This window comes from Geobacter psychrophilus (assembly GCF_056821595.1).
In genome coordinates, this window is sequence record NZ_JBXDTU010000004.1 from 3728335 (window position 1) to 3785158 (window position 56824).

Genomic DNA, 56824 nt, shown 5'->3' on the forward strand with positions numbered 1-56824 from the left:
GCCGGGCTGGGGGTGTCCCGGTTGCTGGCCGGCAGTGTCTTTTCCATCGGATTGATGCTGGTCGTGATCTGCGGCGCCGAACTGTTTACCGGCAACAGCCTGCTGACCGCCGCGGCACTGCACGGAGAAATCTCCTGGGGAAAGCTGGCTGAAAACTGGGGACTCGTGCTGGTCGGCAACTTCCTCGGATCCCTGTTTTTCGCCTGGCTGATGTTTCAGTCGCACCTCTGGGAGCAGGGCACGGTGGCCGAGCAGGCCGTCAACATCGCTGCGGCCAAGTGCAAGCTCTCGTTCCCGGTGGCCTTCATCCGCGCAGTGCTCTGCAACTGGCTGGTCTGTCTGGCGGTCTTCATGGCCACCGCTGCACGGGATGTGCCGGGCAAGCTGCTGGCCTGCTACGTCCCGATCATGACCTTCGTCACCAGCGGCTTTGAGCATTCCATTGCCAATATGTATTTCATACCCACCGGACTGATGATCTCGCAGCGTACCGGCCGCGTTGACCCGGCCCTGACCTGGAACGCCTTTCTCGTCGATAACCTCCTGCCGGTAACCCTCGGCAATATCGTCGGCGGTGTTGTCTTTGTTGCGTGTGCCTACTGGTATGTGCATGGCGCCGCAGTTCGCGAATCCCGCTGAACGAGGCCTATAACTGCGGGGCGGCCTGATTGACTTAGACGTGCCGTTCTGTTAGAAATGACAGGTATCTTTATTTAGCAAGGAATCCAATGGAAAATTTCCTCTTCAAGCTATCCATCATGCTGGTGCCAGGCTTGCTGGCCATCACCTGTCATGAAGTCTCACATGGTTTTATTGCCTGGCGCTACGGAGACCCCACGGCGCGCATGCTGGGCCGCCTGACCCTCAACCCCCTCAAGCATATCGATCTCGTCGGCACCCTGATGATCTTCTTTGTCGGCATCGGCTGGGCCAAGCCCGTTCCGGTAGTGTACGAGAACCTGCGCAATCCCAAGCGCGACATGATCTGGGTGGCTGCGGCCGGACCGATTACCAATTTCCTGCTGGCGTTTGTCTCAGCCATACTGCTGCGCGGGCTGGTCGCCTTTGCCAATCCCGCCGCGGCCCCCGGGTCGCAGTTATCCATGGTCAGTGAACCGCTGGTGCTGATGCTGGCCTTCTCGGTGTATATCAACCTGCTGCTGGCCATCTTCAATCTGATACCGCTGCCGCCGCTGGATGGCGGCCGGGTGCTGACCGGCCTGCTGCCCTACCGTCAGGCGGCTGCCCTGGCCCGCATCGAACCCTACGGCATGGTGATTATCATCGTCCTGGTGTTCTTTACCAATCTCTTTTCCTATGTCATTTCTCCGCTTCTCAGCATTGGCGTCCACCTGCTGGCCGGTCCGCAAAGTGATCTGGTGTTGGGCGTTACCCGTCTGATGATGCGGTAATGTGCGGGAAACGGTGCTTTTTCGTCCTGGCTGCGTAAGTCTTCCCGAAAAATCCCCGTTTCCATACTATATCTATTTGGAGCAATAACATGAACAAAGCACGCGTTGTCAGCGGCATGCGGCCGACCGGAAAACTGCATATCGGCCATTATCACGGTGTTCTTGAAAACTGGGTCAGGATGCAGGATGATTTTGACTGTTTCTTTTTTGTTGCCGACTGGCATTCCCTGACCACCGAATATGCCGACACCTCCGGCATCCGCGACAGTATCCGCGAGATGGTGCTGGACTGGGTGGCCTTTGGCCTTGACCCGGCAAAATGCGTGATCTTCCGCCAGAGCCTGGTGCCGCATCATTCCGAACTGAACCTGATCCTGTCCATGATCACGCCGGTCTCCTGGCTGGAGCGCTGCCCGACCTACAAGGAGATGCAGGACAACCTGGAGACCAAGGACCTTTCCACCTTCGGCTTTCTGGGCTACCCGGTGCTGATGGCAGCCGATATCATCCTCTACAAAGCCACCCGTGTGCCGGTGGGGCATGACCAGCTGCCGCATCTGGAGGTCACCCGCGAGATCACCCGGCGTTTCAACAATTTCTATGGTAACGTATTTCCCGAACCGGAGGCTTTGCTGACCCAGACCCCCAAACTGCTCGGTCTCGACGGCCGCAAGATGAGCAAGTCCTACGGTAACTCGATCTACCTGTCCGATACGGCCGAGGAGACCACCAAAAAGGTGCTCTCCATGATGACCGACCCGGCCCGGGTGCGGCGCACCGATCCGGGCGATCCGGATGTGTGTGTGGCCTTCAACCTGCACCGCATCTACGTGCCCCAGGAAAAGCTGGATGAGATCATTCCGGCCTGCAAGGGTGCCACTATCGGCTGCGTGGAGTGCAAACGGATTCTGGCCGGCTGCATGAACGAACGTCTGGCACCTTTCCGGGCAAAACGGGAAGAGCTGGCTGCCAAACCCCAGTTTGTCGACGAAATTCTGGCGGACGGCAGTGCCCGGGCAACGCTGATTTCCGACAGTGTCATGGCGGAAGTCCGCGCGGCATTGAAGTTCTGAGATGAACCCCGGGCGCGAGGTTGGTCAGCATCACGGGCGGGATGAAGATCCCGGACTGCTGGATGGCATCCATGAAGGCTACAGCGTCCATCTGGATAAATTCGACGGGCCCCTGGACCTGCTGCTGCACCTGATTCGCAAGAATGAACTGGATATCTGCGACATCCCGATTGCAACCATCACCCGCCAGTATCTGGATTACATCAAGGTGATGAAGGAGCTCAACCTGGAGGTGGCTGGGGATTTTCTGGTCATGGCGGCCACTTTGCTGCAGATCAAGTCCCGCATGCTGCTGCCGCTGGATGAGCCGGAAGAGGGTGAAGCCATAGAGGATGATCCGCGGGCCGAGCTTATCAGGCGGCTGATGGAGTATCAGCAGTACAAGGAGGCGGGCCAGGTAATTGGTGCCCGGGCGCTGCTGGGGCGTGAGGTTTTTGCCCGGACCTGGTCTGATCCGGAGTTGGTTGCGGCCCAGAATGTGGAGGGGCCTCTGGAGGTAAGCCTGTTCGACCTGGTGGATGCCTTCCGTGGTCTGCTGGCGCGTATTCCGGCCGAACATTTTCACGATGTGGCTGCCGCCGAAACCTTCAGTATTGCCGACTGCATCAACGAGATCCTTTCCCTGCTTCAGGAACGCTCTACGGTACAGTTTGACGAGCTGGTGCGGGATGAATTGACCCGTGAGCGGGTCATCGTGACGTTTCTGGCCCTGTTGGAGTTGTGCCGTCTCAAGATGATCCGCATCTTTCAGGACGGCCCCCAAGGAAATATCTGGTTTGTTCCTTCAGTCACGCAGGAGGATCCGGTCGAAGCATCCGAAGTATTGATATCCACGGAATAGGAGGCACTGCTATGTTCAAGGAATTCAAGGAATTTGCCCTCAAGGGTAATGTCATTGACCTGGCGATCGGTATCATCATCGGTGCCGCCTTCAACAAGGTCGTCCAGTCTCTGGTCAACGACATCATCATGCCTCCGGTCGGGATGCTGTTGGGCAAGATGGATTTTTCCGCCCTGTTCATCAATCTTTCCGGAAAGCCGTTCGAGACCCTGGCTGAAGCCAAAAAGGCCGGTGCGGCCACCCTCAACTACGGCCTGTTTATCAATTCGATGGTTGATTTTGCCATCATGGCCTTCGTAGTCTTTATCATGGTCAGGCAGATCAACCGCCTCAAGCGGGAGGCCCCGGCCGCTCCGGCCCCGGAGACAAAGGCCTGCCCGTTCTGCCTGTCAACCGTGCCACTGGCCGCGACGCGCTGTTCCCAGTGCACCTCCCAGATTGATTAAACCGGTACCCTTGTAATCATGTCACTGCCTGCTATTATTGAATGCATACTCTTTACCGCAGAATCCCCCGTTTCGCTGGATCGGCTCTGTGAGCTGCTGACCGAATACGAACGTGCGGATGTCAAAGAGGCCCTGTCGGCGCTGGTACAGGCCCACGAAGAGCGGAATGGAGGGGTCCAGCTGGTGGAGGTTGCCGGCGGCTGGCAGTTCAGGACCCGTCCCGAAATGCAGCAGTACGTAACGCGGCATATCAAGGCCAAATCGGCCAAGTTCTCCCAATCGGCTCTGGAAACGCTGGCCATCGTGGCCTACCGCCAGCCGATAACCCGGGCCGAGGTGGAGCACCTGCGCGGAGTGGATTGCGGCGGCGTGCTGAAATCCCTTCTGGAGAAGCGGCTGGTGCGGATACTGGGCAAGAAGGATATCCCCGGGAGGCCCCTGATCTACGGCACGTCGAAGGAGTTCCTTGAGATATTCGGCCTGAAGGACCTGAAGAGCCTGCCGACCCTGAAAGAGATCCAGGCCCTTGACGATATCCCGCACTATGAACGGCAGGAAGAATTGCCCTTGGGGCAGGACGGCGGTCTGACAGACGCAGATTCACCGCCGCTTTTCGAGACATGAACGCAGGAGGATACTTCCATGAAGCGTCAACCGGCAGTGGCAGGACAGTTTTACGCAGGCAACAGCAAACAGCTGCGCAGTGATCTGGCAGAGATGATTCCGGGCATCCCCGGCACACGCAGAGTGATCGGCATCATCGCACCCCATGCCGGTTACATCTACTCCGGCGCCATCGCCGCTGCGGTTTTCGCATCCATAAAAATCCCCACCACCGTTCTGATCCTCGGCCCCAACCATCACGGCACCGGTGCCGGTGTGGCCCTGTATCCGGATGGTGAATGGCTCACGCCGCTCGGCACGATCCATATCAATTCGCGCCTGAATGCACTGTTGAAACTCAATGCCCCCCTTGTCCAGCCGGATACGGCGGCCCACGAATTCGAACACTCGCTGGAGGTGCAGGTACCCTTTATCCAGTATCTGCAGGCGGATGCAACGGTCTCTGCCATCTGTCTCGGCCACGGTGACTATGCTGCCGTCAGAAAGATAGGGGAGGGGATCGCTGCGGCTATCCGGGCCTATGACGGTGATGTGCTGATTGTGGCCAGTTCGGACATGACCCATTACGAGTCTGCTGATTCTGCCAAACGCAAAGACGGTCTGGCGCTGGACCGGGTGCTGAAGCGTGACCCGGAAGGGCTGCTGCGGGTCTGCCGGGAAGAACAGATCACCATGTGCGGAGCCGTGCCGGCCGCCGTCATGCTGGTGGCTGCCGGAGAGCTGGGTGCTTCGCAGGCTGAGCTGGTCGCCTACGGGACCAGTGGCGACGTCACAGGTGATAACCGGCAGGTTGTGGGGTATGCGGCGGTTGCGGTCTGGTAGGAAACTGTGTAGATTTGAGTACAACAGAAAGGGCCCCGCGGCGGGGCCCTTTTTTGTTGCCGGTTATTCCGCAGAATGCTATGGCAGGACAGCGGCGATTGCCTGTATCTGCTCTGCTGTCAGTCCCTTGACGGAGGTCATGCTGCCGGAAGCTGTAATTGCCGAGCTGATGGCTGCTGTTCCCCTGGTTTTTATAGAAGTTGACGCGAGTGGTCCATGACACCCGGTGCAGTAGAGGCTGTAAAGATCGCTGCCGTTGAGGGTGCCGGATGTCGTCGGAACAACAGTGGGGTCTGCCGGAGGAGCGCTGGATAATGGCGCAGCAGCGGGGTTCTGCAGTGCATCACGCTGGGCAGTGGTATGCGGGCGGTCGGACATGCCGCGCGATCCGCGCTTGTCATTGGAGTGGCAATTGTAACACATGGAATCGTAGAGATAGTTTCCTCCCAGAATGGTCCAGGTGTGGGTATGACCATCCGAAGCCGCTGTTGACGTAACCATGACCCTCATGCCGGCCTTCACATCAGAAAACTGCTGGGCTGAAAGAGCAATGGTATGAGAGTGTCCGTTGACGGCACTGCTCTGGTAGTTGACCTGGGAAGCGGTTCCGGGATCACTGAACGGAATCGTGACTGTGTGGGTATGTGTATCCGTGGCCGGCGACGCCACAGCAGACTGCACAACTGATGCGGTCAATTTGACTGCCGGAGCGTTTGTTTCATTACTGCCACCGCATCCCGAAAGAGCGGTGATAGCCAGAACACCGTATAGCAGGATCCGTTTCATCTGCATCGAAAGCATAGGTACCTCGTTTGTGATTGAATGAAATGATGTCTTATTAAGTACGATAACAGGCAGATAAATGCAAGACAAATAAGACCAAAATTGACTTTAATGGTAATGCATTGGTAACGATCTATTTTTATGGTGCTGTACTGTATTGAACAGCATTGACAAGTTGCGCTATAAATTGTATACAGTATGCATTTTTACCCTGCCGATACATCCGGACCGATTCACCATACCACAAGGAGGAACATCGATGATCGAAGCCTATTTGCAGCACGAGAAAGAACGCGCCAAGCAGGGTATCCCGCCATTGCCGCTGACCCCTGAGCAGACTGCTGACCTGGCCAAACTGCTGGTCAAGCCACCCAAGGGCAAGGAAAAATTCCTGTTGGACCTGATCACCAACCGTGTCTCCCCGGGTGTTGACCCGGCCGCCAAGGTCAAAGCTGAGTTCCTGGCCGAGATCGTCACCGGCAAGAAAAAATCCCCCCTGATCGACCCGGTTGCCGCCATCCGCATGCTCGGTACCATGATCGGCGGCTACAACGTGGCCCCTCTGGTAGCAGCTCTGAAAGACAAGAAGCTGGCCGATGAAGCCGCCTGTGCCCTGTCCGGCATCGTGCTGGTTTACGACGCCTTTGACGAAGTCGCCAAGTTGGCCACTACCGGCAAGAACACCGCTGCAGCCAAGGTCCTCAAGTCCTGGGCCGATGCCGACTGGTTCACCAAGCGCAAAGGTGTGCCCGATCAAATCAAGGTCAAGGTTTACAAGGTGGACGGCGAGATAAACACCGACGACTTCTCTCCTGCCGGCGACGCCTGGAGCCGTCCCGATATTCCTCTGCACTCACTGGCCATGGGCAAGACCCGCTTCAAGGACGGCCTGGCCACCATCGCCAAGTTCCGTAAAGAGGGTTTTCAGGTTGCCTTCGTGGGTGACGTGGTCGGTACCGGGTCCTCCCGCAAATCGGCCTGCAACAGCGTGCTGTGGGCCATCGGTGACGAGATTCCTTGCGTTCCCAATAAGAAGACTGCCGGCGTGATCATCGGTGGCGTTATCGCCCCGATCTTCTTCAACACCGCCCAGGATTCGGGCGCACTGCCGCTCAAGGCCGATGTAACTGGCATGAAAACCGGCGATGTAATCGTGATTGATGCCAAGAAGGGTGTCATCACCGACGAGAAGGGCAAGAAGGTCCTCTCCAAGTTCACTATTTCTCCCAATACGGTAGCTGACGAGTTCCGCGCCGGCGGTCGCATCCCGCTGATCATCGGCCGCGCTGTGACCGACAAGGCCCGCAAGACCCTCGGCCTCAAGCCGACCACTGTCTTCACCCTGCCGGATAATCCCAAGCCCAAGGCCAAACAGGCCTTCTCACTGGCCCAGAAGATGGTTGGCCAGGCCTGCGGCGTAGCCGGCATCATGCCTGGTACCGCCTGCGAGCCGAAGATGACCACAGTCGGTTCTCAGGACACCACCGGCCCGATGACCGCCGACGAACTGAAGGAACTTGCCTGTCTCAAGTTCCAGGCTCCCATGTACATGCAGTCCTTCTGCCACACCGCCGCCTATCCCAAACCGGCCGATGTCAAGATGCACAAAAACCTGCCCGGTTTCACGGCCGAGCGCGGCGGCGTTGCCCTGCGTCCCGGCGATGGCGTGATCCACTCCTGGCTGAACCGCCTGCTGCTGCCCGACACCGTCGGCACCGGCGGCGACTCCCACACCCGTTTCCCGATCGGCATCTCCTTCCCGGCCGGTTCCGGTCTGGTGGCCTTTGCCGGCGCCATGGGCTTCATGCCGCTGGATATGCCTGAATCCGTCCTGGTGCGTTTCAAGGGCAAGCTCAACCCGGGCATGACCCTGCGTGACGCTGTCAACGCTATTCCTTACTGGGCCATCAAGCAGGGCCTCTTAACCGTGCCCAAGAAGAACAAGGTCAACATCTTCAACGGACGCATCCTGGAGATGGAAGGTCTTCCCGACCTGACTGTCGAGCAGGCCTTCGAGCTGACCGACGCCGCTGCAGAGCGTTCCGCTGCTGCCGGCTGCATCCAGCTTTCCGAGAAATCGGTTGCCACTTACCTGAGATCCAACGTGGCTCTGATGAAGAAGATGATCGCCGAAGGGTACTCGGACGCCAACACCCTCAAGAACCGCATCAAAGCTGTAGAGGCTTGGCTGAAGAAACCGACCCTGCTCAAGGCCGACAAGGCCGCCGAATATGCTGCTGTGATCGAGATCGACCTGAAAGAGATCACCGAGCCGATCCTAGCCTGCCCGAACGATCCCGATGACGTCAAGCTGCTCTCCAAAGTTGCCGGCACCGCTATCCAGGACGTGTTTCTCGGTTCCTGCATGACCAACATCGGCCACTTCCGTGCCGCTGCCGAAATCTGGCGCGGCCAGCCGTTCAACCCTGCCGTCCGTACCTGGATCTGCCCGCCGACCCGTATGGATCAGGCCCAGCTCAAGGACGAGGCCTACTTCTCGGTCTATAGCGCCTTCGGTGCCCGCATCGAGATCGCCGGCTGTTCGCTCTGCATGGGCAACCAGGCCCGCGTACCGGATGGAGTCAACATGTTCTCCACCTCGACCCGTAACTTCGATGACCGTATCGGCAACGGAGCCAAGGTTTATCTCGGTTCAGCCGAGCTGGGCGCAGTGACGGCACTGCTGGGCAGACTGCCCAAGCCGGCCGAATTCCTCAAGATATACAAAGAGAAAATCGAGCCCAACAAGGACAAGATCTACAAATACCTGCAGTTTGATGAGATGCCTGAATACAAATAAGGTGTTACTAATAAAAGCTTGAGGCTGAGAGGCTGATGCTGTACAATGACCTCCGTTCGGGCTTGCCCGGGCGGGGGTTTTAAATTGTTTTCCACGAATTCTAACATCCAGCCTCCAACCTTCCAGCCACGGAGTGCTGTGGTGAAGTTGCAGTCCCCATACAATGTTGAGTACAAAATCATCTCAGGAGGATTTCAATGAACGTCATCACCACGGTATCGGAATTCAGAAAGCTGCCCCACATCCTCATCCTGCTTCCTCTTGTCCTGCTGCTGGCCGCCTGTTCCCCGTCCCACATGGTCAAAAAAGACGACAGGCTGAACATTGCCACGGTGCAGCCGCAACCGGGCAAGGCGGCACTGGTGATTGCCAGAACGACAAGTTTCGGTGGCGCCATCAACTTTTTTACCTACCTGGGCAAGAAAGGGATCGGGGTAACCAAGGGGAAAGGCTGCATTGCCAAGACTGATATCGAGCCTGGCCTGCAGTATCTGATCGCCCGAACCGAAAGTCTCGAAACCGGCAAAATAGTCTTTGAACCGGGCAAAGTATACTATGTCCAGCAAAGTCCCCGGATCGGTTTGATGGTGGCCCGGGTGTCGTTAAATCCGCTGTCCCAGGCCAAAATGATTGAAGAAATCGGCTCGGACGGCTGCGATTATTATGTAATCGACGAGAAAGATCCGATCAATGATCTGACGGACCACGAATATCAGGAAGCGGTCACCGACTACGAAAGGGAGATCACTGAGGGACATCATAAGGAATTTACGGAGTATAAGGGGACGGTACTCAGAAAGTGAAATGAGACACCTGACCCGGTAGAATTCCAGGGACATTTACGTAACTCAAAAGGCGGCCATGTGGTCGCCTTTTCTTGCGAATTAGGGATAAAAAAGGGACATTGAATTGTCCTGAATCGCGTCAAAATCCTTTCTGACCGACTCCTTGTAAAAGATGCTATGATAAGCCCACAAGGAGAATACGTAGTGGAAAATTACATGACTGAAAGAGGCACAGTAGCGGCAGCTATAAGCACCCTAAGGCTTGGTGAGGAGGAGTTCCGTAAGCTTCCTTATGCAGCCAAGCGCATCTATCTTGACGGTCTGTTCCCTGTAGAGAGGGTGGCCCTGATTCTGGGGGACCCGGATAATCAGAGATTGACACGGGCCTTGCATCCCCAGGAGCTGTACTGGCTGTTAAAGGAAATCGACGCTCCTGATGCCATGGAATTGCTGGGGCTGGCAAATCCAGAGCAGTGCCTGTTTATCCTGGATATGGAGCTCTGGAAAGGGTGGTCGTTTCTGGAAGACAAGGGGATCGAATACCTGGGGTATTTATTGAAAGGGAGTGAAGATCATTTCCTGGAAATTCTCCCGCATCTGGATTTCAATCTCCTCTCCCTGTTACTGGGGCGGGAGCTCGTTGTCGCGGGGGGCATTGGTGATCTCAATACCGATGAAGAACGCCAGACTGATTGGGACCATACCTTTGACGATGTCTTCCTGATCAAATTCAAGGATCCCAAGCATGCCCAGATTATCGGCTCCTTTCTGGAACTGGTCTGCCGTTTTGATAATCCCCTGTATGTTGCGCTCATGGAGAGTGTCAGCGGTGAGATTGACATCGAATCTGAGGAGGAGTGCTATCACACAAAATCAGGGCGTCTGGCCGATCTGGGCTTTCCTCCCCTTGATGAGGCACTGGAGATTTACTCCCGTGTCAACCCGGACACGTTTACCCCCGGCCGCACCAAAGTGCTGGTGCAGAGCGGTGAAGCAACCACGCTTCCCAGGATGCGTTTGACCGGAACAACGTTCCTGGAGAGGGTTATTCTCCTCATGGATTCGGAACTCTTCCGCATGGAACTGAATTATCTCATAAATACGGCACTGGTGGCCGATCAGGCCCATCTCAGCGACACTGAATATATGAAGTCGGTCGTGGAAAGGGTCTACGGCTACCTGAACATTGCCCTTGAGCACCTGAGCCAGGGGGATGAAACCAGGGGGGCAGAAATCCTCAGCGGCGAATATCTGAAAAGGCTGTTCCAGCTGGGGTTTAGTCTCGTACTTGCCCTGAAGTTCAAGGCCGAGAGGCTTACAGATATCGACTATGCCACCGGAAAGGCTCTTTCAGGACTGAAGAGCGCCAGACCCCGCTACTATCGCGGCCTTGATGCCGACGGTGTCGATGGCTACCGGGAATTCCGGGAGCTGCAGGATGTGAAGACCATGTCTGATTTTCTCATGCAATAAGCTTCCGGGAACATCCTTGATTCATTAGGCGGCCAGATGGTCGCCTTCTCTTTTGACAGGGTACCAGGGGAAAGTCCGGCCGAAGTGTGTTGATTGAAATATGAACGTTATCTGGTATATTCCGAGTGGCTGAACCATTCTCCCCGGATCTGATCGGCAGGACAATATGTACCTCATCCAGATACTGTTACCGCTTTATGCAAATGATGGCTGCAGGTTTTCAGAGCCTGATTTCATTCGTGTGCGGGACGAATTGACTGAATGTTACGGAGGCTTGACCACCTATGTGCGTTCGCCTGCCGAGGGGCTCTGGAAGGAATCCGGCAGTACAACCGTGTACGATGATATTGTCATCTACGAAGTAATGACCAATAAGCTCGATCGGTCCTGGTGGAGCAAGTACCGGTCCGAGTTGGCAAATCGTTTTCAGCAGGAAATGTTGATTGTCAGGGTGAGCAAGGTGCAGTTGCTCTAGCTTGAGAGTCGGCCTGGGGGGATCGGGTGGTTCGCCCTTACGCACCCCTCTGTGCGACTCGTTGTGTGTCATTGTGTATCATTGTGTGTCGTGTTGTATAATGGTGTGGCAGTGTGTCTGTGGGGCTTTGTGGCGTGTGAAGAAGGTGGTTGAGGTTTTTCTTGACCTGGCATGACAGAAGGAATGCCTGAAAGTGCTTGATGCTGTGAGACTGATGTCGTATTGTGCAAAACCCCATCGGGTGCCTGGTGGGGTTTTTGCGTGCTGTTTTCGCTAATCCTGATTGTGGGGTTGCGGCATTCATATCTAGCGCATTAAATGAGTCGATGGAGGAAATCGTAATTGCAGATTGTATTCGGTATCGACTTTGGTACAACCAATTCGGCGCTTTCGGTATACAGGAACGGCACCGTTGAGGTTGTTGTTGTTGATGGTGATGACCCTGCCGGGCAGCTGATGCGCTCGGTACTCTATTTCAGCGAGGATAGCGAGATCTATGCTGGGCAGGAGGCCATTCGCCAGTATGTCGGCGACGGGGCCGCCGGGCGCTTTATGCAGTCGATCAAGACCTTCCTGCCGAATACCAGTTTCGAGAGCACCGAGGTGTTCGGCAAGCGCTATGGCATCGATGACCTGGTGGCGATCATCCTCAGGAAGCTCAAGGACCGGGGTGAGGCGCATGTGGGCTGCCCCGTGGAGAGCGTGGTTCTGGGGCGACCGGTGCTGTTTTCTCAGGATGCCGCCAAGGACGCCGCGGCCGAGCAGCGACTGGAAAAGGCTGCCCGCAAGGCCGGTTTCAAAAATATCTGGTTCCAGTATGAACCGGTAGCGGCGGCGCTGGCTTTTGAAGAAACGCTGCAGGCCGGACAGGAACGGACCGTGTTCATCGGCGATTTCGGCGGCGGCACATCGGACTTCACGGTGATCCGCGTCAAAGGTGGCGCCTTTGACCGCTCCGACCGGCGCAGTGACGTGCTCTCACTGGGGGGTGTTTATGTGGCTGGTGACAAGTTCGATTCGGCAATCATGTGGGATAAGGTGGCGCACTATTTCGGGCGCTATGCCCGCTACAAGACCATGGGCAAGGATGAGTGGGTCAACGTTCCCAGGAGCATTATCTACACCCTCTGCCAGTGGCATCGCATCCCGCTGCTGCGGGCGCGCAGAACCAGGGAACATATCCGGGTGATCAAGGGCACCACCGATGACCGCCGGGCTATCGAGCATCTGGAGAACATCATCAGCGACAATTACGGTTTTTTCCTGTTTCAGGCCATTGAAAAGGCCAAGTGCGAGCTATCAGAGCGTGAGCAGACCCTGATTCGCTTCACGGAGCGTGACCTGTGCATCAGCGAGCAGATCGGCAAGGGTGAGTTTGAGGCGATCAATGGAGAGAATTTCCAGCAGATTGCAGCCTGCATCGACGAGGTAATCGCCCGGTCCGGTCTATTGCCTGCGCAGATCGATACGGTCTTTCTGACAGGAGGTACCTCGCGGATTCCCTATATTCAGACCCTGTTTGCCGAGCGATTCGGCCGGGACAAACTGGAACACCGGGACGCCTATACCAGCGTCGTCCATGGGTTGGGTTCCAGTGTTCCGCTGTTTGTATGATGGAGGTACTTCCAATCAGCATTGATGGTGGTATAGTGGCAGAAATATGGCGTGGGAGTGGAAAGGTGGAATTGCATGTTTGACTGGTTTCGCGCGAAAGAGGAAACAATTGTGCCGTTTCCGGATAATGAGTCAGCCTTTGCCCATGCCTGTTCTCTGGGGTATGCACTGCTCATTAATGCAAGAATACCGGCCCTGGTTGTTGAAGAAGGCCGACGAGGCATGGGAGGCGAACACTGGTACCGTCTGCAGCTTGCCAGTCAGGAGGGGGGGCTTGATATCTGGGGGCCGACCTTGTCGGATGCGCCTGCACTGCCCGAGGTAGGTGACCTGGTGGCATTCCGCATTGTCAGGTTTGCTACGGAACTGCCGGATGACGCCAATCTGGTCGGATACATCGACTGCCGGCTGGAGCCGGTGCTGAATGGCCGCAAGGGGTGGCGCGTTGCTGCCAGTTTCAGGCCTGACAACCTCAAGCCGGAACTTCATCTCGGATGATTGAGTATTCCGGGGTTAATACAGGTGAGTTCTCAGCATTCAGACGGCAATGTGTTGTCAATGAACTCGATGATCTCCCGGTACAGGGCTATCGTAACGGAGATTTCAATCCATTTATCAATCACGGAGCGACCCAGTGAAATGCCGTTCACCAATGTTCCCGATGTTATGAAAATCCCGGCCACGCGCAAATCCTCGTCTGTCAGCATGTAGATTCCGAATGAAAACACAAGTACCATCAGGGCCAGCCAGGCGGCCTGCGGCCCGCGCAGCGGATTTTCCAGGACGGTCAGGAAATCAATATAGTAGCGTATCAGGCTGCGGCTTCGTCGCATGAATGTCGTTGCATCGCTTTCACCGCAGGCCAGATATGTGTAACTCAGGAATTTAGTTTCCGCCACCTTCCGTTCACTTTTTTTCCGTTCGTTCACATACCGTTCGATTGCATCGTCTATCTTGGTCGTTGTCATCTGACACCCCCATTTACGGAAGGACCTGAACAGTCAATATGTCAATTGCTGCAAGTGTTGTTGATTAAAGATGACCCTGCAAAACATCGCTTTTCTGAGCCCCCAGCTTTCATGCTCAAAGTTTACCATAAAAAATAATAATGTTCACGTTACTACGTTCTGTTAATGGCGCGCAGACAGGAAAAATCCACCTTGTTTGTCTTCCTGACATCTGGAACCGTCACAGACATCAACAGTCAGGTTTTCTCTGCGACCCATTCAATTAGCGGTACTGAGTGGGTGGGGCAGGTGGAGGTCCCGGTGGCGGCGTGTTTGGCGGCGGATAGTACGGTGAATAATCCGGAGGTGCAGTATCATCCCCATAGGCCGGTGAATCCAGAATAACTGTCCTTCGGCGATAGTATCCCTGGCCTGTGTTGTAGACCTGGTTTCCATGTGAATACATGCATTGCAGATACACGGTGTCGTAGCGCCGTTGAGCTTCCCGCCCCTCGATCCGACCGGCATCGGCACCTGCTGCGCTGCCGATCAGCAGCCCGCTTACACCACCGATTACCGCTCCGGCACCTGCATTGCCCGAGGCTGCGCCCAAGGCTGCTCCAAGACCCGTTCCTATGGCTGTTCCCACGATAGCGCCGGTGGCCGTATTCTGCTCAGCAACCTGTTGCGGCGGAATACCCAGCTGCCGATCAGCAACTCGTCTGCAGTACGATTCTTCTGCCAGGAACAGGTCATATGGTTTTCCTGGCGTCGGGAACACCCGCACGCTCGGCCCGGATGGATACGTTGCACAACCGGCCGTCAGTGTCATCGATATTACCGCAAAAAGTCTCAGTACGAATTTCATGATGTGTTACCTCGTTATTCCTGAGTTGCGGAAGGTGGAACTGGAGGAGTCGGAACGACCTTCATCCAACCGTTCGGACACTGTTTCACATACGGGTAATAACCCTGCGGGTCTTTGCAGTAATACCAGTAGATTGGCTGTTCCGACGGTTGTGAAGGCTGCACGTAAAACTCGGGCTGTTCCTGGATGACTATCGGCGGCTCAGCATAATACGGGTAATAGGATGGATAATAGTAAGGTCCCCACCACCCTGGCCCGAGCCATATTCCAACCCCCACGTGGCCCCCGTGGCCGCGCCTGGCCTGTGCATCGCTACTGGGCATGAATCCCATCAGGAGCACAATCAGGGAAGCGATGATCATTCGAACAATGTTTTTCATGTTAACCTCCCCTTGTGAGGTTTTTTATTATTATATTCTTCGATCGATATTCCGGCAATGATCAATCGCTCGAACATTTCAGTTAACAAGACGTATGAGCATATCAATAAGTTACATAGAAAATTGAATCTAAGTATTTCCAATTATGGGTATCACTGGCGTGCATGGTTGACTTTCAAGGATTAATGTCTATCTTAAGTGCATATCTGTCAACTCCCGCGCAGGAATCACAAGTGAAAGACGGGATATCTGTGATCCAGGTTGATGAAAAAATGGGTCCTATAAGCGGTGAATCAGGAGATTTTTATGCAAGAAGCATATGACAGGCCGGATGCGACGAACAACTCCGGCTACCAGCGCTTGTTATCTATATTGTTGTGGATTGCCATAGGGACCGGCTGGCTTGTTTCCACGTTTTCCGTGATACAGGAAATGTGTATGGTCTCTGCCTGCCGGGACACAGCGGGCTTTACCATTTTCGGGCTCAATATGGGGTGGTTCGGCATAGCCTATTTCAGCCTGCTACTGATCGTTTTATGGCAGCGCAAAAAAGATTACCGGCTGGGCTGGGTACTTTCTGTAATGGTTTTTGCCGGAATTGGTGCCGAATTCCGTTTGCTCTGGATACAAAAATATGTTATCGGCGGTTGGTGCCCACTCTGTGTCACAATCTGCTGCGCTCTTTTTGTCGCTGCCATGCTGCTGGTGACAGAGAAGCTGCGAGGGGTCGGGTCAGGGCCGGCTGGTGAGAATTCCCTACCGGGATGGATGCTGGTGATGCTGACAATGATGGCCGCAGGCCTGGCGATCGCCATTGTCGGTGTTAGAGCGCTTTACTGACCGATTTTTTTCGAAATTTATTCAGACATAGACCCAATCAGGGCTGCCCCTTCTGTTGTTCTGCATTTGATCTAGCCGATTACCACCCCGGTGCCCGCTTCCTGCGTTGCAATACCTGCACCTCCGATTCCCTGCACTATTCCCTCTGCAGCCCTGATTCCGCTGGCCCAAGCGCCGGTTATGCCGCGAGATGTGCCGGCGCCGTCACCGAGCATGTAAACGTTTCCGCTTACCCGGAAATAGTTATCCTGAAAGGCGGGTTTGTTGGCGTACATCTTGATTTCCGGGTAGTACATGACCGTGCTGGGGTGGAGGATGCCGGGGACGATCGTGTCGAGTTTCTTCAATGCCGACCAGATATGCCGCATGATCTTGGCTGGCACGGCCAGCCCCAGGTCGCCGGCTGTGACCGGGCAGCTGGGCGGGAACATGTAGAGGTCCTCATTGAAGGTCTCGGCGGTGGAGCGTTTTCCCATGCGGAAATCTCCTACCCGCTGCATGAGCGGCCTGCCGCCGCCGATCTCGTTGGCCAGTCGGGCGAGAAATATCGCCATCTGCTGGCCGCTCCTGACCGGATCTTTCAGGCCGATGGTTTTGAGCAGGGCGAAATTGACCAGGTTGTTCCCTGCTTGCGTCTCGGAGAGGGCGTGGCCGTTGACCAGACTGAAGCCCTGGTAGCGCTCGAGCACCACCCGGGCATGTCCCGAGTTGGTGCAGAAGGTGCGCACTCCGTCGGGAAAGAGAAATTTCGGGTCGTAGTAATCAGTGACGATGGGGTAGTTCTCCAGCGTCGTTTCGACGCGGATGCCTACATCCACTACATTGTCGATGTAGTGGATCCCCATTCGCTCCATCACCTGCTGCAGAAAACTGAACCCCTTACGACCGGGAGCAACAATCACTTTTCTGGCGCGCACTGTCTGTGTACCGGAGATGACCGCTCCTGCTCCGGTCGAATCATCGAAGATGTCGCTTACCTCTCTTTCCAGCAGAAAGTGCACACCTCGTCTCGTGAGTTCGTCAAGCAGACGCTGAATCAGGACCCGGCTGCGGTCGGTGCCGACGTGGGCCTGGCGGATGTCGAGCAGGGTGACGCCCAGCCGTTCAGAACGTCGCTGGTAGACCTCCAGATTCTGTTTGTCCTTGATGGTCGGCTGCAACTGCTTCTCAACCAGCGGGAGGAGCCGCTCGGCCTCTTCCCTGGTCCAATTATCGACAGCAAAGCCGATCGGATAGGTGTAATTCTGCTTGCAGTCATTCAGCAGGCCGCCGGAGCAGATTTTCTCCCGGTCGATCATCAGGATTGAAAGGGTCGGGGCGTGTTCGCTGAGATGAAAGGCGGCCCCGAGTCCGGCCGGGCCGGTACCGATAATAATAATATCGTAATCGATAGAGGACATGGGTGACTCCTGGAAAATGCGGTGATGTTCCAAGTATACCAGATTCCCATGCATGCGGCTGGCAGGTGAAATATCAGAGATTTCTGTTGTGCCGGCAACTTTGGATTGTTTATTGCTTTGTAATAGCAGGCGTTCTATGTGAATATGTAATATAACGTTGCAACTGATTAAAAAATAGATATTTTTTATAAAGAAGGAGGGCTGCACTATGGATAAAAGCGATCATCATCAAGCGGAATCGCCGGAAATGATGTCCCTGATGGGTTATAGTCTGGCCAAGGAGGCTGGGCAGTTTCAAAAAGGGGTTGAATTGTGCCACAGGGCTATAACCTTGAATCCCCATAACAGCGAACATTATTTGCACCTGGGACGGATCTACCTTCTTGCAAAAAAGAGGGAACAGGCCATCAAAGCATTTCAACTGGGACTCAAAATCCGCAAGGATGCAAGGATATTGGAAGAGATCAGGCTGTTGGGTAGACGCAAGACCCCACCCTTTCCCTCATTGTCTCGAAGCAATGTTGTTAACCGGTTGACAGGAAAGATTCTTCATACCCTGAAGCTTCGATAAACTACGCTCTCAGGGGTAAAAAATAAGCGGCCCGCCGGGGTGTTCCCGACGGGCCGCTTGCATAGTGCCATTGTAATACAGTTATGAGCTGTTACTGTTTAAGCCTGCGCATGCGCAGGATTTGAAATATGGAGAAGGAATAGGTCAGTGGCCAGAAAGCGGTCATGACAACCAGGCTGAAAAGAATTTTCCGGCGTTGAAGAAAGGAGGGGCTAAGCCATAGAAAATGGGCAATGAAAATACAGGCACCCACCCAGTATGCATCATGGAATTGCCACCCTGCGTGAGTCATCTTTTCAAGCAATTGTGTCATGCGGGACCTTTTCATTAGATTGAACGCAACAGTTTGTCTCGTAACATACCGGACAATGAAAATCAAGATGTAAAAAATATAACAACTTACGGAGCGCGCTGTTTCATGACGAACAGGTAGATGATGAAAAGGAACGGGAGTGATGAAAACGCGGCCTCTATATTGCCGTGAAACAGCTGCCAGGTGCTGAAAGCAGTCAGGAAGACTACGAACAGTATGAGCAGTATAGCTGGCAGCTTTGCCACTGTGTTACCCTCGATATCGTCTGCTATTGTAATAATTCCCTGGCAACAATCTGTACGCCCCCTGATTCCTTCTCAATAGCGGACTGACGCTCGGCCGGCGTCATCAGCGCCTGCAGATGTTTGCGGGCGCGTTTCCGGCTGCCGGCGATGCTTTCGGACATCTTGCAGAGAATGCCGACCGGCAGTCCATTGCGGTACCCGGTTACGAGTCTGGCTATTTCATCACGCTTTTCCTTGTCGCTCCACGTTTTGTAGAGTGACGCACCCAGGTCATTGTTCTGCGGAAACATGTCAATCCTCCGGATAGGCTCGAATTCTGATAGTACAATACTTCATGGCATTGCAGCTCGTCCACTGTTATTAGCAGGTTAGAGGTCGAATTCTTACACTCCGGGGCAGAAAACATCTTCATTCTCGCACCGTTGTTGTTTGTTGGTTGGATTCCGGATCATCCGGAACTTGACGGTATGACTCCCTGCTGATACCTTCGTTCTACAAAATCCTGCTGAGGAGTTATCTATGTCCCAAACCCCTACGATTGTAATTCTGGACGGTTACACCATTAATCCGGGCGACAATCCCTGGAGCCCGGTTGAGGCGCTGGGAAACTGTGTCATATATGACCGGACACCGCCGGAGTTGAAGCTTGAGCGGGCCCGTGACGCCGATATTATCCTGACCAGCAAGTGCAAGCTGGATGCCTCGCTGCTGAGGGCCCTGCCGAAGCTCAAGTACATCTCCATGCTTGCTACCGGTTACAACAACGTTGATGTGCTGGCGGCCGGCAAGCAAGGGATTCCGGTCTCCAATGTTCCGGCCTATTCTACCGAGTCGGTGGTACAGACCACATTTGCCCTGTTACTGGAACTGGCCACAGCCGTTGGGGTTCATGATGCAGCAGTAAAGGCCGGAGAGTGGGTGCGTTGTCCGGATCATTCTTTCTGGAAGACCTCTATTCTTGAATTGGATGGATTGACCCTGGGTATCGTAGGGTACGGCACCATTGGTCGTGCCGTAGCCAGAGTCGGCGCTGCCTTCGGTATGAACATCATTGCATTTGCTCCTCGTATCCCCCGGGATCCCGGCCCGACCCCGGTCCGTTTTGTACCCCTGGAAGATCTGTTTTCCGCGGCCGATGTTGTGACGCTTAACTGTCCCCAGACCGCAGATAATGCGGAATTCGTGAATGCCGGGCTGCTGGCTGTGATGAAATCAACGGCCTTGCTGATTAACGTGGCCAGGGGAGGGTTGGTGAATGAGGCTGATCTCGCCAGGGCTCTCCGCAACGGGACAATTGCCGGAGCCGGATTGGATGTGGTTGCCCATGAACCGATGCTGGCCGAAAATCCTCTGCTCGGAGTCCCCAACTGCATCTTCACCCCGCACATTGCCTGGGCCTCCCTGGCGGCCCGCAAACGGCTGATGGCTATTGTGACGGCAAACATTATCTCTTTCCTTCAAGGGGCGCCTGTCAATGTGGTGAATGGACCGATCGGGAAACAGTTGTAACATACATTAATGTTTCGTTTATGGGATGTTTTCTATTAAATAAAATATAGTTTTAAAATTGGGTTAAATCAGGTATAACGCCTTCCGATGTATATTTGATTGGGAGGTCCTCGGTATGTTCCGTACGTTTGTGATGAGAAGTGTTATTTTATTGCTCCCATGTGTGCTGATTTCAGCTGCAAATCTTTGTGTTGCCCAGGATCTGGTTAAAATCGGCTTGAGCTATCCGGAGACGGGCCCTTACTCCAAGCAGGGACTTGATCAGCGTCGCGCTGCTGATATAGCGGTGGATGAGATCAACGCTGGGGGGGGAATTCTTGGCAAGAAGATCCAGCTGGTGTATCGGGATTCCAAATCCAATGCCAAGGTAGCAAAAGCCAATGCCATTGAACTCTTTGACAAGGAAGGTGTACCGATGATCTTCGGTGGATCATCCAGCGCTGCGGCAATAGCGACTGGCGAAGTGGCACTGCAGAAAAACCGGCTGTTCTTTGGCACCCTGACCTATTCGACTGAAACAACCGGCGAATACGGCCACCGCCATATCTTCCGCGAGAGTTACGATGCGTATGCCGCTGGAAAGGTGCTCTCCGAATATTTGAAGAAAAACTTTGCCGGAAAGAAGTACTTTTACATAACCGCCAATTACACCTGGGGCTGGACAACGGAGTCGGTGCTGCGAGGCTTCACCAACACCAAGGATATGACCGCCCATCCAGAGGTATTGACTGAGCTGGGTTCAAAGGATTTCACGGAGGCCCTCAAGTCGGCCAGGGACAGCAAGGCCGGCGTGCTGGTGTTGTCGCTGTTTGGTCGTGACATGGAAATCGCAGTACGCCAGGCGGAACAAATGGGCCTGAAAAACAGTATGCAGATCATTGTTCCCAGTCTGAATGATGACATGGCCCAGGGAGCAGGGCCTGTAGCCATGGAGGGTGTTATCGGAACCCTGCCCTGGATCTGGAGTGTGCCCTATACCTACAAGTATGCCAAAGGGATCGAATTCGTGAAAAAGTTCGAGGATAAGCATCATCGCTATCCAACGACATCCGGCGCTTCTGCATACGTAATTCTGCATCAATACAAGGAAGCGGTTGAGCGGGCCGGAACATTTGAAACCAAGGCGGTGATCAAGTCACTTGAGGGACACAGCTATACCGGCCTGAAGGACCAGCAGCAGTGGCGGGCATGGGATCACCAGTCGGTTCAAACGGTGTATGCCGTCAAATGCAAGCCGGCAGCCGAGGTGAATAACAGCAAGTATCAACAGGATTATTTCAATATCATCAATGTAATGAAGGGTGATGAGGCTGCTGTCGATAAGAAGGAATGGCGAGAAATACGGGAAATGGTGGGCATGAAGCCGGAGTTGGAGGAGTTTTGCCCGGGGACATGATTTCACCAGAAAAGCCTGTTTGCTGTCCACAAAAAAACCCGTGTATGCGGGTTTTTTTGTGGACGTAAACGACTGGCCAATTTTTAATCTTTTTCTGTTTACGTTTAGATGACAGCCGTGGATTGTTTTGGTACACTCCCGAAGTATGATCATCTTCATGTGAGGAGTCTTTTTCGAAAATGAAAATCACCTGCCCCAAGTGCAATGCCAGCGGGAATATTCCCGACCACGAAATTCCCGTGGAAGGGCGCTTTTTGAGCTGTCCGAGGTGCAAACACGGGTTTGACGTAAAGAAGCCGAAGGCCGCTTCAAACGAATATCTGGTGGACGTCTGCCCATCCTGTGCATTTAGCACCTTCGGCGAAGAGCGATTCGGAACCTGCCCCAAGTGCGGCGTGGTCATTAAGGCATTTATCGACAGACAGCGTGAAGAAAAGGCCAGAATCCGCGATCAGGAATTGCTCACACAGAAATATACCCGGGATGATACGCCACCCCCGGTGGCGGAAGCGGCTACGCCGGTAGCAGATTTTGTCGACAATCTTCATCCTGTCAACCTGATTGGATGGGGCAGTGCCCTGGTTGCAGTGGTGATCTTCGGCATGGGATTCTTCGGCATGTTTGATTACTACGGTACCGATGTGCAGGCCCAGCTTACGGCTCAGCGTGAAGAGCAGGTGTCCGCCTGGTATGTCTTTACTCACTACGGGATGATTCCCTGGATAGAGGTCCTGTTCGGCGGGGCACTCCTGGCTGTTGCCTCTTTTTTTCTGAAACATCAGGCGAAGGCCCGCCATGCACTTTCCTGGCTGCTATGGGCTGTCATTGCGTATGTGCCGGTATCCATGACAGTCAGATTCGTGCGCTGGTGGATTGAACCCATTCCCCATACCTGGGGTGGCTATGCAATAGAATTTTTCAATATCATCTTTATAAGCGCCCTGGTGGGAATCCCGCTCTTTTTGCTGATCCGTTTTCTTGAAGACCGCCGGATAACATCAGTTGTCAGGCTATGACGGTAGCAGTGTCTCACCATCAGGCTGTTTCATGATGAGAGGACGCTGCTGAATGGTGTGGCTGCTGATTTCATCGTGCGTCTGCTATTGCGCCGGTTCGTCATGGCGACTGATTTTTACAGCCGGATGTGCGATCCAGCTGATCTACATGCTACAGCGCGGCTTATTGCTTGGTCGTTTGCCGCTGCTGGGCCCTCATGATACACTGCTGTTTTTTGCTCTCTGCATAGCAGTGACGGCTCTTGCCACCTCGTTTTCTCCCGCCGTTCGTCAGGCCCGCTGGTTCCTGGTCGTTTCCGGGATCACCGCCGGTTTGTTCACGCTGTTTGCACTCTGCTTCAAGCCATTAAATATTCCGCTCCCCCAGATACTCGACACATTCTGGTTTGAACTGCATGTCGTGTTTGCCTTTCTCAGTTATGCCCTCTTTGTGCTTGGAGGGGTGCTGTGCGCCGCTTTTTTAATCCGGGACAAAAGGGCATATCTCGATATACAATTCAAGACAGCTCTGGTTGGCTGGACCTTTTTTTCGGTTTCCATGGTGGCGGGAGGGATATGGGGCTATTACGCCTGGGGCACGTACTGGCTCTGGACAGCAAAGGAATTATGGACATCAATCCTGTGGATCTTTTATGCACTTGTCCTGCATGTGCGATTCAAGGGGGTATCGTGGGACAGAGTGGCCGCCTGGCTCGGTATTGTCGGCGTAGGTGTGATGCTGTTTACCTATCTGGGGGTCAGCATGCTTATGAAGAGTTCACACAGTTTCTGAAGATATCGGAGGCTGTTGTCTATCGCTAGAGCATAAAACGACAAAAGCCCATGTTTTCATGGGCTTTTGTCGTTTTATGCAGCCGGGGTGGCATCTCCGGCAGGTGGTATGGGGTGTCCGGGTTTTGCGGTCGGTTTTTTTCGCGGGCGGCGGCGTTTTTTTGTCACGGTTTCACCTGTGACGGCGCCTGCCGGGGTTGCTGCTGCCGCATGTTTTGATACGTGGGGTTCCGGTTTTGCAGCTGGTTTTTTTCGAACGGGCGCTGGTTTGGCACCCCGCTTCAGATCAAGTTTATGTTTCGGTCGGGCTACCCGATTGAAATCGTTGACGAACAAGTCATCTTCGGCCCATTCTGTCGGTATCTTGGCCTTGATATACTCTTCAATGGCCTCCAGGTACAAAACTCCGTCTTCATCGGCCAGTGAAATGGCCTTGCCTTGTGCTCCCGCGCGGGCGGTGCGGCCGATTCGGTGGACGTAGTCCTCGCAATCCTGGGGGAGATCGTAGTTGACAACGTGAGACACGCCGTCAATGTGCAAGCCCCTCGAAGCGACATCCGTTGCGATAAGAATCGGCAGCTTTCCATCCTTGAAATCTTCCAGGATACGCAGCCGCTTTTTCTGTTCCACATCCCCGGAGATAAGCCGACAGGGAAAACCGTTAGCGTTCAGTCGGTCGTGCAGGTATTCTCCCTCGCGCTTGGTGTTTATGAAAATCATGGTGCGCTCCATGCCGTCCCGCCGTAACAGTCCCAGCAGCAGCGGAAACTTTTCTTTGCGTGAAGCGTGGTACAGGACCTGTTCGACATTGTCGGCAGTCATTTTTTCCGGAGTGACGGAGACCTTTTCCGGCGAATTCATAAATTCGTAGGCTAGTTCCATGACCCGCAGGTTGAGCGTGGCGGAGAACATCAGGTTCTGGCGCTGGTCAAAGGGGGGCAGCCGGCGCAGAATAAAACGCAAGTCAGCGATGAAGCCCATGTCGAACATACGATCCGCTTCATCGATAATCAGCATCTCGATCTCTTTGAGGCTGTAGACCTTCTGCTTGAGATAGTCGATCAAGCGACCCGGCGTGCCGATGATCACATCAGCCCCGTCACGGAGTGCATCGCGTTGTTTCATGTAATCCACGCCGCCGTAGATAGCCTGGATGGTTAAACCGCAATGCCGGCCCAGAAGCTGGGCGTCCTGCTCGATCTGTACCACCAGTTCACGTGTCGGTGCCAGGATCAGTGCGCGCGGGTGCTTGCCGGTTGCCGGCGTGTTATTTAAGAGCCGGGTGAAAAGTGTGATCAGAAAAGCAGCGGTTTTACCGGTGCCGGTCTGGGCCTGGCCGGCTACATCCTTTCCGGTCAGACTGATGGGCAGGGTATGTTCCTGGATGGGGGTACAGGTGCTGAAGCCTGCTTCGGCAATGCCCTTCATGAGCAGTTCCGGCAGGGCAAATTCATTGAAATGCATGGAAGGTCCTTAGTATGTTTTCTTATATCACGCAGTATTCTGCATCTATTACCATATACCGTGAAGTACCGTCTGGCAATCTAAACCTTGTCCCGTCAGCATGTTCAACAGCCAGAAATGCTTTGACAAACCTGAATCCCATCCATTACTATGACAAAAATTTACCCCTCCGAGGACCCTTCTGATGCAGGCCGCACTCAATATCATTGGCACAGACCTGATAAACGTCGAGCTTCAGTTCCGCAAGGATCTGGAGTCCGATGTACCGCTGATCCGCAAGGTCGGGGAGTATGTCCTTTCCAGCGGTGGCAAACGTGTGCGTCCTGCGCTGCTGCTTCTCGCTGCCCGCTTGTGCGGTTACCAGGGGGATAAGGCCGTTCCTTTGGCCAGTGTTGTAGAATTCATCCATACCGCCACCCTGCTGCACGACGATGTTGTCGACAGCGCCACCCTGCGACGCGGGCTGGCCTCGGCCAATACCTTGTGGGGCAACGAGGCTTCAGTGCTGGTGGGGGATTTCCTGTTCTCAAAATCATTTTCCCTGATGGTTGCTGTCGGTAGCCTTGATATCCTGCGGGTACTTTCCGACGCCACCACTGTCATCGCCGAAGGTGAGGTCATGCAGCTGCTCTGCACCGGCGAGATCGATCTGACGGAAGAGCGCTATTTGAACGTGGTGCGCTCGAAAACGGCCATTCTCATGTCAGCGGCCTGTGAGGCGGGTGCAATTCTGGGCGGAGCGACTCCGGAGCGTCAACAGGCACTTGCTGATTTCGGCATGTCCTTGGGCATAGCATTTCAGCTTATGGATGACACACTTGATTATATTGCCACAGAGGAAGATTTTGGCAAAAGCATCGGTCATGATCTGGAAGAGGGCAAGATTACACTCCCGCTGATCCACACCCTGCGCCTGTGTACGGAGGCAGAGCGTTCCGTCATTGAGGCGGTTGTTGAAAAAGACGAAATGACGCTGGAAGAATTTCGTTCCGTATCCGGATTGGTCAAGCAGTACGGCGGCATAACCTATACTGTTGAAGCAGCCCGGCGCTACATCAACGACTGCCGCGCTCATCTGGGACTGTTTGAAGTTTCTGAAATTTCGACAGCCATGTGCAGTCTTGCCGACTATGTCGTTACCCGCAACAAATAAACTGCCACATTTTCGGCGCACTAAGCTTTTGCATCCCTGGAGGTTGCTCTTGAAACGACTTGCATTATACGGTCTGATAATCGCTGCTGCTCTTGTTATGGTCGCGGGTTGCTCATCAAAAAAAGAATCAGCCCAACGTGTGGCAGTGGTGAAGGAAAAAAGCCCTGCACCGGAGGTAAGCGTCAATTCCCTGAAAAATGCTCCCTTGAAGCTGTCTGATCTTAAAGGCAAGGTGGTGCTGCTCAACTTCTGGGCTACCTGGTGTCCTCCCTGTCGTGAGGAGATTCCTTCCATGATGAGGCTCAACAGCGCCATGGTCGGCAAGCCTTTTCAGATGGTGGCTGTTTCAATTGATGAAGGCGGGGTTCCGGTTATTGAAGCCTTTTTCAAGGAGACCGGCTTCATTCTTCCTGTTTACACCGATCCGGACGGCAAGGCCGCCATGACCTATGGTGTAACCGGCGTACCGGAAACCTTTGTCATCGATAAAAACGGCATCCTGGTGAAGAAGGTTATCGGACCGCTGGCCTGGGACTCTCCGGACACAATTTCCTTCCTCGAAGGCCTTATGAAATAGGAGAGCTGTACTTATGCATTCCCAGGAAGTAACGTATTTGGGAGCGTTTATCGCCGGGTTGCTCTCATTTCTGTCACCGTGTGTTCTGCCATTAATCCCTTCCTACATCACCTACATCACCGGTCTTTCTTTTGCCGATCTCCAGGCAGAGCACCCCAGTCACAAGGTGCGTCAGACGTCAATGCTGCATTCGCTGGCATTTATTCTCGGTTTTACGGTAGTGTTTGTCCTGTTGGGGGCCTCTGCCACGTATATCGGTTCTTTCCTTAATCAGCATGCTGCCATTTTCAGAAAAGCGGGCGGCATCCTGATCCTGCTGCTGGGCGTCCATGTGACCGGTTTGATCCCCATTACCATGCTGCTGGGTGAGAAGCGGGTTACGCTTCATCGCAAGCCGGCCGGTTTTGTCGGAACCTTTCTGGTCGGTCTGGCCTTTGCCGCTGGCTGGACCCCCTGCATCGGGCCGATCCTGGCTGCGATCCTGATGGTGGCTGCTACGGAAGAAAATGTGTATCACGGCATCGTACTGCTGCTGACCTATTCTCTGGGCCTCGGCATACCTTTCTTTCTATCCTCACTGGCGATGCATCAGTTCATCGTCATGTTTCAGCGCTTTAAAAAGTACATCCGGGTGTTTGAGATTTGTACCGGTGTTTTTCTGATGTTGGTAGGCGTCATGATCTATTTCAACTGGCTGTCCCGACTTTCAGGAATATTCACGACTCTGTTTGGCGGAAGCTAGATGAAGGCTCATCGCGCCCAACATTCCATTCAGCTTGCCGTTTCCCAACTGGCGGTGACGGAAGCCTTCTATGCCGGAATATTGGAACTGCCGGTGCAGCGGTCACTTACCTCGGCAGGCGCCCCCGATCATCTGATGCTGGATATGGATGGCATCGCACTGGTCTTTGTGGAAGAGGATGATGTTGTCAGGGCTCACCCCGTGTTGGGGAGTCGTTTCAGTATGTTTCCCCGGGGGATCGGTGTGACACTGCATTTTGAGGTAAAGGACATCGAGGGCATCTGCGATGCCATCACCGAGGAGGGATTGGAGACGCTTTATCCACTTGAGATCAAGCCCTATGGTATCAAGGAAATGTGGTGTTTCGATCCGGATGGCTATCTGGTGGTGCTGGATGAAGCATTGGAAAACAGGAAAAAGGCCGGATCATAATCCGGCCTTTGTTTTTAGTATCAATATTGATCTGAATTCCCCTCTACGGGAGGAGGTAACGGATTGTTGACTTATTCAGATGACCACCCTGGCGATGAACATGCAGAGAGCTTTGATACGTTCCCTCCAGTCTGTTTTTTCAGCGCACATTCAGAAAAACATATACAATTAAACCCATGTCCCTGCGCCGTATAGCTACGTCTAGAAGAACGATACAAGCCGTGCTGCTGATCGCCGCCATGCTGACCCCATTCCTTGTGATCAACGGCAATCCGGCATTGAGAATGGATATGAGCCTGCACACGCTCTTTCTGGCAGGCGCAGCAATCCGGATTGACCAGTTTTACCTGGTATTGCTCTTGACACTGGTGCTGGGAGCCGGCTTTCTTCTGCTTACGGCGGTTCTGGGCCGGGTCTGGTGCGGCTGGCTCTGTCCGCAAACCGTGTACAATGATCTGGCCGATCTGGTGCAGGAACGCTTGCGTCTGTTTCTTCCCATGCGGATGTGGAGGATTGCCGCCCATGTCATTGCCCTGCTGCTGGCTGGCGTGGTTTCAATAAACCTGCTCTGCTGGTTTATGCCGCCGGTCGAGGTTGTCAGCGCTCTGTCTGCATTCCGCAGCCACCCGGTTGTGGTCGGCTGTGTTGCGTCCGCAACCCTGTTGATGTACCTGAACCTGATCCTGGTGGGGCGCGGTTTTTGCCGCAATTACTGTCCGTATGGCCGTTTTCAGGCTGCTTTGATGGATGAGGGCACGCTCAACCTGGCCTTTCTTGAAGAGACCAGTCAGAACTGTACCGGCTGCGGCTCCTGTGTCAGGGCCTGCCCAATGAATATCGACATCCGCCAGGGGTTTCAGATCGAATGTATAAACTGCGGTCGTTGTATTGACGCCTGCCGTGCCGTGATGGAACAACCGGGTCAAAATGACGGGCTGATTGCCTACCGTTTCGGGACAAGTGCTGGAAACGGCCCACGAATAGGTACCAAAACAGCGATCCTGACAGCACTGGTGTGCATATTGAGTGCTGCACTTGCGTGGGGCATCCTTGCCCGTTCCGATACGGCCTTTTCGGTGCAGCGAATCGCCACAGCCGAGACCAGGACCTTTGCCGATGGATCACGGGTGCAGGCCTGGCGCGCGATCATCGGTAATCGCGGGCAGGCGCTGGCCGGGTTTGCGTTGGAGCTGTCCCCGCAACCCGGCCTGAATGCGGAACTGCTCGGGCCGGTCAGTGCGATCCGTATCGCTCCGAATGAAAACCGCCAGGTCAGTTTTTTTATCCGTTTCAACGGACCTGTCCCACTTCGCCAGCCAATCGAGCTGCGCCTGTTTAGAGGGGGGAACCCGGTCTCCACCATTCGGGTGACGCCATGACGCTCCCGGTTGAACATGCCTGCCTGCATTGCGGCATCAGCTTTCGCTGGAAACCGCTGGAACTGCCTGCAGAGAACGGCAGTCTGCAGAGCTTTTGCTGCCACGGTTGTCTGGGGGCCTACCAGTTGGTCTGCGCTGCCGGTCTGGACGGTTTTTATCTGCGTGATAACCGCAGTATGCCGACCGTACAGCAGGATAATCCATCTCCCTTCAATGACGAGGAACTGGCGCGCTACGTGGTGAGTGATGGCGAACTCTGCCGCCTGGATATCCTGGTCGCCGGTATCAGCTGCCCATCTTGCATCTGGCTGCTGGAACGCATGATTGCCCGTGTTGCCGGCGTTGCGGAGGTCAGCATCTCCTATGCCGGAGGCATCGCCTCGGTTCGCTTCGACCCTGCCCGGGCGCTGCCGTCCGCCATATTCGCCTCAATCAGCAGCCTGGGGTTTGCGCCGCGCCCCTATTCGCCCGCGTTGTCCGAGGTCGAGGCCGCGCGCGAACGCCTTGATCTGCTGCTTCGCTTCGGTACGGCACTGTTCCTGACCATGCAGCTGATGGCCTATTCCTACAGCCTGTATGCAGGTTATTTCCAGGGCATGGGCAGCGCCATCAAGTCAGTACTGCAGTATGCCTCACTGGCTGTGGCGACACCGGTGGTCTTCTACAGCGGCTGGCCGTTTCTGGCGGGGGCCTGGCAGTCGCTCCGCTCCCGCCGGCCGGGGATGGACCTGCTGATCGCGGTTGGTGCCCTGACGGCCTGGTTCTACAGCACCTGGGCGCTATTCTCCGGCCAGGAGACCTATTTCGAAAGCGCTGCCATGATCGTTACCTTTGTCCTGCTGGGGCGATTGTTGGAGCTTTCGGTGCGTCGCACGGCCCTGTCAGGGATCGAGTCGCTCTATGCCGCTGTTGCTCAGCGGGCAACCCTGCAGGACCCGACTGGTTATCGGGAGATTGCGGTGGATGATGTGAGGCCGGGGGATCTGCTGCTGGTCCGTCAGGGCGAGCGTTTTCCGGTTGACTCCCTGATGGTTGAGGGTGAGACAGAGGTGGATCAGTCGCTGGTCACCGGTGAGAGCCTCCCGGTTTTGGTGCAGCCGGGCTGCGAAGTCCGCGCCGGTTGTGTCAATGTGGCTGCTCCGGTCACGGTCCAGGCGGTGCGGGCGGTTGGCCAGAGCTACCTGATGCGGGTGGCTGCCATGGTGAGGATGGCCCAGGCCGGCAAGCCTTCGCTGCAGCGGCTGGCGGACCGCATCGCCGGCTGGTTCGTGCCCGCTGTGATCCTGCTTGCCATTGCTGTCTGTGCCGGGCATTACACCCTGGCCGGACAAGGAATCGGCCGGGCTGTTATGACTGCGCTTTCGGTGGTGCTGATCGCCTGTCCCTGCGCCATGGGGTTGGCGGTGCCGGCAGCCGTTCTGGCGGCCTGCAGCCGCTCGGCAGCCCTGGGTATCATTCTGAGGGGCGGGGATGTCATCGAGCGATTGGCCCAGGTCCGCTACGCACTGTTCGATAAAACCGGCACCATCACCATGGGCAGGCCGCAGGTGATTTCGTTCAGCACGTTCGGCACCTTTGCCGGGCAGGATGTGCTGCGGGCAGCGGCCACGGTGGAGCAGCCCGCTGCCCATCCGCTGGCCCGGGCGATTGTGGGGTTTGCAGCCGAGCATGGAGAGCTGCCGAGTGAATGTACAGGTTTCGCCATCATCCCCGGCAAGGGTGTGTGCGGACAGACCGTCGATGACCAGCGGGTGCAGTGCGGCAGCGCCCGGTATTTCAGGGAACAGGGTATACATCTGCAAGACAGCGGTTATGCGGAGACGGCAGAAGGTACGGTTGTGCTGGTGGCGATCAATGGTGTTGTTGCCGGTGAGTTTCTGCTGCAGGATCAACTCCGTCCTGGTTCCGTCGAACTCGTACGTTCGCTGGCGGAGCGCGGCGTCGACCTGTGCCTGGTGAGCGGTGATGCTCAAGCGGTGGTGGATCGTATCGCCTCCCAGGTCGGTCTGACTGCGGGGTTGGGCAATTTGACCCCCGACCTGAAGCTGGCCCAGGTGCAGGACTTGCAGGCGCGGGGAGGGCGGGTACTCATGGCCGGTGATGGCGTCAATGATGCTCCGGCCCTGGCAGCGGCCGATGTCAGCTGTTCCCTGACCGGTTCCAGTGATATCGCCCTAGAACATGCCGATGTGATCATAACCGCTGATGATCTTGCATGCCTGGCGACGGCACACCGCATCGCCGGTAAAACCATGGCTGTAATCAGGCAGAATCTGGCCTGGGCCTTTCTGTACAACCTGGTCGGCATCCCCTTGGCCGTGTTCGGCATGCTGACCCCGGTCTACGCCGCCCTGGCCATGACGATCAGCTCACTGCTGGTTTCGCTCAATTCACTGCGTCTGATGAGGATCAAGCATCATGGATGAAAGCATCATTCTGCTGATCATACTGTCGCTCTGCCTGGGGGCCGGCTGCTGGCTGATCTTTATCTGGGCGGTAAAAAAAAGACAGTTTGACGATGTGGAAAAACCGAAACATCGCATGCTGGATGATGATTGATGCTGTACTGTTTACCAGTACTTCTCTCTTTCTTGCAAACGTAACTACGGCGACCGCTTGACCGGCAGATATTAGTCATGTAATATGACCATACAGGAGGACGCCATGACTCAATTTAATATAGCCGAAGCAAAATCCCATTTTTCTGAACTGGTTCAGAAGGCGTTGACAGGGGAAGATGTGATCATCTCCAGAGACAACAAACCGATCCTCAGGCTTGTTCCTGTGAAGAGTGTCTCCAAAAAACGTCAGCCCGGTTCTGCGCAGGGGAAAATCCTGTTTATGGCCGCTGACTTTGACGAACCGCTTGTTGATTTCGCCGAATACCGCTAATGCGTCTGCTCCTTGATACCCATACGTTTCTGTGGTGGATCAATAACGATCCTTCGCTTTCCGAGCCGGCACGAGCTGCCATAGCCAGTGAGCGGAATGAGTGCTTCCTGAGTCTTGCCAGCTGTTGGGAATTAGCGATCAAGACCAGCATCGGCAAGCTCCGCCTCACAAAATCAGTGGAGCGCTTTATTCCGGAGGAATTGGCTGCCAATGATTTCAAGTTGCTCAACCTGGATTTCAGGCATGTAGCCAAGGTTGAATCCCTTCCTTTCCACCATCGCGACCCGTTTGACCGCCTTCTGGTTGCCCAGGTGCTGGCCGAAAGGATGACCATTGTCTCTGCTGATGTCGTGTTTTCCGAGTACGGCATCAAGCGCCTCTGGTAGGTATATTAAATAGGAAGGGAGTTCAATTTACCATGAAACGCGAAGGCATTATCCTGATCATCTCGGCACCCTCCGGTGCGGGCAAGACGACCCTCTGCCACGCGCTGTTGAAACGTTTTCCGAACATGCGGGAGTCAATCAGTTATACCACCCGCACGCCGCGTGCCGGCGAGGTCCATGGTGAGGACTATTTCTTCGTATCCCGGGACGAGTTCCAGTGTATGGTTGCCGAGGATGCCTTTGCCGAATGGGCTGAAGTCCACGGGAATATGTACGGGACCGCCCTGGCGACGATCGAGGAGGCCCGCAAGAATGGCGTGGACCTGGTTCTTGATATTGACTGCCAGGGAGCGCAGCGGCTCAAGGAGCAGATCGAGCGCTGTGTCTACATCTTCATCCTGCCGCCCAGTATGGAGGAGTTGCGCCGCCGTCTCGAAAGCCGCTCGTCAGACCCCCAGGATGTAATCGATCGCCGTCTGCTTCGGGCCGCTGCTGAGATCAGGGAGGCGCGCTGGTATGATTACATCATCATTAACGACCATTTCGAGACAGCCTTCAAGGAACTCTCTGCCATTGTGGTTGCACACCGTCTCAGGACCTTCAGGATGCTGGGTCAGGTGGCGAAATTGTTTGATATTTGAAGTGAAATAGAGTATTAACAACATTCCAATTATTTACGGCAGGAAGGAGTACAAAATTATGGCACGGGTAACCGTTGAAGATTGTCTGGAAAAAGTCGATAACCGCTTCCTCCTGGTTATGCTGGCTTCCAAGAGGGTCAAGCAGCTGTATAAGGGCAATGCCCCCCTGATTGACCCCAAAAACAACCGTCTGGTAGTGACTGCACTGCGTGAGATTGCTGCCGGTAAAGTCAATTTCGAAGTCAGCAAGAAACACGTTAACTAGCAATTGTCGTCCTGGGTGAAGCCGCATCAAGTGCGTTTTCACCCTTTTTTTATCCTGCCCCCGTGTCATTCACACTCCAAATCTCATCAGGCGACTGATAACGTATGATCAGGCTCAATGACATCCTCGATAAGGTAGCGGCGTATAACCCGACGGCTGATTTCAACCTCATCCGCAAGGCTTACGTGTATTGCGCCAAGGTGCACCAGGGTCAGACCAGACTCTCGGGGGAACCGTACATCATCCACCCCATGGAGGTCGCCGGGCTGCTGGCAGACCTGCGCCTGGATGTGCCCAGTATTATTACCGGTTTTCTCCATGACACCATCGAGGATACTCTGGCTACCTATGAGGAGCTGGTGGAGATGTTCGGTGAAGAGGTGGCGCTGCTGGTCGACGGCGTCACCAAGATCAGCAAGATTCATTTCAAGACCAAGGAAGAAAGCCAGGCCGAAAACTTCCGCAAGATGTTGCTGGCCATGGCCAATGATATCCGCGTTATTTTGGTGAAGCTGGCTGACCGGCTGCACAACATGCGTACCCTGGAGTTCCAGCCGGAACCGAAGCAGCGCAGTATTGCCCGCGAGACGATGGATATCTACGCCCCCATCGCCAACCGTCTGGGGATATCATGGGTCAAGGTTGAGCTGGAGGATCTTTCATTCCGCTATCTCAACCCGGAAACCTATTTTGAGCTTGCACGTAAAATTTCACTTAAAAAGAAGGAACGGGAAGCCTTTGTCGAAGAGGCCAAGGCGATTATTTTCGAAAAACTGGCTGAGCATGATATCAAGGGCGAGGTCTCCGGGCGCAGCAAGCATCTGTATTCCATCTATCGCAAGATGGAAAAGCGCAATGTGGAGTTTGAAGAGATCTATGACCTGATCGCAATCCGCATTCTGGTGAATGATCTGGGCGAATGCTATGAGGTGCTGGGAGTCATTCATTCTTCCTGGAAACCGATACCGGGGCGCTTCAAGGATTACATCGCCATGCCCAAGGGCAACATGTACCAGTCGCTGCATACGACGGTCATTGGTCCGCATGGTGACCGGATGGAGGTGCAGATCCGCACCCACGAGATGCATAACGTGGCAGATGCCGGAATTGCCGCCCATTGGAAGTACAAGGAGGGCAAGGGCTACGACGAGAAGGATGTCAAGCGCTTCGCCTGGCTGCGGCAGCTGCTGGAGTGGCAGCAGGAACTGCAGGACTCCCGGGAGTTCATGGATTCGGTGCGGGTGGACCTTTTTTCTGAAGAGGTCTATGTCTTTACCCCTAAAGGTGATGTCAAGGGCTATCCCAAAGGCTCTACGCCGATCGACTTTGCCTACAGCGTACATACGGATATCGGCCACCGTTGCGTAGGCGCCAAGGTCAACGGAAAGCTGGTGCCGCTCAAATACGAGCTGAAAAACGGTGATATCGTCGAAGTCATCACCTCGCCGCACCATACCCCCAGCAAGGACTGGCTCAAGATCGTCAAGAGTTCCCGGGCCCGCAACAAGATTCGCAGCTGGATCAAAACCGAGGAGCGGAAGCGCAGTGTTGTTCTGGGGCGGGAAATCTGCGAAAAGGATTTTCGCAAATATTCTGTCAATCTCCAGAAAATCCAGAAAAACGGCGATTTCAAAAGGATTGCGGCCGAATTCGGTTTTGCCGGTGATGACGACCTGCTGGCAGCGGTGGGATACGGCAAGATCTCAGCCGGTCAGATCATCGGGAAGCTCCTTCCGAACGAAAAGATCCAGGAGCGGGCAGAACACAAGGAATCGCGCCTTACGGCTGTTTTCAACAAGCTCAAGGGCAAATCATCCAGCGCCGTTGAAATCAGTGGCGTTGATGATGTGCTGGTTCGTTTCGGCAAATGCTGCAATCCGGTTCCCGGCGATGACATTATCGGCTTCATTACCCGCGGCAAGGGGGTCACAATCCACACCTCAGATTGTCAACTGGCGCTGGAGTGTGATCCGGAACGCCGGATCGACGTGGCCTGGAACAAGGGGAAAACATCCGTACTTCCGGTCAAGATCCGGGTGATCTGCCATGATGTCAAAGGTGTTTTGGCGCATATTACGATGGCCATCACCAACAGCGAAGCCAATATCTCCAGTGCTCATGTGCAGAGCACCGTTGACCAGCGCGGCGAGAATACATTCGAGGTGAATGTTGTTGATCTGGCTCATCTGCAGAAGGTTATGAACGCCATTATGAAGGTAAAAGGCGTTATTAAGGTTGAAAGGCTAAAAAAATGAATTTAACAGCAATTGCTACTGATAAAGCTCCGGCCGCGATCGGTCCTTACTCTCAGGCGATACAGGCCGGGAATCTCCTGTTCTGTTCCGGACAGATCCCCTTGGATCCGGTTTCGGGTGAGATTGTCGCCGGTGGGGTGCGTGAACAGGCCGAGCAGGTCATGACCAATATTGCCGCCGTGCTGTCTGCAGCTGGGGCGGGTTTCGATGACGTGGTAAAGGCCACGATTTATCTGGTAGACATGAAGGATTTTGCCGTGGTGAACGAGGTATATGGCGGTTGTTTTCCCGGGCATAAACCGGCGCGCTCAACGGTTGCGGTACAGGGACTCCCACGGGGTGTACTGCTGGAGATAGAGATTGTTGCATCAGTATGAGCAGGACGTTGCTGAATACGGCGCAGATGACAAGAAAAGCCGCTGCACATGTGTGCAGCGGCTTTAATGATCAAAGCTATGGCGAGTTGTTACAGCGCCTTGGTTACGTGACCGGAACGGATGCAGCGGGTACAGGCCTTAACGGTCATGATGCTGCCATTTTTTATGGCTCTGACCTTCTGCAGGTTCGGATACCACACGGTACGGGTTTTGTTATTGGCGTGGCTCACATTGTTGCCGAAGCTGGGGCCTTTTCCACAAACATCACATTTTCTTGACATATTATTATTCCTCCAATTAATTACTGAAAAAAAATTTATAGCAGATTGATCACCGGGTTGCAAGAGGAAAATAGATATCACATGAATGTCATCAAAGCCTTCATCACTATAACGGTAATTCTTCTGGTTGCTATTACCGCCCTGTTCATCGATTTTACCTACAAAACCTTCTCGTACCGTCAAAGCCCGGTCAAGGCCGATGCCATTGTCGTGCTGGCTGGTGGCAAGGGCAGGGTGGATGAAGGTGTGCGACTCTTTCGTGAAGGGCGGGCGACCTACCTGTTTTTCATTGGTGTTGATCCCTCGGTTCGAAAAACGGATCTGTATCGTCCCCATGCGGGTGACCCTTCGCCGGACCGGGTCATTCTGGAAAATGTTTCCCGGAACACCCTGGAGAATGCCATTTATGGACGTGACGTGATACTGCGTAAACAGGTCGGGTCCGTACTGCTGATAACGTCACGCTATCATATGAAACGCTCTGCAATCCTCTTTCGCAATGCACTTCCAAAAGAGCTGGCCATTTATCCCTATCCGGTTGACTCAAAAAATCTCAAGGAGGCCTGGTGGAATCATGGTGGCAGTTTTCACCTGCTCTTTTCAGAATTTTATAAATACTGTATGTTCAGAGCATTTTTCCTGCTTGCGCCGGGTGAATTGAGGTCCGGGGCCTTCCCGATGACGACAGACAGGTGAGAAGCTTTCACATTTTACGGTTTTCTGATACATTCATGACCCGCAACCCGGAATGTATTTCGTACCACAATGTTCTGCCTTAAAAGTGTTCAACATATCCAGGATCTAACAATTCAATCTGCTTACGAAAGGAATCGTGTAATGCGTTACATCAGTACCCGCGGCGGTATTCAGCCGATCCCATTCAAGGATGCCGTCATGATGGGGCTTGCCACAGACGGCGGCCTGCTTCTGCCCGAATCTTATCCCGCCATCTCCGCTGAACAGCTTGAAAGCTGGCGCGGTCTCTCATACCCGGAGTTGGCCTTCCAGGTCATCGCACCCTTTGTCGGTGATATCCCTGCTGATGAGCTTAAGGGGCTGATTGGACGTTCCTATGGCACTTTCTCCCATCCCGACGTGACGCCGGTTGTGCGGAAGGATGGTGTGTATATCCTGGAATTGTTTTACGGAGTTACCCTGGCATTCAAGGATGTAGCACTGCAGTTCCTCGGAAACATCTTTGAGTACATTCTGGCTGAACGGAAAGAGATACTGAATATTGTCGGCGCGACCTCGGGAGATACCGGCAGCGCTGCTATTCACGGGGTGCGCGGGAAAAAGGGCATCACCATCTTTATCCTGCATCCGCACGGCAAGACCTCGCCGGTTCAGGCCATGCAGATGACCACCGTAACCGATGCCAATGTCCACAATATTGCCATTCGCGGCACCTTTGACGATTGTCAGGATATGGTCAAAGCGCTGTTCAATGACCTTGAATTCAAGGAAAAATATTCGCTGGGCGCGGTCAACTCGATCAACTGGGCGCGGGTTCTGGCCCAGGTTGTGTATTATGTCTATGCCTGGCTGCGGGTGACGGATTCAGGCCCGAAACCGGTCAGTTTCTCCGTTCCGACCGGAAATTTCGGCGATATTTTTGCCGGCTACGTAGCCAAGCGCATGGGCTTGCCGATAAGGAAACTTTTGTTGGCAACAAACGAGAACAATATCCTGACACGATTTGTTAACGACGGCGATTACTCCCTGACAGGTGTTGTTTCGACCGTATCTCCCTCCATGGATATCCAGGTGGCTTCCAACTTCGAACGCTATCTGTTTCACCTGTACGCGGAGAATCCTGAAAAGGTCAGGACTGCATTTGCCGACCTGCGCGAGAAGGGGAAAATCTGTTTCAGCCCAGCCGAGATGAAACAGGTGCGTTCCGATTTCTGCTCGTCATCGGTGGACCAGGCCGGTACGCTGGATACGATCGGCTCGTTTTATCGCGAGACGGGCTATCTGCTGGATCCGCACACCGCCGTTGGTGTCAGGGCCGCGCTCGACCTGTTTCCGGCGGACGTCGCTCGCGTCTGTCTGGCCACGGCCCATCCTGCCAAATTTGGCGAGGCAGTAGAAAAAGCCATCGGAGCACCGGTTCCGGTACCCGAAGCCGTATCCATCCTGGAGGGGTTGCCGACCCGTTGTGATGTTATGGATGCCGATCTGGAGCTGGTACGGGAGTTTATTGTCGCCCGCATGGGTTAACACATGGAGCATGACGTTGCAATACGCCTGAGTTCCTTTCTGGGGGTATTTCTGGTTATAGCCATTGCAGAGCATCTATGGCCGCGTCGAGTCCTGAATGCATCCAAGAGTCAGCGCTGGTTCTGCAACATTGCCATCGTGGTCATCGATACCGTTGTTGCCCGTCTGGCACTTCCACTGATGCCTTTGGGGGTGGCCGAGATCGCCTCGGCAAAAGGGTGGGGACTGTTAAACCTGCTGACCATGCCACGATGGATAGAGATTGTCTCGGTCATCCTGTTGCTTGACCTGATTATTTACCTGCAGCACCGAAGTTTTCACCGGATTCCGCTCTTCTGGCGCTTCCACCGGATGCACCATACCGACCTGGATCTGGATGTTTCAAGTGGAAACCGCTTTCACCCGATTGAGATCCTTGTCTCCTTGAGTATCAAGATGTGTGCCGTTGCTCTCCTCGGGGCGCCGGCAATCGCTGTTGTGATCTTTGAGGTTGTTCTCAATGCCGGCTCCCTTTTTAATCACGGCAACCTGCGCATACCTACGGGTATTGACCGCCTGCTCCGCCTGATTATCGTTACACCCGATATGCATCGCGTGCATCATTCGATTGTTCCAGGCGAAACCGACAGCAACTTCGGATTCAACCTGCCCTGGTGGGATCGGATCTTGAATACCTATTGCAGCCAGCCGCGAGAGGGTCATATCGGTATGACCATCGGCTTAAAGGAGTTTCGTGACGAACAAAAACTGGGCCTGGGAAGTCTGCTGATATTACCGTTCCGGTGACGGTGACGACAGGGTCATGTCTCTCAAAAATTCATGGTGTGCTGTGTAAAGTAGTGTTGTTACAAATTCCAGTTGACAAACTGCCCATCTCTTGGCATTTATACATGCTCATTGCGCGGGAATAACTCAGTGGTAGAGTGCAACCTTCCCAAGGTTGAGGTCGCGAGTTCGAATCTCGTTTCCCGCTCCAAAAATTACAAGGACTTAGCCCTAATCGGTTGAGTCCTTTTTTAATTTATGCACCCTTCTTACACCCTGCAATTCCTGATAAATAGCTGAACTATTATATTAACTTTAGCAAGTAAGGGCATTTTTGGTGATTTGAGACACTAATTTTTGTCTGTATTTAGGAGATAGTAAAAACACAATCAGCGGTAGACGATAATACTAAACCATTTGCGAAAATGGGACGGAAAGCCTTCAGGATCTCTCCGAGACAGCCGGGTCGCCGAAATACCAACTAAGGTATAACGGGTCCCGGTTTTTGTTTGCTGGACAAACAGGAGAGACGCAATGAAAAAAGACATTACAAAGGAAGCGGGCAAAGGTCAGTGTAAAATATTCAGATTATTTCTGCTATTGATGCTTGCGTGGATTCTTTCGTTGGCGGGACAGGCGGTCTGTTATGCAACAACAGTGAGCCTGCAGTGGGACGCCGTAACGGACTCAGCGCTTGCTGGCTTCAAGGTCTATTACCAGGCGGACTCTTCCTCACAGCCTTTTACAGGGACTGGGGCCATTCAGGGAAATTCTCCGATTGATGTCCATAACCAGACGACCGCAATCATCGGTGGCCTTGACCCTGTACATGCCTATTACTTTGCGGTAACAGCTTACGATACCTCCGGTGTAGAAAGCAGCTATTCGAATATCGTTTATGTCCCCGAATTGGTCTCTCCGACGGTTGCGATCAGTGCCCCAATTAGTGGTGCAACGTTAAGTGGCATAGTTTCTGTAACCGCCATTGCCAGTGATAACGTTGGTGTTACGAAGTTGGAATTCTATCTGAACGGTGTATTGCAGGCCACGGACACCTCCACTCCATATGTTTATTCATGGAACACCTCTACGCTTGCAGTCGGGACATATGCGCTGATGGCAAAGGCGTATGACGCAGCAGGTAACGTCGGGCAGTCGGGTACTATCTCTGTAACGGTTGTCAATGACACTACCTCTCCCACGATATCGATGACTTCTCCCTCCAACAATGCTACGGTAAGCGGGATCGTTGCAATTACTGCAACTGCATCAGACAATGTGGGAGTGAGCAAGGTTGAATTCTACGAAAATGGCATACTATTGTTTGCAGGTAATGTGTCGCCCTACGTGTACAATTGGAATACAACTTCGGTTGCCAATGGCAGTTACACCTTGACAACTGAGGCATACGATAATGCTGGAAACGTTGGACACTCTTCGAATGTTTCAGTAACGGTATTCAATGATACCACTGCACCGACGATCAGCATAACAGCTCCGTCCAATAACGCTATTGTCAGCGGGACAACATTGATTAGCGGCACTGCTTTCGACAATGTTGGAGTAAGCAAAGTTGAATTCTACGTAAATAGTGTACTGCAATCCATTAGCAGTGCGGCGCCATATCTCTTCAGCTGGGATACTACAGCGGTAGTAAACGGTAGCTATGCCATATCCGCCAAAGTCTATGACGCTGCAGGCAATTTGGGACAGTCTGCTGTCATCACAATCACAGTCAATAACTACCCGCCTCAGGGAAGCTATACAGCCGTTTTCGGTGACTCTATCGGAACCAATTATCCTAATACGGTTCAGGATACCTTTATCAATCTCAATGATGATGTTAATTCGTCAAACACTGCTCTCAACACATATACCTGGCCTGTAAATACGCCAGCCAATGCTATCCTGATGAAGTTGGATATATCCGCTCTTCCTGCCAACGCCCAGATACAAAGCGCTACACTCTATCTTGGTTTACTGGATAGCAGCGGAGACGAATTGTATGAAATTCCTGTATCACAGATAATTAATAAACAGCCAGTTATCGCAGCTTGCAATGGAAATACCTATGACGGTACCAATGCTTGGACGCCGAGCAGTGTTCCCTACAGCGGCATTCCTTTGGCTCAGTCCGATATCGGTCCTGTAGTTGATTCTCCGCTTGTGGATAAAACAAGCGGTTACAAAAACTGGAATGTGACAAACATAGTTAAAGACTGGTTTGCGACCCCTGGCAATAACAAGGGGCTATTACTGAATTCTTCAAGTAAGGCCAGCACAGACAGTAGTCGAACATTTGCTTCCAGCGAAGCTGTTGATGCGACTCTAAGGCCAAAATTTGTGGTAACCTATACCTTGGTTTCCGATACAACGGCTCCGGTGGTCAGCGCCTTCAGCATGCCAGCTACGGCAACCTCCCTGACAGTAGCAGTTTCCAGCTTCATGGCCAGTGATGTTGTGGGCGTCACCGGCTACCTGATCACCGAAAGCGCTACCGCACCTGCCGCCACTGCCTCCGGCTGGAGCGTCTCCGTCCCGACCAGCTTTACCTTCTCATCCGAAGGCAGCAAAACTGCCTACGCCTGGGCCAGGGATGCCGCCGGCAACGTCTCGACCAGCCGCTCTGCCGCTGTTGTCATCACCCTGCCGGATACGACGGCTCCGATGGTCAGCGCCTTCGGCATGCCGGCTACGGCCACGACGTTGACAGTTGCAGTCTCCATCTTTACGGCCAGTGATGCCGTAGGCGTCAGCGGTTACCTGATCAACGAAAGCGCCACTGCACCTGCTGCTAGTGCCTCCGGTTGGACCAGCGCCGCACCGACCAGCTTTACCTTCTCATCTACCGGCAGCAAAACCGCCTACGCCTGGGCCAAGGACGCTGCCGGCAACGTCTCGACCAGCCGCTCTGCCGCTGTTGTCATCACCCTGCCGGATACGACGGCTCCCGTGGTAAGCTCCTTCAGCCTGCTGGCCACGGCAACCTCCCTGACAGTAGCGGTTTCCAGCTTCATGGCCAGTGATGTTGTGGGCGTAACCGGCTACCTGATCACCGAAAGCGCTACCGCACCTGCCGCCAGTGCCTCCGGCTGGAGCGCCTCCGTCCCGACCAGCTTTACCTTCTCATCCGAAGGCAGCAAAACTGCCTACGCCTGGGCCAGGGATGCCGCCGGCAACGTCTCGACCAGCCGCTCTGCTGCTGTTGTCATCACCCTGCCGGATACGACGGCTCCCGTGGTAAGCTCCTTCAGCCTGCCGGCTACGGCAACCTCCCTGACAGTAGCTGTTTCCAGCTTCACTGCCAGTGACGTTGTGGGCGTCACCGGATACCTGATCACCGAAAGCGCTACCGCACCTGCCGCCACTGCCGCCGGCTGGAGCGCCTCCGTCCCGACCAGCTTTACCTTCTCATCCGAAGGCAGCAAAACTGCCTACGCCTGGGCCAGGGATGCCGCCGGCAACGTCTCGACCAGCCGCTCTGCCGCTGTTGTCATCACCCTGCCGGATACGACTGCTCCCGTGGTACAGATCGCAGCACGAAAAACAAATGCAAAAGGGAAGCTATCCGTAACCGCCACTGCGAATGACAACGTGGGGGTCAGCAAGGTCGAATTTTATGTAAATGGTGCTCTTGTATCGACGGACTCGACAGCACCGTACAGCTATATCTGGAATGTAACGGATGTTACGAATGGTACCTACTCTTTGATGGCCAAGGCCATTGACGCATCCGGAAATATCGGGATTAGCAGCATAATAATGGTAACTGTTCCAAATTGCCAAATCCGGTGATGTTTCGATCAGTGATGGCGCGCCCAGTTCTGATGAGGGCTTGACAGGTTGATGTTGATTGAGGGCAATGGGCTGTATCCAATAACTTTACCAGTGACAATAATACATAAGGCGACGTTTCATAACGTCGCCTTATGGTGTTTGATGCATGCGAGTAACGTGCTGTCGGCAGACTCAACACACAATTGTTGGCATACTCATAACATAATAATATTTTGCCATTACATTTATGTAATATAACACCATAACATAGTGTGAAATTTGGTTGTTTTCTTCACATATTCAGCATAATACTGATGAACCGTTTAGTGCTTTCAAGAATAGTCTGTTCAGCCAAGGAAGATGATTGAGTATCTATTTGATAAGCATCGGAGAATATAGTTTTGGATACGCATACAATTAGCAACTGTATTTTTATATTGTCTGGCGCGATTATTATGCTGATCAGCATAATGGGAACGAAAAATCTTATGGCGGCCTTGCATTTTGTTCCTGAACGCCAGCGGAGATATATCAGGATGAATCTGGTGCTGCATCGTGTATTGATGGCGTTTTTTTTGTGCGGTTACCTTGTCGTGCTTGCTGCCTTTGCGTTTCATTACTCTTTTGTCAGTGAAACCTTTGTCAGTCTAATATTTTTCTTCGGTGCCATTTTTGTATTCTTGGGGGTAAGTGTCCAATCCCGGCTCTTGTCGGAAGTGCATAATACGTTACAGGGTATTCTTCCTATCTGCTGCAAGTGTAAGAAGATTCGAAACGTTGCGGCAAATCCAAAGGACCCGTTGGCATGGAAGAAAATAGAGGTGTACCTCTCCGAAAAGACCAATGTGAATTTTACCCATGGACTTTGCCCGGAATGTTTCGCAGGGGAATTGAAGGACCTGGAGAAAATGGTTTGACTGGCTGGCAGATCGTATGCAGCTGAATTTCATCCCCCACGTAATGACAGAAGATGATGAATGCCTTGTTGACCACCTTCCCCCATCCAGCAGCGTTTTGAAGAAACCCGCAACGCATGACAGAACTTCTGATCAGAATACTTACTGCCTGACACGTCTTGGCACCCTCCTTGTATACCACCACCCACCGGCCTCAGGATGATTGCTCATGTGGCTGGAATATGATAATCAGAACTGCCTGGAGGGTAGATATGTCGCAGTGCAAACAAAATGATGCGGAACATTCCATACTGATCGTAGATGATGATGCCGAGTTTCTTGATGGAGCGCGACGCGCTCTTCTAGCCCATGGCGTCGGCAATGTTACAACGCTGCTGGAAAGTGCCCAGGTTTTCAGGGCGCTTGCGACCGGTGCCCATACCGTCATGCTGCTCGACTGGGTCATGCCGGACCCCTCGGGAGCAGACCTGCTCCCCGAAATAGTACGTCAGTATCCAAATATACCGGTCATTATCATGACCGGGGTGCGTGATCTGGAAAATGTGGTCAGTTGCATCAAGCAGGGAGCATATGATTATGTTACCAAACCGCTTGATACGACGCGGCTGGTTTCCATCGTCCAGAATGCCGTAAAAAGCAACGAACTGATCATTCGAAACCAGAAGCTTACCGGGTATCTGCTGGGCGAACCTCTGGCGAACCCTGAAAATTTCAGCGAAATTATTACCTGCAATGATCGTATGATGGCCATATTCAAGGTGATCGAAACCCTGGCCAGCTCACGTCAGCCGGTATTGATTACCGGTGAGACCGGAGTCGGAAAAGAGCTGATAGCCCAGGCAATTCATAGATGCAGCGGCCTCAAAGGGCGCATGGTAACGGTCAATGCAGCGGGTCTGGACGATACCATGCTGGCGGATACCCTGTATGGACACAAAAAAGGGGCCTACACCGGGGCGACCGAAAGTCGCGAGGGGTTGATCGAGCTGGCGAAGGGCGGAACCCTGTTTCTGGATGAGATCGGCGACCTGAGTGGCGCCTCGCAGATAAAGCTGCTGCGGCTTTTGCAACAAAATGAATACTACCGTCTCGGTTCCGATGTCCTTCACAAAAGTGATGCACGAATTATCGCCGCATCCAATGGGAATTTCCAGAGCTTGCTTTCCTCCGGCGCGTTCAGGAGCGATCTGTACTATCGGATCAGTGCCCACTCGCTTCACATCCCACCGTTACGGGAACGGCGAGAAGATAAACTTCTGCTGGTGGAACATTATGTGATGAAGACGGCAAAGGCGATGCTGAGGACCCCTCCCGAATTGTCCAAGGATCTCCGCCATGCGTTGATATCGTACGACTTCCCCGGCAATGTGCGGGAGATGATCAACATGATTCATAACGCCATTACCTATAACCGGACTGAAACACTGGGCCTGGAAGATTTTCCCGGTCTGGCGCCCGGCAAGTCATCGCCCAGAAATATCATCCGCAAATTGGGTAACAATCAATTTGCCCTGCATGGGATTTATCACGATTTTCCAACCATTGATGAGGTCCAGACTGTGCTGGTGGAGGAAGCAATTTCGCTGTCGCACGGCAATCGAAGCATTGCGGCGAAGATGCTGGGGGTCAGTCGCCCGACACTGCAGAAAAAGCTGGAGCGGGCTGCAGAAAAACGCGTTGAAGAAGAGTGGGTATAGTGAGTGTACCGGAGGGATTACGAAGCTGAATTGTCTGCTGTTACCGGAAGGTGCACCGTTGCTACTGTCCCGCAATCCTCGTCAGGGTCAACAGTCAAACGCCCTTTGTGTTCTGATACGATAAAGTTTGATATATACAGACCCAGGCCGCTTCCGCCCTTGTCGATCCTGGTTGAGAAAAACGCTTCAAACAGGTACTTCCGGACCTCCGGCGGGATGCCTTCCCCCTGATCCGTAACAATTATCCGTACCTCGCTGGATTCAGCCGCATACTCCGTTTTTACCGTCACCGTCCCCCTGGTGTTGGGCATGGCCTGCATGGCATTGAGCAGCAGGTTCACGATCACCTGTTCCAGCTGATACTGGTTGCCGGTGATATCCGGCAGATTGGGAGCAAGGCTGGGGACGATGGAAATTTCACCCTGCCGGCCATGGGCCCGGATGATGGTGAGTGCTTCCTCTACAACACGGTTGACCGAAACACCGGGGCTGAGTTCATTACGCTCTCCCAGGTTATAGGTTCGCAGGTCCTGAATTACCCGCTCAACCCGGTCAGCATTGTTAAGGATTGATTCGTTGGCCCCCTTGATTTCTCCTTTGGCCACACCGAACGGCATCCCGCCCAGGGTAAAATCACCCTCCTCCTTTGTTACCTGTTCCAATATGGGCAGGGCATCCTTCCATGAACCGGCAAGGTGCTGGGCAGCCAGCTTGATGACGCCGTTGGGGGTGTTGATGTTGTGCGCGATGCTGGAGATCATCAGTCCCAGTGAGGTCAAACGGTTGGTTTGGATCAGTTTGGCCATGATATTCCGCCGCTCTTCCTGAACCTCCAGCTGCATGGCCTTGACCAGTTCCTCCTGCAGGGTGCGGTTGTCATTTTCCCGTTCTTCCAGGGCAGCGGCAAGCCTGTTGACCGCCTGCGCAGCTCTCCCGGCTTCATCATCCTTGTCGATGATGATCTTGGCCGAAAAATCTCCACCCATCATGCTGTTGAGTCCTTCGGTGAGGGTGTTGAAGGAGCGGGTGACCCGCATCATCACAGGGTAGCAGGCAGCAACCATGGCCATCCAGAACAGCAGGGCTATGCCGCAGGTCTTGATAATTGCCGAACGGACCTTTTCCATTCTGTCGCCGGTATCAATGGATACGGAGACCGTTCCGAGGGGAGAAGGCGCAGGACGGGAACTGCCGGTTAAAGCAGCTTCCGCCGACGGGCTGGAGGTTTCGGCCGTTACCGGAGCGGATGACGTGATGCACGGGGTATCAGAGGGGATGGTCGGTGATTCGACAACAACAAGTTTTCTGTTGTCGTTATTGGTTATGATGATTTGTGCGACTTGCGGCGTTGAGAGCATTTTCGTGGCAAGGCGGGTCAGTTCGGTCACGTTTTCCGAATAGAGCGGCAGGGTGACACTGCCGGCCAGAAGCGAGGCCAGAAGTTGGGCCTTTTCGTTCGAGCGCTCCTGATAGTTCCGTATCTCCCCGTTGATGAGAATAAACACGAACGCTGTGGATATGATGCCGGTGAAGATCGTAAAGATGAGGAAAAGTTTGCTGCGGAAGTTGGTCTGGAAGCGACCGGAAAGGTTCATGGAATTCATTCGGAATTCCTGTTGCCGACAATATCCGGGTTAAGGCCGAGTCGGCGCAGCACGGACGGGTTGGATCTGACGGTTGTCCTGCGGGGCGATACGGGAGGGATATCGGAGATACCATCACCGGCTATCAGCGCAGCGGCCATCTCGCCACCCTGTTTCCCCATGTCAAAGCGGTCGATTTCCAGGGCCAGGGCGGCGCCGGATGCCAGGTAGGCGCTGGAAAAGACGACCACCGGCACCCTGTGGCCGGCCGAGAACAGAAAATGGGCATCAGCCGCTTCTCCGCTGGCGGTGACGCTGTCCGGCAGCATCCAGAGCGCATCAACCTGTCCCGCCAGAGAGTCCAGCTGACGTGAAACATCCCGAGACGATTTGACCTCGCGCACCACCAGGTCGATCCCGTAGCCGGCCGCCAGTTTCCTGGCCTGCCTGATATAAGCGGCACTGCGGGAGGCATTGCTGATCACCCCCACCTTGCGTGCCTTAATAAGTCCGAAGAGCGGGAGATACCGTTCCGGCGCAGGCTGCACCTCCACACCGGTTATGGCCGGGTGTCCCATCATCCCTGCCTTGTAACTGAGCGCCATAAGGGCGATCACCGGCGTCTGGCGCACCTTGCGGGCCGCTGCCAGGGCTTTGTCCCCCAGCGATATGATGGCTACCGGGTTTTCCTCGCGGGCAACCCGCACCAGGTCAATCTCGGTGTAATCCGTGAGCACGATGACGCGTTCCGAGAAGCGCGATTCAGAGCGCAGCCCCCGCAGCACATCATCATAGGCCGGTGAGCGCTGGCTCTGTACGATCAGCAGGTCATAGCACCAGGCTGAGCCGGATAGCAGCAGCCACAGGGATGGTATCAGCAGTCCCAAATGCCTCAAAATCGGAACCTCACTCCACCCTCGGCCCAGCGGCCGTTGTTGCGGAAAACCTCATCCAGATACTGGGAGCCGTTGAAGATATTGCGCAGGGAGAAGAACAGCTCTGCCCCAGTGAGGCAGCCGCTGAAGGGGGTGGCATTCAGGTGCAGATCCCAGAGCAGCCCACGATAGCTGCCAATACGGCGCGGATCGGCGTTCCAGAAGATATGCCGGCCGTTTAGAAGCCCCTTGAAAAGTTTATGGTCGTCGTAGAGCAGACCCAGCTGCAGGGTATGGGTCGGCATATCCCGAAGCACGGAGTTGTCTGAGCTCCGGCGGGTATCAGCATACGTGTATCCGGAACGCAGCGATAGATTGAACGCTTCCGCGGTCCGCGTCTCCAGCTCGAAGCCCTGTTTGATCTGGCGTTCACTCCCGAAGGTGCGGGTCTGTGGGTCACGGGTGGTGATGTCCCAGGTGTCGTTGCGGAACAGGGTCCCCTTCAGCCAGAAATAGGGGATGGCGCTGGTCTCAAAACCGATCTGGCTGGTCCAGACCCGTTCGCTGCCCCGGTCGAGGGTGAAGGCGGGCAGGCTGAAGCCTTTGGCGGTATAGCCCCGCAGCAGGGTATTGTCGGTCAGTTGCCAGGTGATGCCGAATGAGGGGCTGAACTGGTCGCCCGACGTGCCGGTCAGGTCGTAGCGTATTCCGGATGACAATGAGACCGGCCCAATGCTATAGGTGTCATTCAGGTAAAAGCCCCAGCGGTCGGCCCGGCGGTTGAGAATATCCACCTTGACAAGTGCTTCATTGGAGTCCAGTCGGGCGTGCTGGTAATCAACACCGGCCACCATCAGGTTGCCTGATTGGCGCCAGAGTAGTCGCACCCCGCCGCCGGAGACCCGTTCGTCGTTCTTGACCGTCTGTATTGGCTGGTTGTCACTCAAGTAGGCTGTCTCAACGCCAATCTGATTGACCGAGTGACTGCCGTTCAGCTCCAGCTCAAGATGGCTGCCGAAGGGTTGACGTACGGACAGGCCCAGGATCAGGCGCCGGGCGTCATCCTTGCTTTGCACGTCGAGCGGAACATAGGCCAGTTCGCCGCGACCGACTCGCGAGAAATTGGTAAGAAAACTGATTTGCCCCTGGTGTGGGAGTTCCCAGTTCAGACGGGCATGGCCATTGGCGCTGTTGAAGCCGGTATTGGGACGGAACCCTGCTGAGCCGAGGTAGCCGCCCGACAGGTAGTAGCCCAAGCGGTCAATTGTGCCGGACAGTTCCCCGCCGGCATCGTTGGTGCCCCGTTCTCCCTGGGCCACAGTGGCCATGCCACCGAAGCGGCGATCCGTGTTGGGGGACTTGGTGATGACATTGATCACCCCTCCCAGGGCCTGACCCCAGGCCGAGGAGGCTGCCCCCTTGACGATCTCCACCCGCTCGATGATGCGGGCCGGGATCTGGCCGATGTCAGAGAAGTTTGCCGACAGGTTGTTATAGGTGATGCCGTCCAGCATGACCAGAACGTGGCTGGAGTTGGATCCCTGGATGCGGGTATTGGCAATATTGGCAGAGCCGATCTGGTTCTCGATCTGGAGGCCGGGGATGGTGGCCAGGATATCGATCAGGGTGTGGGCGTTGAGCGCTTCGATCTCCGTGGCGGTAATCACGGTCGTGTTTTCGGCGGTGCGCGAGAGCTGGCGCGGCAAACGACCGGCAACGGCGTCTTCCACCAGCGGCTGTCCCAGCAGGGTCAGGGTTTCGTCCTGCTCTTCTGCCCGTGCCCCCAGGGGAAGGCTGCAGAAAAAGATTAGAATTATAAAAATATGTAGTAAGTTTCGGGCATGCATGTTGCGTCTAGATAGCATGATCCATGCCGTTATGTCCACTGTGCCGTTGGTATTTCACACGAGAGGAGGTGATCAGGATGCAGAACCGAGCCATGCTGGTGCTGGATGAGGGGTCTTGCCCGTTTCTGGGAGGGGAATATTATTCCTGCTGTTTTTCGGGTCTGATGTTGTTCCGGTAACATTAATTTGATACGTAGTAATGGGGGGCTTGAACAGCCCCCCGATTATCCTTTGAGGTTCCATAATGGATGTATCGCGCTACATCAAAATCTATCCCGATGCGGATAATTCGGATTCGGTGCTGATCTACTCCACCCTGCGGGGGGCGGTGCTGCAGGTCTCCCGTGCTGTAGCGGATGCCCTTTTCGACGGGACGCTGGCCGGGCCTGAACAGGAGACCATGAAGCGTCTCGGCATCCTGGTGCCGGATGCCCGGATCGAGCAGCAGCTGCTGGCGGGATATTTTGACTGGGCCAATGCCAATGCCCGCCGATACACCGCCCTGGTGACCCTCAATCTGGACTGCAACCTGGCCTGTCCTTACTGCTACGAGGACCATTTTCGGGGCAAAAGCTACATGAGCGAGGCTACTGCCGATCTGCTGGTAGCAACGATCCTGAATGGCCCTATGGCGGCTGGCCAGGAGATACTGCTGGATTTTTACGGCGGCGAGGCGCTGCTCTCGATCCCGCTCCTCCGGCGCATTGCCGGTCCGTTGCGTGAGGCCGCAACCCGGGGCAGCACGGCCTTTTCCTTCAATCTGGTCACCAATGGCACCCTGCTGACTCGCCAGGTGGTGGAAGAACTGCTGCCACTAGGGCTGGTCGGGGCCAGGATCACCATGGACGGCCCCCCCGGGATTCATAACCTCCAGCGACCCTTTGTCTCCGGCAAGGGGAGTTTTGAACTGATCAAAAACAATCTCAAGGATGTCTGCAGCCTGCTCAAGCTGCAGCTGGGTGGGAACTTCACCCGCGACAATTACCGACGTTTTCCGGAGCTGCTGGATATTCTGGAAGCTGAAGGGATCACACCGGACAAGCTTTACATGGTTCAATTTTCACCGGTTATCCCCAAGGCCGGTGAGGCCGGGCTGGGAGATTTTGCCATGGGATGCGCCTGCATCAACGAGCCGTGGCTGATCGAAGCCTCGCTTTTTCTGCGGGAGGAGATCCTCAAACGGGGCTGGAATACCCCCAAACCCAAACTGGCAGGCTGTATGGTGGAGTTTGAAAATGACCTGATAGTGGCCTGGGACGGCTCGCTCTACAAGTGTCCGGCCTTTATGGGGTGGGCGGATCTGAAGATCGGCACCCTTGCCGGCGGCATAGGTGAGTACCGGGATTCCCACCACATGGATGGCTGGAAGACTGAGGAATGCCTGGAATGCCCCTATCTGCCACTTTGTTTCGGTGGCTGCCGCTATCTGCAGCGACTGCGCAGCGGCGCAATCGATGGGATCGATTGCCGCCGGCAGTACCTGGATCAAGCCTTGGAGCGGATTGTCCGGCAGGATATACAGCTGCGGCCAAGGCAGGATTAGCCGGATATGATGGGGTGCAGGTTTTTTTACACATTTTGTAAGTTGTTGAAATAAAAAGGCAAAACAACGAATTTTGCAGGGTATGTAAAGAAAGTTTACACTTTTTTTAATTCAATAAAAACAGTGAGTTAGGTGCTGTTTTTGTTGTTTGTAAAGTTTCTTTACACATTGGGTTGTCCCAAAATGATGTTTTTACCCTCCCCAGACCCGTTTTTTCTCTACGATCGCTCAAATTGAAAATATTTTTTCTGAAGTAATTATTTTTTTCATCCATCCGCAATTTTTTTTATGCCCTCAGTAAACCCTCTCAAATTACCGTAAAATATTTTCATATGCCTGTGTCGTACCCCCCGCTTTCACATCACCACGCGCATAGTTAAAAATTTAAATTCTCAAATACTTCGGCCAGGCGGTAGTTGGCACTATCTGTGTAGTTGCTGATGTCTATCAAAACGACCTGAGATCAGGCTCGTGATGTTTTGCGTCAAATATCGTCATGGTCTGTCATTGATTACGGTGCACCAGTCTTACCCTGATTTACTACTCCGAGGAGCAACATGGATACGCAATCGGCCTGCCTTATTACCGGAGGAGACCTGTCTGTTACGGGACGTCCGACCCGCAGCATGCATATGATCTCCCGCGACGAGCTGCTGCAATGCGTTATGGACAGCGCCCGCAATGTTTTCAGTGTGATGGCCGGTATCGACTTGGAAGAGTGTCAGATGTCTCAGGATGGGCAACATGACAGCTGGGTGACCGCACTGATCAGCTTTGAGGGTTCTTACAGCGGGCTGGTGGCGCTGCACTGCCCGGAGCCGCTGGCCCGACGCACTACGTCAGTGCTGCTGTGTGCGGGAGATGCTGTGAGGCTGCATGATGTCTTCGATGCCATGGGCGAGGTTGTCAATATCCTCGGCGGCGATGTGAAGCTTTATCTGGACAGGGGAGGCCGGCGGGTCTGCCTGTCCACACCGTCGGTGTTTGTGAGGGACAGGGAATCACATGAAGTGTTTCTGTCGGTGCCGGAGACATTGGTCTGCACCATGGCTGCCGGAACTGAGAAGCTGATGATCGGAGTGCAGGTCCGTCGCGGAGAGCACAGCAATAGCGATGGTAACCGGTTGTAAAAGTTCCAGGCTGGTTCCGGGATACGGAACTGCAATTTTGAATGCAATCAAGGAGAGGGCATGAGCTCACAACTTTTTCCAGAGGATGTACTGTTTCTGCAGAGACTACTGAAGGCCCAGGGGGTATATGCCGGCAATTTGGACGGTGACTGGGGGCCGAAGACGGATACGGCTGTCAAAGGGATCGAAATGCAGACAGCCCGGATGGCAGAAACCCTTGGCACGTTTGACAGCGTTTCGGAGTGTTGTCTCCATACCCTCAATCTCAAGGCCCAGGAGTTCGCCCGCAGGGGGTTGCGGGCGATTCTTGATGCGGGCATTTCTGCCCGCATCATTTCGGGTACCCGTACCTATGCCGAACAGAACGCTCTGTACAAGAAAGGGCGTTTTGGCTTTCCCGGAGCGGTGGTGACCAATGCCCGCGGCGGTCAGAGCTGCCACAACTTTGGTATCGCTTGGGATATCGGTATTTTTCTGAATGGTCAGTACCTGGGAGATTCACCTCTTTACGACCAGGCTGCCGAGGCAGTCCTGGCAGCCAACATTGACGGTCTGGAATGGGGTGGCAACTGGAAGGGTTTCAGGGATCTGCCGCACTTTCAGCTGGCGACCGGGTTAACCCTGGCCGAACTGCGGGACCGGTTTGAGAACGGGGTGTCGTACGTGTGACGAAGGGACGCATGTGCGCTGTGGCTGAAAGTCCAGAGTTGTTTCCGATGCACGAATACCTTCAGCTTCAAGAATCCATCGTTATCCGCCAGCAGGGATCTGGCGTCAAATATCACCTGTCTCAATCCCAATGTATGACCTGGAGTCCGGAGGGACACCCATGAGCAAGATTCTTGTTTCGAACGAACTGATGAAAAGCCGGAAGGCCGCTTCGATATTGCTGCCACAATCGCTGTTCGAGTCCCTGCAGGACGCGGACGGCAATGCCTTGTTTTTTTCCATTGGGGATGACAAGGCCTTCTGCCTGATAGTTGAAAACCCGGGCGCCAATAGCGGTTGGGAGGCAACGGATATCAGTTCCGAACTGCGTGTATTTCACAATGGCAAGTCCATTGCGGCACAGACGTTTTCAGTAGCACAGAACCCTATTGACGGCACGATCACCATTGCCCTGGTGGTACGTGCCGCAGGGGAAAAATCGGATACTCTGTATGTGCTCTCCGCGCTTTCCAATGCGTCAACAGCAGACTGGTTCAGCTCTCCCTCCGCCAGAAACTGGGTGGCGCGCCCCTATGATGATCAAAAGCATACGCTGGCCTCGGTGTATATCGCCTATGTATATCTGTCTCAGGATCAATCGGATTCGCCGGACAGGCAGCTGGTAGCCGAGGTTATCAACCAGACCGGCGGATATATGCGCAACTACACCGTGAATCTGAGCGGAGAAAGAGCCTGGGCCGTTCTTCAGACAGCGGCGGATTTCGATTCCGTACTCGGGCAGGTTATCGGCAAACCGCTGGCATCCCCCAGGGCCGGTTTGTATCAGCTTGCCGGTCTCAATGACGGTTTGACGATTGATTTCATCCCCCTGCAATCCCTTGCTCCCCCGGCCATCATCAAGATGAAGGCGCCTGCTGGAGCCACAGCGCTGGCCGTGGCCACGGTCAATGACCAAAACCTGACGGATCTCTTCGTCGCGGCCAAAGATGGCCTGTATCTCTTTACGCCGGAGAAACAGGTCAACTTTGGCGAGGCGGCCAAGGTTGTGGACAATCGTATTTTTGCCGGCACCCATAAACTGCAGGTCCATTTATCCGCTACAGATACCGTTGTATGGGGCCTGAACCAGCACGGGGATGTCTATTACTCCAGGTGTGCACGCGGGCAGGAACACGTTACGAGCGCCTGGTCCTGCCCGGTTCCCATTTTGAGTGAAGTCGAACAGATGGCGACATTCGTGGGCAAACAGAGTGCAAACAGTGTGGTCTTCGCCCATACCAAAGGACAGCAGATTGTCCTGCTCTCCCAGGATCCCCTGACCAGCGCCTGGCAGCAGCGCAACATTCTCCTGCCCTGTCCGAAAACTAACGCTGTCATGGAATACAACACCTTCAGCACGCATATCCAGCTGAGCGGCGACGATAATCTGCCGCTGCCCGTGGATACGCTTTACCTGACCTCCAGGGGGCGATGCAGCGTGTATGTCAATGATGTCTATCAGATCCTGTCACCGGATCTGCCGATCACGATTGCGACGGACACGACCGGAACGGTTACGATCATTCAGGAGACGCAGGGGGTGGGGGCTGTCGGGTATCGTTTGACATTGAAAAGCGATGGTACCGAAATTGACGTGAATCCCATGATCAAGCTCATTGACATCGTAGCAGGCATACAAACCGGGAGCGACCTGTCGAACATAACCATCACCAATGCTGACGGCAGCACCAGGAAACTGGTCCCTGACGGGACCGCCCGGCAGGATGTGGACAGTACCGTGCTCGCCCTGCAGCAATTCAGCCGGATCTCGGCAAGGATGCCGCCGGACGGCTCCCGGAAATCCGTCATAGCAGGTGGCAAGAGGTCGATCTCGCATGTGCCCGTAGCGTTTGTTGTGCAGCCGGACAGCATTTGGGGATTGTCATATGCTCCGGAAGGGATCACCCATTTTGCGGGTAGCGCAGCGATGGCGCATTACGGCCTGCAACGGGATGCGACCGGGACCCTGATGGCCGTATCCACACCTGCCATACAACTGGATGACATGTGGGACGCCATTGAGATTGCCGCCGGGGACATGTTTCGCTGGATAAAGCATGCCGTGGACGCGGTGGCCGGCTTTTTCGTCACGGTAGTCGGCGAGGTCTACCATTTCTTCATTGAACTGGAAGGACAGCTGTACCGCATCGTACTGGATTGTGTAAGCGATGTGGTGAATGCGATTGAATTTGTCCTGAGCAGAATCAAGATCTTCATCGAGGACCTGATCATACAACGGAATGAAGGCCTGGGCGGAAATCACCATGTGGATCGATTTCGGGCTTTGCGCCGCGGGATTTGTCCCGACCATTGCCGGAGTGGTCTGCCAGCAGGCTGCCAGGAGCGTTATGGCAATGTGTGGCAACTCCATCCGGAATGTCAGCCGCATGACAACACCCTTCACGAATATCGAAACCACCCCGGAAGCCTGTGCCGCCAGAATGGTGCTGATCTTCTCCTATGGCGTGAATCAGGAAGTTCTTGTTGCTGAGTCGGTTTGAAGTTTGTCTCGGCAGAAAAACCGATAATTGCGGAGGGATCACCCATGCCGGTAAACCCGGGTTTGCCACGGAAGGTGCTGGTTGTTCATGGCGTACAGACCGGCACTGACAACCTCAACCAGGATGGCCTGATAAACGAGCTGATCAAGAGCCGCATCGGCAACATCCCGCTCGCCTATCAGTGCGAGCTGTATCGCTACAAGAACATCGCGGCAGCAGCCCTGAAAAAGTATCAGAAACTGCTCGACCTGCTGGTTGCCGATCCGGTCGGGCAGGCGGTCGGCGACGCGGTCCTGCAGCTGGCCGGTGATGTCGTGATCTCCCTGGAAAACGGCTCTACGGCCGACAAGATCCGTCAGGGTCTGCGCCAAGCCATCCTGGAGATCTATGCAACGGGGAACCCCTGCTACATCGTGGCCCACAGCCTTGGATCCATCTACACCTTTGACGTCATCAATGCCCTGATTAACGACGGGGAGCATTTTGACCGCGCCTCCCGCAAGACCTGGCCGGTGCAGGGGCTGCTGACGATCGGCTCACCCATCGGCCTCGACCTGTTCAGGCAGAGCGGCCGCAACCGGCTCACGAACTTCGGAGCCGGCGACAAGTGGTTCCGATGGCTGAACATGTGGGACCCGAATGATCCGGTTGTCTCCGGGAACATCTTCGGGGAGCACCTCTCCGGGTACAAGGTTGCCGAGAGTTTTCTTACCGGTGACCCGGATCAGGGCTGGGTGATCCGCGACATTGTCACCGACACGGGCAAGAGCTGGCTCATGGCGCACACGGCCTATTGGCACAGTCCGGTTATCGGCGACAAGCTGGTCGATATGATGACGTCATGACAGGGGAGGGGATGATGCGGAGAATAGTTCTGCTGCTGGGAGCCGCAACGCTGCTGCTGACCTCGGGCTGCACCAGTTTTTTGTACCAGGGAGAGATTTCAGCCCGTGATGCCTACGGCAAAGAGCGCCAGTTCGTGTTGTACTGGACCAAAAAAGAACCTCTGA

At 54.4% G+C, this 56824-nt stretch carries 56 protein-coding genes, 1 tRNA gene and 1 riboswitch (2 of these 58 running past the window's edge); of the genes, 45 read left to right on the forward strand and 12 right to left on the reverse strand.

Annotated features, from left to right (window positions below; genetic code table 11):
* From ACOCF6_RS19870 to amrB, 7 genes are all read left to right on the forward strand, one after another.
* On the forward strand, positions 1-639 hold the 3' portion of the coding sequence (locus tag ACOCF6_RS19870) for a formate/nitrite transporter family protein (RefSeq protein ID WP_482462059.1). 177 nt of this gene lie to the left of the window's left edge; the window shows 639 of its 816 coding nt (coding positions 178-816); its start codon lies off the left edge, out of view; it ends in the stop codon at positions 637-639.
* Positions 640-728: 89 nt separating this feature from the next.
* Positions 729-1412 (forward strand): site-2 protease family protein, encoded by a 684-nt coding sequence (locus ACOCF6_RS19875; RefSeq protein ID WP_482462060.1) that lies wholly within the window; start codon positions 729-731, stop codon positions 1410-1412.
* Between the two features lie 89 nt (positions 1413-1501).
* Positions 1502-2485 (forward strand): tryptophan--tRNA ligase, encoded by a 984-nt coding sequence (trpS, locus tag ACOCF6_RS19880; RefSeq protein ID WP_482462061.1) that lies wholly within the window; start codon positions 1502-1504, stop codon positions 2483-2485.
* 1 nt (position 2486) lies between these two features.
* Positions 2487-3326 (forward strand): segregation and condensation protein A, encoded by an 840-nt coding sequence (locus ACOCF6_RS19885; RefSeq protein WP_482462062.1) that lies wholly within the window; start codon positions 2487-2489, stop codon positions 3324-3326.
* 11 nt (positions 3327-3337) lie between these two features.
* Positions 3338-3772: a large conductance mechanosensitive channel protein MscL gene (mscL, locus tag ACOCF6_RS19890; RefSeq protein WP_482462063.1), complete on the forward strand. Its 435-nt coding sequence runs from the start codon at positions 3338-3340 to the stop codon at positions 3770-3772.
* Positions 3773-3790: 18 nt separating this feature from the next.
* Positions 3791-4396 carry an SMC-Scp complex subunit ScpB gene (gene scpB, locus ACOCF6_RS19895; protein ID WP_482462064.1) on the forward strand — a complete coding sequence of 202 codons (606 nt, stop codon included), beginning with the start codon at positions 3791-3793 and terminating at the stop codon, positions 4394-4396.
* Positions 4397-4414: 18 nt separating this feature from the next.
* Positions 4415-5218 carry an AmmeMemoRadiSam system protein B gene (gene amrB / locus ACOCF6_RS19900; protein WP_482462065.1) on the forward strand — a complete coding sequence of 268 codons (804 nt, stop codon included), beginning with the start codon at positions 4415-4417 and terminating at the stop codon, positions 5216-5218.
* Positions 5219-5296: 78 nt separating this feature from the next.
* Here amrB and ACOCF6_RS19905 read toward each other — a convergent pair whose 3' ends face one another.
* The gene (locus ACOCF6_RS19905; protein ID WP_482462066.1) at positions 5297-6019 is read right to left on the reverse strand and encodes a c-type cytochrome; all 723 of its coding nucleotides are present in this window, start codon (positions 6017-6019) and stop codon (positions 5297-5299) included.
* Positions 6020-6260: 241 nt separating this feature from the next.
* On the opposite strand from ACOCF6_RS19905, the gene ACOCF6_RS19910 reads away from it, so the two are divergent.
* The 6 genes from ACOCF6_RS19910 (at position 6261) to ACOCF6_RS19935 (ending at position 13646) form a co-directional block, all read left to right on the forward strand.
* Positions 6261-8801 carry a bifunctional aconitate hydratase 2/2-methylisocitrate dehydratase gene (locus ACOCF6_RS19910; protein WP_482462067.1) on the forward strand — a complete coding sequence of 847 codons (2541 nt, stop codon included), beginning with the start codon at positions 6261-6263 and terminating at the stop codon, positions 8799-8801.
* Positions 8802-8998: 197 nt separating this feature from the next.
* The gene (locus ACOCF6_RS19915) at positions 8999-9604 is read left to right on the forward strand and encodes a hypothetical protein (protein WP_482462068.1); all 606 of its coding nucleotides are present in this window, start codon (positions 8999-9001) and stop codon (positions 9602-9604) included.
* Between the two features lie 198 nt (positions 9605-9802).
* Positions 9803-11059: a DUF6178 family protein gene (locus ACOCF6_RS19920; protein ID WP_482462069.1), complete on the forward strand. Its 1257-nt coding sequence runs from the start codon at positions 9803-9805 to the stop codon at positions 11057-11059.
* Positions 11060-11225: 166 nt separating this feature from the next.
* On the forward strand, positions 11226-11534 hold the full coding sequence (locus ACOCF6_RS19925; protein ID WP_482462070.1) for a hypothetical protein: 309 nt from the start codon (positions 11226-11228) through the stop codon (positions 11532-11534).
* Positions 11535-11876: 342 nt separating this feature from the next.
* On the forward strand, positions 11877-13148 hold the full coding sequence (locus ACOCF6_RS19930) for an Hsp70 family protein (protein WP_482462071.1): 1272 nt from the start codon (positions 11877-11879) through the stop codon (positions 13146-13148).
* A 75-nt stretch (positions 13149-13223) separates the two neighbouring features.
* Positions 13224-13646: a hypothetical protein gene (locus tag ACOCF6_RS19935; RefSeq protein ID WP_482462072.1), complete on the forward strand. Its 423-nt coding sequence runs from the start codon at positions 13224-13226 to the stop codon at positions 13644-13646.
* Between the two features lie 32 nt (positions 13647-13678).
* Here the strand turns inward: ACOCF6_RS19935 and ACOCF6_RS19940 are convergent, their stop codons facing one another.
* From ACOCF6_RS19940 to ACOCF6_RS19950, 3 genes are all read right to left on the reverse strand, one after another.
* Positions 13679-14116, reverse strand: a complete 438-nt coding sequence (locus ACOCF6_RS19940; protein WP_482462073.1) for a GSU0071 family protein — start codon at positions 14114-14116, stop codon at positions 13679-13681.
* A gap of 262 nt (positions 14117-14378) precedes the next feature.
* The gene (locus ACOCF6_RS19945) at positions 14379-14963 is read right to left on the reverse strand and encodes a glycine zipper family protein (protein ID WP_482462074.1); all 585 of its coding nucleotides are present in this window, start codon (positions 14961-14963) and stop codon (positions 14379-14381) included.
* 14 nt (positions 14964-14977) lie between these two features.
* On the reverse strand, positions 14978-15343 hold the full coding sequence (locus ACOCF6_RS19950) for a hypothetical protein (RefSeq protein WP_482462075.1): 366 nt from the start codon (positions 15341-15343) through the stop codon (positions 14978-14980).
* Between the two features lie 306 nt (positions 15344-15649).
* Between ACOCF6_RS19950 and ACOCF6_RS19955 the strand changes: the two genes are divergently transcribed.
* Positions 15650-16183, forward strand: coding sequence for a vitamin K epoxide reductase family protein (locus tag ACOCF6_RS19955; RefSeq protein ID WP_482462076.1), 534 nt, complete (start codon positions 15650-15652; stop codon positions 16181-16183).
* A 71-nt stretch (positions 16184-16254) separates the two neighbouring features.
* Here ACOCF6_RS19955 and ACOCF6_RS19960 read toward each other — a convergent pair whose 3' ends face one another.
* Positions 16255-17583 (reverse strand): pyridine nucleotide-disulfide oxidoreductase, encoded by a 1329-nt coding sequence (locus ACOCF6_RS19960; RefSeq protein WP_482462077.1) that lies wholly within the window; start codon positions 17581-17583, stop codon positions 16255-16257.
* 208 nt (positions 17584-17791) lie between these two features.
* On the opposite strand from ACOCF6_RS19960, the gene ACOCF6_RS19965 reads away from it, so the two are divergent.
* Entirely contained in the window at positions 17792-18154 is a 363-nt protein-coding gene (locus ACOCF6_RS19965; protein ID WP_482462078.1) for a tetratricopeptide repeat protein, read from the forward strand.
* 399 nt (positions 18155-18553) lie between these two features.
* Here ACOCF6_RS19965 and ACOCF6_RS19970 read toward each other — a convergent pair whose 3' ends face one another.
* Together ACOCF6_RS19970 and ACOCF6_RS19975 are read right to left on the reverse strand one after the other, a co-directional pair.
* On the reverse strand, positions 18554-18712 hold the full coding sequence (locus ACOCF6_RS19970; RefSeq protein ID WP_482462079.1) for a hypothetical protein: 159 nt from the start codon (positions 18710-18712) through the stop codon (positions 18554-18556).
* A 23-nt stretch (positions 18713-18735) separates the two neighbouring features.
* Complete coding sequence (locus ACOCF6_RS19975) at positions 18736-19002, reverse strand: hypothetical protein (RefSeq protein ID WP_482462080.1); 267 nt, start codon at positions 19000-19002, stop codon at positions 18736-18738.
* Positions 19003-19231: 229 nt separating this feature from the next.
* Here ACOCF6_RS19975 and ACOCF6_RS19980 point away from each other — a divergent pair, with 229 nt between their 5' ends.
* The 4 genes from ACOCF6_RS19980 (at position 19232) to ACOCF6_RS19995 (ending at position 23405) form a co-directional block, all read left to right on the forward strand.
* Positions 19232-20221: a D-2-hydroxyacid dehydrogenase gene (locus ACOCF6_RS19980; RefSeq protein ID WP_482462081.1), complete on the forward strand. Its 990-nt coding sequence runs from the start codon at positions 19232-19234 to the stop codon at positions 20219-20221.
* 115 nt (positions 20222-20336) lie between these two features.
* Positions 20337-21617 carry a substrate-binding protein gene (locus tag ACOCF6_RS19985; RefSeq protein WP_482462082.1) on the forward strand — a complete coding sequence of 427 codons (1281 nt, stop codon included), beginning with the start codon at positions 20337-20339 and terminating at the stop codon, positions 21615-21617.
* A 179-nt stretch (positions 21618-21796) separates the two neighbouring features.
* Positions 21797-22633 (forward strand): zinc-ribbon domain-containing protein, encoded by an 837-nt coding sequence (locus ACOCF6_RS19990; RefSeq protein WP_482462083.1) that lies wholly within the window; start codon positions 21797-21799, stop codon positions 22631-22633.
* Positions 22634-22685: 52 nt separating this feature from the next.
* Positions 22686-23405: a cytochrome c biogenesis protein gene (locus tag ACOCF6_RS19995; RefSeq protein WP_482462084.1), complete on the forward strand. Its 720-nt coding sequence runs from the start codon at positions 22686-22688 to the stop codon at positions 23403-23405.
* 74 nt (positions 23406-23479) lie between these two features.
* On the opposite strand, the gene ACOCF6_RS20000 is transcribed toward ACOCF6_RS19995, so the two are convergent.
* A complete protein-coding gene (locus tag ACOCF6_RS20000) occupies positions 23480-24868 on the reverse strand; it encodes a DEAD/DEAH box helicase (protein ID WP_482462085.1) in 1389 nt (462 codons plus the stop codon).
* A gap of 184 nt (positions 24869-25052) precedes the next feature.
* On the opposite strand from ACOCF6_RS20000, the gene ACOCF6_RS20005 reads away from it, so the two are divergent.
* The 13 genes from ACOCF6_RS20005 to ACOCF6_RS20065 all read left to right on the forward strand — a co-directional run bounded on the left by ACOCF6_RS20005 (position 25053) and on the right by ACOCF6_RS20065 (position 35967).
* On the forward strand, positions 25053-26021 hold the full coding sequence (locus ACOCF6_RS20005; protein WP_482462086.1) for a polyprenyl synthetase family protein: 969 nt from the start codon (positions 25053-25055) through the stop codon (positions 26019-26021).
* A 49-nt stretch (positions 26022-26070) separates the two neighbouring features.
* On the forward strand, positions 26071-26598 hold the full coding sequence (locus tag ACOCF6_RS20010) for a TlpA disulfide reductase family protein (RefSeq protein ID WP_482462087.1): 528 nt from the start codon (positions 26071-26073) through the stop codon (positions 26596-26598).
* A 13-nt stretch (positions 26599-26611) separates the two neighbouring features.
* Positions 26612-27340 (forward strand): cytochrome c biogenesis CcdA family protein, encoded by a 729-nt coding sequence (locus tag ACOCF6_RS20015; RefSeq protein WP_482462088.1) that lies wholly within the window; start codon positions 26612-26614, stop codon positions 27338-27340.
* On the forward strand, positions 27341-27772 hold the full coding sequence (locus tag ACOCF6_RS20020; RefSeq protein ID WP_482462089.1) for a VOC family protein: 432 nt from the start codon (positions 27341-27343) through the stop codon (positions 27770-27772).
* 221 nt (positions 27773-27993) lie between these two features.
* A complete protein-coding gene (locus tag ACOCF6_RS20025) occupies positions 27994-29151 on the forward strand; it encodes a 4Fe-4S dicluster domain-containing protein (RefSeq protein ID WP_482462090.1) in 1158 nt (385 codons plus the stop codon).
* Positions 29148-31577: a heavy metal translocating P-type ATPase gene (locus ACOCF6_RS20030; RefSeq protein WP_482462091.1), complete on the forward strand. Its 2430-nt coding sequence runs from the start codon at positions 29148-29150 to the stop codon at positions 31575-31577. Before ACOCF6_RS20025 ends, ACOCF6_RS20030 begins: the two co-directional genes overlap by 4 nt.
* On the forward strand, positions 31570-31710 hold the full coding sequence (ccoS, locus tag ACOCF6_RS20035) for a cbb3-type cytochrome oxidase assembly protein CcoS (RefSeq protein WP_482462092.1): 141 nt from the start codon (positions 31570-31572) through the stop codon (positions 31708-31710). Before ACOCF6_RS20030 ends, ccoS begins: the two co-directional genes overlap by 8 nt.
* A 105-nt stretch (positions 31711-31815) precedes the next feature.
* Positions 31816-32043, forward strand: a complete 228-nt coding sequence (locus ACOCF6_RS20040; protein ID WP_482462093.1) for a type II toxin-antitoxin system Phd/YefM family antitoxin — start codon at positions 31816-31818, stop codon at positions 32041-32043.
* Entirely contained in the window at positions 32043-32429 is a 387-nt protein-coding gene (locus ACOCF6_RS20045) for a type II toxin-antitoxin system VapC family toxin (RefSeq protein WP_482462094.1), read from the forward strand. The genes ACOCF6_RS20040 and ACOCF6_RS20045 overlap by 1 nt, the downstream gene beginning before the upstream one ends.
* A 32-nt stretch (positions 32430-32461) precedes the next feature.
* Entirely contained in the window at positions 32462-33070 is a 609-nt protein-coding gene (gene gmk, locus ACOCF6_RS20050; protein WP_482462095.1) for a guanylate kinase, read from the forward strand.
* 58 nt (positions 33071-33128) lie between these two features.
* Positions 33129-33335 (forward strand): DNA-directed RNA polymerase subunit omega, encoded by a 207-nt coding sequence (rpoZ, locus tag ACOCF6_RS20055; RefSeq protein WP_482462096.1) that lies wholly within the window; start codon positions 33129-33131, stop codon positions 33333-33335.
* Between the two features lie 104 nt (positions 33336-33439).
* Entirely contained in the window at positions 33440-35590 is a 2151-nt protein-coding gene (locus ACOCF6_RS20060; protein WP_482462097.1) for a RelA/SpoT family protein, read from the forward strand.
* Positions 35587-35967: a RidA family protein gene (locus ACOCF6_RS20065; RefSeq protein WP_482462098.1), complete on the forward strand. Its 381-nt coding sequence runs from the start codon at positions 35587-35589 to the stop codon at positions 35965-35967. The genes ACOCF6_RS20060 and ACOCF6_RS20065 overlap by 4 nt, the downstream gene beginning before the upstream one ends.
* Positions 35968-36056: 89 nt before the next feature.
* On the opposite strand, the gene rpmB is transcribed toward ACOCF6_RS20065, so the two are convergent.
* Positions 36057-36248 (reverse strand): 50S ribosomal protein L28, encoded by a 192-nt coding sequence (gene rpmB / locus ACOCF6_RS20070; protein ID WP_482462099.1) that lies wholly within the window; start codon positions 36246-36248, stop codon positions 36057-36059.
* An 81-nt stretch (positions 36249-36329) separates the two neighbouring features.
* Between rpmB and ACOCF6_RS20075 the strand changes: the two genes are divergently transcribed.
* The 7 genes from ACOCF6_RS20075 (at position 36330) to ACOCF6_RS20105 (ending at position 45627) form a co-directional block, all read left to right on the forward strand.
* On the forward strand, positions 36330-36944 hold the full coding sequence (locus ACOCF6_RS20075; RefSeq protein WP_482462100.1) for a YdcF family protein: 615 nt from the start codon (positions 36330-36332) through the stop codon (positions 36942-36944).
* Positions 36945-37085: 141 nt separating this feature from the next.
* Positions 37086-38471, forward strand: a complete 1386-nt coding sequence (gene thrC / locus ACOCF6_RS20080) for a threonine synthase (RefSeq protein ID WP_482462101.1) — start codon at positions 37086-37088, stop codon at positions 38469-38471.
* A gap of 3 nt (positions 38472-38474) precedes the next feature.
* Positions 38475-39257: a sterol desaturase family protein gene (locus tag ACOCF6_RS20085; protein WP_482462102.1), complete on the forward strand. Its 783-nt coding sequence runs from the start codon at positions 38475-38477 to the stop codon at positions 39255-39257.
* 115 nt (positions 39258-39372) lie between these two features.
* Positions 39373-39447, forward strand: a tRNA-Gly gene (locus tag ACOCF6_RS20090).
* A gap of 186 nt (positions 39448-39633) precedes the next feature.
* A riboswitch (cyclic di-GMP riboswitch) is annotated at positions 39634-39710 on the forward strand.
* Positions 39711-39770: 60 nt separating this feature from the next.
* Positions 39771-43031: an Ig-like domain-containing protein gene (locus ACOCF6_RS20095; RefSeq protein WP_482462103.1), complete on the forward strand. Its 3261-nt coding sequence runs from the start codon at positions 39771-39773 to the stop codon at positions 43029-43031.
* 383 nt (positions 43032-43414) lie between these two features.
* Positions 43415-43930, forward strand: coding sequence for a hypothetical protein (locus ACOCF6_RS20100; protein ID WP_482462104.1), 516 nt, complete (start codon positions 43415-43417; stop codon positions 43928-43930).
* A gap of 251 nt (positions 43931-44181) precedes the next feature.
* Positions 44182-45627, forward strand: coding sequence for a sigma-54-dependent transcriptional regulator (locus ACOCF6_RS20105; protein WP_482462105.1), 1446 nt, complete (start codon positions 44182-44184; stop codon positions 45625-45627).
* 17 nt (positions 45628-45644) lie between these two features.
* Here the strand turns inward: ACOCF6_RS20105 and ACOCF6_RS20110 are convergent, their stop codons facing one another.
* Genes ACOCF6_RS20110 through ACOCF6_RS20120 form a run of 3 tightly spaced genes read right to left on the reverse strand, consistent with a single transcriptional unit; the run spans position 45645 to position 49950 of the window.
* Positions 45645-47231: an ATP-binding protein gene (locus ACOCF6_RS20110; RefSeq protein WP_482462106.1), complete on the reverse strand. Its 1587-nt coding sequence runs from the start codon at positions 47229-47231 to the stop codon at positions 45645-45647.
* Entirely contained in the window at positions 47228-48106 is an 879-nt protein-coding gene (locus tag ACOCF6_RS20115) for an ABC transporter substrate-binding protein (protein ID WP_482462107.1), read from the reverse strand. The genes ACOCF6_RS20110 and ACOCF6_RS20115 overlap by 4 nt, the downstream gene beginning before the upstream one ends.
* Positions 48103-49950, reverse strand: coding sequence for a TonB-dependent receptor plug domain-containing protein (locus ACOCF6_RS20120; RefSeq protein ID WP_482462108.1), 1848 nt, complete (start codon positions 49948-49950; stop codon positions 48103-48105). The genes ACOCF6_RS20115 and ACOCF6_RS20120 overlap by 4 nt, the downstream gene beginning before the upstream one ends.
* A 226-nt stretch (positions 49951-50176) precedes the next feature.
* Here ACOCF6_RS20120 and gptM point away from each other — a divergent pair, with 226 nt between their 5' ends.
* The 6 genes from gptM to ACOCF6_RS20150 all read left to right on the forward strand — a co-directional run.
* The gene (gptM, locus tag ACOCF6_RS20125; RefSeq protein WP_482462109.1) at positions 50177-51475 is read left to right on the forward strand and encodes a geopeptide radical SAM maturase; all 1299 of its coding nucleotides are present in this window, start codon (positions 50177-50179) and stop codon (positions 51473-51475) included.
* A gap of 557 nt (positions 51476-52032) precedes the next feature.
* Positions 52033-52605, forward strand: coding sequence for a chemotaxis protein CheX (locus ACOCF6_RS20130; RefSeq protein WP_482462110.1), 573 nt, complete (start codon positions 52033-52035; stop codon positions 52603-52605).
* A 60-nt stretch (positions 52606-52665) separates the two neighbouring features.
* Positions 52666-53274 (forward strand): M15 family metallopeptidase, encoded by a 609-nt coding sequence (locus ACOCF6_RS20135; RefSeq protein WP_482462111.1) that lies wholly within the window; start codon positions 52666-52668, stop codon positions 53272-53274.
* A gap of 160 nt (positions 53275-53434) precedes the next feature.
* The gene (locus tag ACOCF6_RS20140; protein ID WP_482462112.1) at positions 53435-55804 is read left to right on the forward strand and encodes a hypothetical protein; all 2370 of its coding nucleotides are present in this window, start codon (positions 53435-53437) and stop codon (positions 55802-55804) included.
* 54 nt (positions 55805-55858) lie between these two features.
* Positions 55859-56659 (forward strand): hypothetical protein, encoded by an 801-nt coding sequence (locus tag ACOCF6_RS20145; RefSeq protein ID WP_482462113.1) that lies wholly within the window; start codon positions 55859-55861, stop codon positions 56657-56659.
* A 14-nt stretch (positions 56660-56673) separates the two neighbouring features.
* Positions 56674-56824: the 5' portion of a hypothetical protein gene (locus ACOCF6_RS20150; protein WP_482462114.1), read on the forward strand. It continues 386 nt past the right edge of the window; only the first 151 of its 537 coding nucleotides appear in the window; the start codon lies at positions 56674-56676; its stop codon lies off the right edge, out of view.

What these genes read in the sequence shown, in the direction of transcription:
- ACOCF6_RS19875 (WP_482462060.1), top strand. Translation starts at nt 729, where the DNA reads ATGGAAAATTTCCTCTTCAAGCTATCCATCATGCTGGTGCCAGGCTTG.
- trpS (WP_482462061.1), top strand. Translation starts at nt 1,502, where the DNA reads ATGAACAAAGCACGCGTTGTCAGCGGCATGCGGCCGACCGGAAAACTG.
- ACOCF6_RS19885 (WP_482462062.1), top strand. Translation starts at nt 2,487, where the DNA reads ATGAACCCCGGGCGCGAGGTTGGTCAGCATCACGGGCGGGATGAAGAT.
- mscL (WP_482462063.1), top strand. Translation starts at nt 3,338, where the DNA reads ATGTTCAAGGAATTCAAGGAATTTGCCCTCAAGGGTAATGTCATTGAC.
- scpB (WP_482462064.1), top strand. Translation starts at nt 3,791, where the DNA reads ATGTCACTGCCTGCTATTATTGAATGCATACTCTTTACCGCAGAATCC.
- amrB (WP_482462065.1), top strand. Translation starts at nt 4,415, where the DNA reads ATGAAGCGTCAACCGGCAGTGGCAGGACAGTTTTACGCAGGCAACAGC.
- ACOCF6_RS19905 (WP_482462066.1), bottom strand. Translation starts at nt 6,019, where the DNA reads ATGCTTTCGATGCAGATGAAACGGATCCTGCTATACGGTGTTCTGGCT.
- ACOCF6_RS19910 (WP_482462067.1), top strand. Translation starts at nt 6,261, where the DNA reads ATGATCGAAGCCTATTTGCAGCACGAGAAAGAACGCGCCAAGCAGGGT.
- ACOCF6_RS19915 (WP_482462068.1), top strand. Translation starts at nt 8,999, where the DNA reads ATGAACGTCATCACCACGGTATCGGAATTCAGAAAGCTGCCCCACATC.
- ACOCF6_RS19920 (WP_482462069.1), top strand. Translation starts at nt 9,803, where the DNA reads ATGACTGAAAGAGGCACAGTAGCGGCAGCTATAAGCACCCTAAGGCTT.
- ACOCF6_RS19925 (WP_482462070.1), top strand. Translation starts at nt 11,226, where the DNA reads ATGTACCTCATCCAGATACTGTTACCGCTTTATGCAAATGATGGCTGC.
- ACOCF6_RS19935 (WP_482462072.1), top strand. Translation starts at nt 13,224, where the DNA reads ATGTTTGACTGGTTTCGCGCGAAAGAGGAAACAATTGTGCCGTTTCCG.
- ACOCF6_RS19940 (WP_482462073.1), bottom strand. Translation starts at nt 14,116, where the DNA reads ATGACAACGACCAAGATAGACGATGCAATCGAACGGTATGTGAACGAA.
- ACOCF6_RS19945 (WP_482462074.1), bottom strand. Translation starts at nt 14,963, where the DNA reads ATGAAATTCGTACTGAGACTTTTTGCGGTAATATCGATGACACTGACG.
- ACOCF6_RS19950 (WP_482462075.1), bottom strand. Translation starts at nt 15,343, where the DNA reads ATGAAAAACATTGTTCGAATGATCATCGCTTCCCTGATTGTGCTCCTG.
- ACOCF6_RS19955 (WP_482462076.1), top strand. Translation starts at nt 15,650, where the DNA reads ATGCAAGAAGCATATGACAGGCCGGATGCGACGAACAACTCCGGCTAC.
- ACOCF6_RS19960 (WP_482462077.1), bottom strand. Translation starts at nt 17,583, where the DNA reads ATGTCCTCTATCGATTACGATATTATTATTATCGGTACCGGCCCGGCC.
- ACOCF6_RS19965 (WP_482462078.1), top strand. Translation starts at nt 17,792, where the DNA reads ATGGATAAAAGCGATCATCATCAAGCGGAATCGCCGGAAATGATGTCC.
- ACOCF6_RS19975 (WP_482462080.1), bottom strand. Translation starts at nt 19,002, where the DNA reads ATGTTTCCGCAGAACAATGACCTGGGTGCGTCACTCTACAAAACGTGG.
- ACOCF6_RS19980 (WP_482462081.1), top strand. Translation starts at nt 19,232, where the DNA reads ATGTCCCAAACCCCTACGATTGTAATTCTGGACGGTTACACCATTAAT.
- ACOCF6_RS19985 (WP_482462082.1), top strand. Translation starts at nt 20,337, where the DNA reads ATGTTCCGTACGTTTGTGATGAGAAGTGTTATTTTATTGCTCCCATGT.
- ACOCF6_RS19990 (WP_482462083.1), top strand. Translation starts at nt 21,797, where the DNA reads ATGAAAATCACCTGCCCCAAGTGCAATGCCAGCGGGAATATTCCCGAC.
- ACOCF6_RS19995 (WP_482462084.1), top strand. Translation starts at nt 22,686, where the DNA reads ATGGTGTGGCTGCTGATTTCATCGTGCGTCTGCTATTGCGCCGGTTCG.
- ACOCF6_RS20000 (WP_482462085.1), bottom strand. Translation starts at nt 24,868, where the DNA reads ATGCATTTCAATGAATTTGCCCTGCCGGAACTGCTCATGAAGGGCATT.
- ACOCF6_RS20005 (WP_482462086.1), top strand. Translation starts at nt 25,053, where the DNA reads ATGCAGGCCGCACTCAATATCATTGGCACAGACCTGATAAACGTCGAG.
- ACOCF6_RS20015 (WP_482462088.1), top strand. Translation starts at nt 26,612, where the DNA reads ATGCATTCCCAGGAAGTAACGTATTTGGGAGCGTTTATCGCCGGGTTG.
- ACOCF6_RS20020 (WP_482462089.1), top strand. Translation starts at nt 27,341, where the DNA reads ATGAAGGCTCATCGCGCCCAACATTCCATTCAGCTTGCCGTTTCCCAA.
- ACOCF6_RS20030 (WP_482462091.1), top strand. Translation starts at nt 29,148, where the DNA reads ATGACGCTCCCGGTTGAACATGCCTGCCTGCATTGCGGCATCAGCTTT.
- ccoS (WP_482462092.1), top strand. Translation starts at nt 31,570, where the DNA reads ATGGATGAAAGCATCATTCTGCTGATCATACTGTCGCTCTGCCTGGGG.
- ACOCF6_RS20040 (WP_482462093.1), top strand. Translation starts at nt 31,816, where the DNA reads ATGACTCAATTTAATATAGCCGAAGCAAAATCCCATTTTTCTGAACTG.
- ACOCF6_RS20045 (WP_482462094.1), top strand. Translation starts at nt 32,043, where the DNA reads ATGCGTCTGCTCCTTGATACCCATACGTTTCTGTGGTGGATCAATAAC.
- gmk (WP_482462095.1), top strand. Translation starts at nt 32,462, where the DNA reads ATGAAACGCGAAGGCATTATCCTGATCATCTCGGCACCCTCCGGTGCG.
- rpoZ (WP_482462096.1), top strand. Translation starts at nt 33,129, where the DNA reads ATGGCACGGGTAACCGTTGAAGATTGTCTGGAAAAAGTCGATAACCGC.
- ACOCF6_RS20060 (WP_482462097.1), top strand. Translation starts at nt 33,440, where the DNA reads ATGATCAGGCTCAATGACATCCTCGATAAGGTAGCGGCGTATAACCCG.
- ACOCF6_RS20065 (WP_482462098.1), top strand. Translation starts at nt 35,587, where the DNA reads ATGAATTTAACAGCAATTGCTACTGATAAAGCTCCGGCCGCGATCGGT.
- rpmB (WP_482462099.1), bottom strand. Translation starts at nt 36,248, where the DNA reads ATGTCAAGAAAATGTGATGTTTGTGGAAAAGGCCCCAGCTTCGGCAAC.
- ACOCF6_RS20075 (WP_482462100.1), top strand. Translation starts at nt 36,330, where the DNA reads ATGAATGTCATCAAAGCCTTCATCACTATAACGGTAATTCTTCTGGTT.
- thrC (WP_482462101.1), top strand. Translation starts at nt 37,086, where the DNA reads ATGCGTTACATCAGTACCCGCGGCGGTATTCAGCCGATCCCATTCAAG.
- ACOCF6_RS20085 (WP_482462102.1), top strand. Translation starts at nt 38,475, where the DNA reads ATGGAGCATGACGTTGCAATACGCCTGAGTTCCTTTCTGGGGGTATTT.
- ACOCF6_RS20095 (WP_482462103.1), top strand. Translation starts at nt 39,771, where the DNA reads ATGAAAAAAGACATTACAAAGGAAGCGGGCAAAGGTCAGTGTAAAATA.
- ACOCF6_RS20105 (WP_482462105.1), top strand. Translation starts at nt 44,182, where the DNA reads ATGTCGCAGTGCAAACAAAATGATGCGGAACATTCCATACTGATCGTA.
- ACOCF6_RS20110 (WP_482462106.1), bottom strand. Translation starts at nt 47,231, where the DNA reads ATGAATTCCATGAACCTTTCCGGTCGCTTCCAGACCAACTTCCGCAGC.
- ACOCF6_RS20120 (WP_482462108.1), bottom strand. Translation starts at nt 49,950, where the DNA reads ATGCTATCTAGACGCAACATGCATGCCCGAAACTTACTACATATTTTT.
- gptM (WP_482462109.1), top strand. Translation starts at nt 50,177, where the DNA reads ATGGATGTATCGCGCTACATCAAAATCTATCCCGATGCGGATAATTCG.
- ACOCF6_RS20130 (WP_482462110.1), top strand. Translation starts at nt 52,033, where the DNA reads ATGGATACGCAATCGGCCTGCCTTATTACCGGAGGAGACCTGTCTGTT.
- ACOCF6_RS20135 (WP_482462111.1), top strand. Translation starts at nt 52,666, where the DNA reads ATGAGCTCACAACTTTTTCCAGAGGATGTACTGTTTCTGCAGAGACTA.
- ACOCF6_RS20140 (WP_482462112.1), top strand. Translation starts at nt 53,435, where the DNA reads ATGAGCAAGATTCTTGTTTCGAACGAACTGATGAAAAGCCGGAAGGCC.
- ACOCF6_RS20145 (WP_482462113.1), top strand. Translation starts at nt 55,859, where the DNA reads ATGCCGGTAAACCCGGGTTTGCCACGGAAGGTGCTGGTTGTTCATGGC.